At 64.7% G+C, this 56,178-nt stretch carries 55 protein-coding genes (1 of these 55 only partly in view); 35 read left to right on the top strand and 20 right to left on the bottom strand.

What is annotated here, in order from left to right; all coding sequences use genetic code 11:
- On the top strand, positions 1–473 hold the 3' portion of the coding sequence (locus IVA88_RS15560; protein WP_247498118.1) for a nitroreductase. The gene continues 226 nt to the left of window position 1, outside the view; only the last 473 of its 699 coding nucleotides appear in the window; its start codon lies off the left edge, out of view; the stop codon is at positions 471–473.
- Between the two features lie 94 nt (positions 474–567).
- Here IVA88_RS15560 and IVA88_RS15555 read toward each other — a convergent pair whose 3' ends face one another.
- The gene (locus IVA88_RS15555; protein WP_007597240.1) at positions 568–1,116 is read right to left on the bottom strand and encodes a sigma-70 family RNA polymerase sigma factor; all 549 of its coding nucleotides are present in this window, start codon (positions 1,114–1,116) and stop codon (positions 568–570) included.
- Positions 1,116–1,349, bottom strand: a complete 234-nt coding sequence (locus IVA88_RS15550; protein ID WP_247498117.1) for a NepR family anti-sigma factor — start codon at positions 1,347–1,349, stop codon at positions 1,116–1,118. The genes IVA88_RS15555 and IVA88_RS15550 overlap by 1 nt, the downstream gene beginning before the upstream one ends.
- 219 nt (positions 1,350–1,568) lie before the next feature.
- On the opposite strand from IVA88_RS15550, the gene IVA88_RS15545 reads away from it, so the two are divergent.
- The 12 genes from IVA88_RS15545 (at position 1,569) to IVA88_RS15490 (ending at position 12,958) form a co-directional block, all read left to right on the top strand.
- Positions 1,569–2,375: a response regulator gene (locus IVA88_RS15545; RefSeq protein WP_007597237.1), complete on the top strand. Its 807-nt coding sequence runs from the start codon at positions 1,569–1,571 to the stop codon at positions 2,373–2,375.
- Between the two features lie 159 nt (positions 2,376–2,534).
- On the top strand, positions 2,535–3,134 hold the full coding sequence (locus IVA88_RS15540; protein ID WP_247498116.1) for a nuclear transport factor 2 family protein: 600 nt from the start codon (positions 2,535–2,537) through the stop codon (positions 3,132–3,134).
- A gap of 249 nt (positions 3,135–3,383) precedes the next feature.
- Positions 3,384–3,803, top strand: coding sequence for a hypothetical protein (locus tag IVA88_RS15535; RefSeq protein ID WP_247498115.1), 420 nt, complete (start codon positions 3,384–3,386; stop codon positions 3,801–3,803).
- Between the two features lie 120 nt (positions 3,804–3,923).
- Complete coding sequence (gene htpG / locus IVA88_RS15530) at positions 3,924–5,801, top strand: molecular chaperone HtpG (RefSeq protein WP_247498114.1); 1,878 nt, start codon at positions 3,924–3,926, stop codon at positions 5,799–5,801.
- A 125-nt stretch (positions 5,802–5,926) separates the two neighbouring features.
- A complete protein-coding gene (locus IVA88_RS15525) occupies positions 5,927–6,208 on the top strand; it encodes a DUF3551 domain-containing protein (RefSeq protein WP_247498113.1) in 282 nt (93 codons plus the stop codon).
- A gap of 33 nt (positions 6,209–6,241) precedes the next feature.
- Positions 6,242–6,511: a DUF3551 domain-containing protein gene (locus IVA88_RS15520; RefSeq protein ID WP_247498112.1), complete on the top strand. Its 270-nt coding sequence runs from the start codon at positions 6,242–6,244 to the stop codon at positions 6,509–6,511.
- A gap of 306 nt (positions 6,512–6,817) precedes the next feature.
- Positions 6,818–8,632 carry a long-chain-acyl-CoA synthetase gene (locus IVA88_RS15515; RefSeq protein ID WP_247498111.1) on the top strand — a complete coding sequence of 605 codons (1,815 nt, stop codon included), beginning with the start codon at positions 6,818–6,820 and terminating at the stop codon, positions 8,630–8,632.
- A gap of 142 nt (positions 8,633–8,774) precedes the next feature.
- Positions 8,775–9,020, top strand: coding sequence for an acyl carrier protein (locus IVA88_RS15510; protein WP_007597226.1), 246 nt, complete (start codon positions 8,775–8,777; stop codon positions 9,018–9,020).
- Positions 9,007–10,389, top strand: coding sequence for a fatty acid--CoA ligase family protein (locus tag IVA88_RS15505; RefSeq protein WP_247498110.1), 1,383 nt, complete (start codon positions 9,007–9,009; stop codon positions 10,387–10,389). Before IVA88_RS15510 ends, IVA88_RS15505 begins: the two co-directional genes overlap by 14 nt.
- Complete coding sequence (locus tag IVA88_RS15500) at positions 10,382–11,104, top strand: SDR family NAD(P)-dependent oxidoreductase (RefSeq protein WP_247498109.1); 723 nt, start codon at positions 10,382–10,384, stop codon at positions 11,102–11,104. Before IVA88_RS15505 ends, IVA88_RS15500 begins: the two co-directional genes overlap by 8 nt.
- Positions 11,105–11,229: 125 nt before the next feature.
- A complete protein-coding gene (locus IVA88_RS15495; RefSeq protein WP_247498108.1) occupies positions 11,230–11,430 on the top strand; it encodes a hypothetical protein in 201 nt (66 codons plus the stop codon).
- Positions 11,431–11,818: 388 nt separating this feature from the next.
- Complete coding sequence (locus IVA88_RS15490; RefSeq protein WP_247498107.1) at positions 11,819–12,958, top strand: DUF3095 domain-containing protein; 1,140 nt, start codon at positions 11,819–11,821, stop codon at positions 12,956–12,958.
- A gap of 4 nt (positions 12,959–12,962) precedes the next feature.
- On the opposite strand, the gene IVA88_RS15485 is transcribed toward IVA88_RS15490, so the two are convergent.
- The 3 genes from IVA88_RS15485 to IVA88_RS15475 all read right to left on the bottom strand — a co-directional run bounded on the left by IVA88_RS15485 (position 12,963) and on the right by IVA88_RS15475 (position 15,500).
- On the bottom strand, positions 12,963–13,397 hold the full coding sequence (locus IVA88_RS15485; RefSeq protein WP_247498106.1) for a DUF2147 domain-containing protein: 435 nt from the start codon (positions 13,395–13,397) through the stop codon (positions 12,963–12,965).
- Between the two features lie 107 nt (positions 13,398–13,504).
- Complete coding sequence (locus IVA88_RS15480; RefSeq protein WP_247498105.1) at positions 13,505–14,890, bottom strand: MATE family efflux transporter; 1,386 nt, start codon at positions 14,888–14,890, stop codon at positions 13,505–13,507.
- An 82-nt stretch (positions 14,891–14,972) separates the two neighbouring features.
- The gene (locus IVA88_RS15475) at positions 14,973–15,500 is read right to left on the bottom strand and encodes a GNAT family N-acetyltransferase (protein ID WP_247498104.1); all 528 of its coding nucleotides are present in this window, start codon (positions 15,498–15,500) and stop codon (positions 14,973–14,975) included.
- Positions 15,501–15,726: 226 nt separating this feature from the next.
- On the opposite strand from IVA88_RS15475, the gene IVA88_RS15470 reads away from it, so the two are divergent.
- From IVA88_RS15470 to IVA88_RS15425, 10 genes are all read left to right on the top strand, one after another.
- Positions 15,727–16,323, top strand: a complete 597-nt coding sequence (locus IVA88_RS15470; RefSeq protein ID WP_007597204.1) for a superoxide dismutase — start codon at positions 15,727–15,729, stop codon at positions 16,321–16,323.
- A 259-nt stretch (positions 16,324–16,582) separates the two neighbouring features.
- Positions 16,583–17,179, top strand: coding sequence for a permease (locus IVA88_RS15465; RefSeq protein ID WP_247498103.1), 597 nt, complete (start codon positions 16,583–16,585; stop codon positions 17,177–17,179).
- A gap of 13 nt (positions 17,180–17,192) precedes the next feature.
- Positions 17,193–17,693 carry a hypothetical protein gene (locus IVA88_RS15460; RefSeq protein ID WP_247498102.1) on the top strand — a complete coding sequence of 167 codons (501 nt, stop codon included), beginning with the start codon at positions 17,193–17,195 and terminating at the stop codon, positions 17,691–17,693.
- A 43-nt stretch (positions 17,694–17,736) separates the two neighbouring features.
- A complete protein-coding gene (locus tag IVA88_RS15455) occupies positions 17,737–17,973 on the top strand; it encodes a hypothetical protein (RefSeq protein ID WP_247498101.1) in 237 nt (78 codons plus the stop codon).
- 2 nt (positions 17,974–17,975) lie between these two features.
- A complete protein-coding gene (locus IVA88_RS15450; protein WP_247498100.1) occupies positions 17,976–18,731 on the top strand; it encodes an ABC transporter ATP-binding protein in 756 nt (251 codons plus the stop codon).
- 6 nt (positions 18,732–18,737) lie between these two features.
- Complete coding sequence (locus IVA88_RS15445; RefSeq protein ID WP_247498099.1) at positions 18,738–19,607, top strand: metal ABC transporter permease; 870 nt, start codon at positions 18,738–18,740, stop codon at positions 19,605–19,607.
- Positions 19,608–19,612: 5 nt separating this feature from the next.
- Positions 19,613–20,476, top strand: coding sequence for a metal ABC transporter substrate-binding protein (locus IVA88_RS15440; RefSeq protein WP_247498098.1), 864 nt, complete (start codon positions 19,613–19,615; stop codon positions 20,474–20,476).
- A 54-nt stretch (positions 20,477–20,530) separates the two neighbouring features.
- Complete coding sequence (locus IVA88_RS15435) at positions 20,531–21,580, top strand: GTP-binding protein (RefSeq protein ID WP_247498097.1); 1,050 nt, start codon at positions 20,531–20,533, stop codon at positions 21,578–21,580.
- Positions 21,580–22,599: a WD40 repeat domain-containing protein gene (locus IVA88_RS15430; RefSeq protein ID WP_247498425.1), complete on the top strand. Its 1,020-nt coding sequence runs from the start codon at positions 21,580–21,582 to the stop codon at positions 22,597–22,599. The genes IVA88_RS15435 and IVA88_RS15430 overlap by 1 nt, the downstream gene beginning before the upstream one ends.
- A 166-nt stretch (positions 22,600–22,765) precedes the next feature.
- Positions 22,766–23,101, top strand: coding sequence for a hypothetical protein (locus IVA88_RS15425; RefSeq protein ID WP_247498424.1), 336 nt, complete (start codon positions 22,766–22,768; stop codon positions 23,099–23,101).
- Positions 23,102–23,216: 115 nt separating this feature from the next.
- On the opposite strand, the gene IVA88_RS15420 is transcribed toward IVA88_RS15425, so the two are convergent.
- The 5 genes from IVA88_RS15420 to IVA88_RS15400 all read right to left on the bottom strand — a co-directional run bounded on the left by IVA88_RS15420 (position 23,217) and on the right by IVA88_RS15400 (position 28,033).
- Positions 23,217–24,659 (bottom strand): homospermidine synthase, encoded by a 1,443-nt coding sequence (locus tag IVA88_RS15420; RefSeq protein ID WP_247498096.1) that lies wholly within the window; start codon positions 24,657–24,659, stop codon positions 23,217–23,219.
- Positions 24,660–24,706: 47 nt separating this feature from the next.
- Positions 24,707–25,096, bottom strand: coding sequence for a RidA family protein (locus tag IVA88_RS15415; RefSeq protein ID WP_247498095.1), 390 nt, complete (start codon positions 25,094–25,096; stop codon positions 24,707–24,709).
- Positions 25,097–25,242: 146 nt separating this feature from the next.
- Positions 25,243–25,830, bottom strand: coding sequence for an N-acetyltransferase (locus tag IVA88_RS15410; protein WP_247498094.1), 588 nt, complete (start codon positions 25,828–25,830; stop codon positions 25,243–25,245).
- A gap of 132 nt (positions 25,831–25,962) precedes the next feature.
- Positions 25,963–27,105: a type III PLP-dependent enzyme gene (locus IVA88_RS15405; protein ID WP_247498093.1), complete on the bottom strand. Its 1,143-nt coding sequence runs from the start codon at positions 27,103–27,105 to the stop codon at positions 25,963–25,965.
- 673 nt (positions 27,106–27,778) lie between these two features.
- Positions 27,779–28,033 (bottom strand): hypothetical protein, encoded by a 255-nt coding sequence (locus tag IVA88_RS15400; RefSeq protein ID WP_247498092.1) that lies wholly within the window; start codon positions 28,031–28,033, stop codon positions 27,779–27,781.
- Positions 28,034–28,168: 135 nt separating this feature from the next.
- Between IVA88_RS15400 and IVA88_RS15395 the strand changes: the two genes are divergently transcribed.
- Genes IVA88_RS15395 through IVA88_RS15385 form a run of 3 tightly spaced genes read left to right on the top strand, consistent with a single transcriptional unit; the run spans position 28,169 to position 31,958 of the window.
- A complete protein-coding gene (locus IVA88_RS15395; RefSeq protein ID WP_247498091.1) occupies positions 28,169–30,250 on the top strand; it encodes a M3 family metallopeptidase in 2,082 nt (693 codons plus the stop codon).
- Positions 30,250–30,888 (top strand): DUF1007 family protein, encoded by a 639-nt coding sequence (locus IVA88_RS15390; RefSeq protein ID WP_247498090.1) that lies wholly within the window; start codon positions 30,250–30,252, stop codon positions 30,886–30,888. Before IVA88_RS15395 ends, IVA88_RS15390 begins: the two co-directional genes overlap by 1 nt.
- A complete protein-coding gene (locus IVA88_RS15385; protein ID WP_247498089.1) occupies positions 30,885–31,958 on the top strand; it encodes a nickel/cobalt transporter in 1,074 nt (357 codons plus the stop codon). Before IVA88_RS15390 ends, IVA88_RS15385 begins: the two co-directional genes overlap by 4 nt.
- 39 nt (positions 31,959–31,997) lie before the next feature.
- Here the strand turns inward: IVA88_RS15385 and IVA88_RS15380 are convergent, their stop codons facing one another.
- Entirely contained in the window at positions 31,998–32,396 is a 399-nt protein-coding gene (locus tag IVA88_RS15380; RefSeq protein WP_247498088.1) for an MAPEG family protein, read from the bottom strand.
- Positions 32,397–32,478: 82 nt separating this feature from the next.
- On the opposite strand from IVA88_RS15380, the gene hemH reads away from it, so the two are divergent.
- From hemH to IVA88_RS15360, 4 genes are all read left to right on the top strand, one after another.
- Positions 32,479–33,516, top strand: coding sequence for a ferrochelatase (gene hemH / locus IVA88_RS15375; protein ID WP_247498087.1), 1,038 nt, complete (start codon positions 32,479–32,481; stop codon positions 33,514–33,516).
- Between the two features lie 42 nt (positions 33,517–33,558).
- A complete protein-coding gene (locus IVA88_RS15370) occupies positions 33,559–34,533 on the top strand; it encodes an ABC transporter substrate-binding protein (protein WP_247498086.1) in 975 nt (324 codons plus the stop codon).
- A 278-nt stretch (positions 34,534–34,811) separates the two neighbouring features.
- Positions 34,812–35,816, top strand: a complete 1,005-nt coding sequence (locus tag IVA88_RS15365) for an SPFH domain-containing protein (RefSeq protein WP_247498085.1) — start codon at positions 34,812–34,814, stop codon at positions 35,814–35,816.
- A gap of 16 nt (positions 35,817–35,832) precedes the next feature.
- Entirely contained in the window at positions 35,833–36,276 is a 444-nt protein-coding gene (locus IVA88_RS15360; protein ID WP_247498084.1) for an NfeD family protein, read from the top strand.
- 112 nt (positions 36,277–36,388) lie between these two features.
- Here the strand turns inward: IVA88_RS15360 and IVA88_RS15355 are convergent, their stop codons facing one another.
- On the bottom strand, positions 36,389–36,727 hold the full coding sequence (locus IVA88_RS15355) for a winged helix-turn-helix transcriptional regulator (RefSeq protein ID WP_247498083.1): 339 nt from the start codon (positions 36,725–36,727) through the stop codon (positions 36,389–36,391).
- A 72-nt stretch (positions 36,728–36,799) separates the two neighbouring features.
- On the opposite strand from IVA88_RS15355, the gene IVA88_RS15350 reads away from it, so the two are divergent.
- A complete protein-coding gene (locus IVA88_RS15350) occupies positions 36,800–37,351 on the top strand; it encodes a carboxymuconolactone decarboxylase family protein (RefSeq protein ID WP_247498082.1) in 552 nt (183 codons plus the stop codon).
- Positions 37,352–37,513: 162 nt separating this feature from the next.
- On the opposite strand, the gene IVA88_RS15345 is transcribed toward IVA88_RS15350, so the two are convergent.
- Positions 37,514–38,521 carry a KpsF/GutQ family sugar-phosphate isomerase gene (locus tag IVA88_RS15345; RefSeq protein WP_247498081.1) on the bottom strand — a complete coding sequence of 336 codons (1,008 nt, stop codon included), beginning with the start codon at positions 38,519–38,521 and terminating at the stop codon, positions 37,514–37,516.
- Positions 38,522–38,711: 190 nt separating this feature from the next.
- Between IVA88_RS15345 and IVA88_RS15340 the strand changes: the two genes are divergently transcribed.
- Both IVA88_RS15340 and IVA88_RS15335 read left to right on the top strand, forming a co-directional pair.
- On the top strand, positions 38,712–40,478 hold the full coding sequence (locus IVA88_RS15340) for an outer membrane beta-barrel protein (RefSeq protein ID WP_247498080.1): 1,767 nt from the start codon (positions 38,712–38,714) through the stop codon (positions 40,476–40,478).
- An 11-nt stretch (positions 40,479–40,489) separates the two neighbouring features.
- Positions 40,490–40,756, top strand: coding sequence for a hypothetical protein (locus IVA88_RS15335; RefSeq protein ID WP_247498079.1), 267 nt, complete (start codon positions 40,490–40,492; stop codon positions 40,754–40,756).
- Between the two features lie 160 nt (positions 40,757–40,916).
- Here IVA88_RS15335 and IVA88_RS15330 read toward each other — a convergent pair whose 3' ends face one another.
- The 3 genes from IVA88_RS15330 to IVA88_RS15320 form a co-directional block, all read right to left on the bottom strand.
- Positions 40,917–42,368, bottom strand: a complete 1,452-nt coding sequence (locus tag IVA88_RS15330) for a glutamate synthase subunit beta (protein WP_247498078.1) — start codon at positions 42,366–42,368, stop codon at positions 40,917–40,919.
- A 142-nt stretch (positions 42,369–42,510) separates the two neighbouring features.
- Positions 42,511–47,244, bottom strand: a complete 4,734-nt coding sequence (gene gltB, locus IVA88_RS15325; RefSeq protein WP_247498077.1) for a glutamate synthase large subunit — start codon at positions 47,242–47,244, stop codon at positions 42,511–42,513.
- A gap of 316 nt (positions 47,245–47,560) precedes the next feature.
- Positions 47,561–47,737: a hypothetical protein gene (locus IVA88_RS15320; RefSeq protein WP_247498076.1), complete on the bottom strand. Its 177-nt coding sequence runs from the start codon at positions 47,735–47,737 to the stop codon at positions 47,561–47,563.
- Here IVA88_RS15320 and IVA88_RS15315 point away from each other — a divergent pair.
- The gene (locus IVA88_RS15315; RefSeq protein WP_247498075.1) at positions 47,736–48,518 is read left to right on the top strand and encodes a hypothetical protein; all 783 of its coding nucleotides are present in this window, start codon (positions 47,736–47,738) and stop codon (positions 48,516–48,518) included. The genes IVA88_RS15320 and IVA88_RS15315 overlap by 2 nt on opposite strands.
- Before the next feature lie 62 nt (positions 48,519–48,580).
- Here the strand turns inward: IVA88_RS15315 and IVA88_RS15310 are convergent, their stop codons facing one another.
- Both IVA88_RS15310 and IVA88_RS15305 read right to left on the bottom strand, forming a co-directional pair.
- Entirely contained in the window at positions 48,581–49,351 is a 771-nt protein-coding gene (locus IVA88_RS15310; RefSeq protein WP_247498423.1) for an alpha/beta hydrolase, read from the bottom strand.
- 155 nt (positions 49,352–49,506) lie between these two features.
- Positions 49,507–49,977 carry an Hsp20 family protein gene (locus IVA88_RS15305; protein WP_247498074.1) on the bottom strand — a complete coding sequence of 157 codons (471 nt, stop codon included), beginning with the start codon at positions 49,975–49,977 and terminating at the stop codon, positions 49,507–49,509.
- 220 nt (positions 49,978–50,197) lie between these two features.
- Between IVA88_RS15305 and IVA88_RS15300 the strand changes: the two genes are divergently transcribed.
- Positions 50,198–51,145, top strand: a complete 948-nt coding sequence (locus tag IVA88_RS15300; protein ID WP_247498073.1) for an alpha/beta hydrolase — start codon at positions 50,198–50,200, stop codon at positions 51,143–51,145.
- A 63-nt stretch (positions 51,146–51,208) separates the two neighbouring features.
- Here IVA88_RS15300 and IVA88_RS15295 read toward each other — a convergent pair whose 3' ends face one another.
- Both IVA88_RS15295 and IVA88_RS15290 read right to left on the bottom strand, forming a co-directional pair.
- Positions 51,209–53,974, bottom strand: coding sequence for a di-heme-cytochrome C peroxidase (locus IVA88_RS15295; protein WP_247498072.1), 2,766 nt, complete (start codon positions 53,972–53,974; stop codon positions 51,209–51,211).
- A gap of 174 nt (positions 53,975–54,148) precedes the next feature.
- Positions 54,149–55,945, bottom strand: coding sequence for a tetratricopeptide repeat protein (locus IVA88_RS15290; protein ID WP_247498071.1), 1,797 nt, complete (start codon positions 55,943–55,945; stop codon positions 54,149–54,151).
- Between the last annotated feature and the right edge of the window lie 233 nt (positions 55,946–56,178).

The raw sequence follows: 56,178 nt of genomic DNA, 5'->3' as shown, positions 1-56,178 counted from the left end.
AAGCATCGAGCGGGCTCGGCGACGACTATGATTTCACGCCCCCGCGCGAATATGTCGGCGCCTATCTTGAACGCCGCCGCGAGAGCGGCTTCCAGCTTTACAACACGCTCGGCATCGTCAGGGGCGACAAGGCGGCCTACGCGAAGCAGGCGCTGGAGAACTATAATTTCTTCGGCGCGCCGCATGTGGCCATCATCCACACCGACGAGCCGCTCGGCATCTACGGTGCGATCGATTGCGGCGCCTATGTCAGCAATTTCATGCTGGCCGCGCAGGCGCTCGGGCTCGGCACGATTCCGCAGGCAGCGCTCGCGCGCCACTCCGGCCTGATCCGCCGCCATTTCAATCTGCCTGATGACCGCCGCATCGTCTGCGGCATCTCGTTCGGCTATGCCGACAACGCCCACAAGGTCAACGGTTACCGCACTTCGCGTGCGAGCGTGGCGGAGACCGTGACCTTCGTGGACGAGTGATCGAGAGGGCGCAAGCCCGCATCACATCAGACGCGCGAAGACGGCCGCTGAGGCGGCCGCCTTCCTCTCGTCGCAGCCCGATTGACGCCGGCCGTCAGCCGCCGCTGCCGCCGATCACGGCGCGGATGGTCTCGTCGGGCCCGAAATCCTCGGCGCCGTCGACATAGAGCAGCGCCGCGAGCTTGGAGCGCGCCCGGTTGACGCGGCTCTTGATCGTGCCGACGGCGCAGCCGCAGATCGAAGCCGCATCCTCATAGGAGAAGCCGGAGGCGCCGACCAGGATCAGCGCTTCACGCTGGTCCTGCGGAAGCTTGTCGAGCGCCGTGCGGAATTCCTCGAACTCGAGATGGGCGTTCTGCGAGGGCTGCGTCTTCAGCGTCTTGGCATAGTTGCCTTCGGCATCCTCGACTTCCCGCCGCCGCTTGCGATAATCGGAGCGGAACAGGTTGCGCAGGATCGTGAACAGCCACGCCGGCAGGTTGGAGCCGGGTTGGAACGAATCGATGTTGGCGAGCGCGCGCAACAGCGTCTCCTGGACCAGATCGTCGGCGCGGTCCGCATTGCCGCTGAGCGAGATGGCGAACGCGCGCAGGCTGGGCACGGCCGCCAGGATGTCGTTACGCAGGGAGTCCGTGAGAGGCATCAATCCCTCCCATTGTTGTTGTCGTTAGTGCCGCCACCATTTTCCACTTGGGGTGTCGCTCCCGGCGCATCAAGCTTCTTGATCAGTTCCGCGAACCGGTCCGGAACTCCCTGCCGCACCACGTCGTCGTACATGGCGCGCAGCTGGTGCCCGATGCGGGATTGGATCTCCGGAGTGAGCCCTCCCTTGCCGGGGGTCGTGCTTTTGCTGGCTTGAGACTTGAGATCTTTCATGACCTGTTCCACGTTTCCCCGAGTTAAGTGACTGTAAAATCGAGAAGTTCTCTCAACCGGGAGCCGTTCCCTGGATAGGCTCAATGCGAGTTGCGAGAAAAAGTTCCGCCCCCATACGGAACTTTTCTCGGTTTGGGGCGTAATCAGCCCAGCAGGGGAACCCGGGCCCCCCGCGTATGCCTGCACGTCAAGGTTGGCCCGAAGATGATTGGAGTGGGGATGTCCCGTTCACAGCTTGTTGCTGAACACTTGCCGTTGTTGCGCCGGTACGCACGCGCCCTGACGGGCAGCCAGTCCTCCGGTGACGCCTATGTCGCAGCCATGTTGGAAGCCATGCTGGGAGACCCGTCGGTCCTCGACGAGAGCCACGGGCCGCGCGCTGGCCTGTTCCGGCTGTTCACCCAGATCTGGAATTCCGTGTCCGTCAACGACGATTCCGAGGTGACGAACCTGCCGATGCCGCCGGAGCGACGGCTGTCGAACATCACGCCGTTGCCGCGGCAAGCCTTCCTGCTGCTCTCGCTCGAGGGATTTTCGGAAGAGGAGGTCGGCTACATTCTCGGCACCGACGTCGGCGAGACGCGCCGGCTTGCGGATGCCGCAGGGCGTGAGATGGCCGCCGAGATCGCCACCGATGTGCTGATCATCGAGGATGAGACCTTCATCGCCATGGATCTCGAGAGCCTGGTGAAGAATCTCGGCCACAATGTCGTCGGCGTCGCCCGCACCCATGCCGATGCGGTCGCGCTGGCCAAGAACAAGCGGCCGGGCCTGATCCTCGCCGACATCCAGCTTGCCGACGGCTCGTCGGGCCTCGACGCCGTCAACGAGCTGCTCCGCACCTTCGAGGTGCCGGTGGTGTTCATCACGGCCTATCCGGAGCGCTTCCTCACCGGCGAACGTCCCGAACCGGCGTTCCTGATCTCAAAACCGTTCCAGCCGGCGATGGTGTCGGCGGTGGCGAGCCAGGCCCTGTTCTTCCAGCGCAACTCCCGCAACCGCGCGCCGAAGGTACCGGCGGCGTAAGGAAGGCGCCTGCGCCCGGCAATTTGACGAAATCCGATCCGGCGTGCCGCAAGGTGCGCCGGATTTTTGTTGGCCAGGTTGCCGCGCTTGACGGCCATCAAATTCGCCGCTCATACCTCGTGCAGCGGCCGTTGCCGCACTGCAATCGGAGACACGTTCATGGACCAGCAACTCCTCGATCGCCTCGCCCTCCGCGACCTCGTCGAGAACTGGGCGGTCTGGCGCGACGCGGGCGACTGGGAGCGCTTTGCCACTGTCTGGCACGAAGAAGGCTGGATGTCCGCCACCTGGTTTCAGGGGCCGGCGCGGGATTTCATGCGGGTCAGCCAGGAGGGGTTTGCCAAGGGCGTGCGCATCCTGCATTTCCTCGGCGGCACCAGCATCGATCTCGCCGGCGCGCGCGCCATTGCGCAGACCAAGATGACCATCTCGCAGCGCGCGCCGGTGCACGACGTGCCCTGCGACGTCGTCTGCACCGGACGCTTCTATGATTTCCTGGAGAACCGGCAGGGGAAATGGGGCATCGTCCGCCGCCAGCCGATCTACGAGAAGGACCGCATCGACCCGGTCGACCCCGCCGCGACACTTCAGCTCGACCAGAAAGCCCTTGCCGCGCTACCCGAAGGCTACCGCCACCTCGCCTACATGCAGGAGCTGATCGGCTACAAGGTCAAGCGCGACATGCCGGGCCTGACCGGGCCCGAGGTCGAGAAGCTCTATGCCGACGGGCGGGATTGGCTGGCGGGGAAGGCGAACTGAAGTCCAGACAAAAGTAAGGCGCGACCGGCATCACCACGGTCGCGCCCTACGTCACCGGCTTATGGGGCAGGGGGGAATAGCCGGCTGTTGAGACGACTCCCGTCCGCGAAAGTTGTTCCAGGCGGTTGCGAAATTTTTCGCGGGGACCGTGCCTTTTTCGCACACGGTTAAGTGATCTTAACGACTGAGAACTCCCGGTCCTCTCCTCGCGTTGTTCCGCGATCGCCATGGGGCGAGGGACCGGCAGCCATGTCACAGATTCAAAAGGTGTTTTTAGGCGCCGTTGCGCTCGCGGCGACGCTTGGCGCGGTCCAGGTGGGCGCCGTGCAGCTGGCCTCCGGCCATGATCTGGATCTGGCCGATCGTTGGCAGGCGATTGCTGACAAGCCGGGCCATAACGTCAATCGCTCCAGCAAAGCCGACCGGCTCGCCGACATCAAGCAGGCGGAGGTTCCGACCCGCACGGTGTCGATGCGACTGAACGATCTGGCCGACACGTCGGTGCTGCTGAGGGTCCCCGCGGTCATCGAGACCGGTAGTGCCAAGCCGCCGGTGCTGCTCCCGAAGCAGAAGCAGGGCCGCAAGAACCCGACAATCGCCTGCGAGCCGATGGTCAGCTCCCTGACCGAGGTCGCAAAACTGCTCCAGCCCGGCCGCTGTGTGACCTGATCGGCATTTGCCACGGACAAGTCGCCCTCCGCCGGAGCGATTGCCTGCGTCCACTTGATCCCCTGCCCCCTCGCGTTATATCCCGGGTTTCTTCCCCTTTTCGATTGACCGGGTAAACGCATGACGACGTCAGACACGGCTGTGCATACGCAGTCCTTCCAGGCCGAGGTTTCCGAGCTTTTGCACCTGATGGTGCACTCCGTCTATTCCGAGACCGATATCTTCCTGCGCGAACTCGTCTCCAACGCCTCGGACGCCTGCGACAAGCTGCGCTATGAGGCAATCGCTACTCCGGCGCTACTGGGCGACGGCGACGCGCTCAAGATCCGGATCATTCCGAACAAGGCGGCCGGAACGCTCACAATCGCCGACAACGGCATCGGCATGGAGCGGCAGGAGCTGATCGACCACCTCGGCACCATCGCCCGCTCGGGCACCAAGGCCTTCGTGTCGAAGCTCAAGGAGGCCAAGGATGGTCTCGGCCTGATCGGCCAGTTCGGCGTCGGCTTCTATTCCGCCTTCATGGTCGCCGAGAAGATCGTCGTGATCAGCCGCCGCGCCGGCGAGAGCGACGTCTGGACCTGGACGTCGTCCGGCGGCTCCGGCTTCGAGATCGTGCGCGCGAGCGACGAGGAAGCGGCGCGCGTGGCGCGCGGCAGCGAAATCGTCCTGCACCTCAAGGACGATGCCAAGAAATATCTCGAAGCTTACGAGATCGAGCGCGTCGTCGGCGCCTATTCCGACAACATCCTGTTTCCGATCGAGCTCGTGCCGGAAGAGGGCGAACCGCGCCAGATCAATTCGGCAAGCGCGCTGTGGCAGCGCTCGAAATCCGAGCTCACGCCGGAAGACTACAAGAAGGCCTATCAGCAGATCGCATCCGCCTTCGACGATCCCGCGATGACGCTGCATTATCGTGCCGAGGGCCGCTATTCCTACGCCGTGCTGCTGTTCGCGCCCTCGACCAAGCCGTTCGACCTGTTCGAGCCGAACCGCAAGGGGCGCGTCAAGCTCTATGTCCGCCGCGTCTTCATCACTGACGATGCCGATCTGCTGCCGGGCTACCTCCGCTTCATTCGCGGCGTCGTCGATAGCGAGGATCTTCCGCTCAACATCTCCCGCGAGATGCTTCAGAACAATCCGCAGCTCGCGCAGATCCGCAAGGCCGTAGCGACCCGCGTAGTCTCCGAACTCGAAAGCCTTGCGGAGAAGGATCCGGAGAACTTTGCGAGGATCTGGGAGGCGTTCGGCGCGGTGCTGAAGGAAGGCATCTACGAAGATTTCGAACGCCGGGAAAAGCTGCTCGCGCTGTCGCGTTTCACCACGACCTCGGGCGAGAAGCGCTCGCTCAAGGACGTCATCGCCGATTTCAAGCCGAACCAGACCGAGATCTATTATCTCGTCGGCGACAGCATCGAGCGGCTGAAGTCCAATCCGCGGCTCGAGGCGGCGACTGCGCGCGGCATCGAAGTGCTGCTGCTGTCCGATCCCGTCGACGCGTTCTGGACCTCGATGCCCTCGGAGTTCGACGGCAAGCCGCTGAAATCGCTGAGCCAGGGCGATCTCAATCTCGACCTGATTCCGCGCGTCGACGACAAGGACGAGGCGAACAAGGACGAGCCGGCCGCGGATGAAGGCGCCACCATCGCCGTGATCAAGGCCGCGCTCGGCGAGCGCGTCAGCGACGTCAAGGCCTCGACGCGCCTCACCAGTTCCGCCTCCTGCCTCGTCGCCGACAACCAGGGCCCGAGCCGTGAGCTCGAGCGCATCCTGGCGCAGCAGAACCGCGGCATGAAGACGAAGCCGATCCTGGAGATCAATCTTCGCCATCCGCTGGTCACGGCGATCACGAAGGCTCAGGCCGGCTCCAAGGCGGTCGACGATCTCAGCCTGCTCCTGCTCGAACAGGCGCAGATACTGGACGGCGAGCTGCCGGAAGATCCCGCGGCGTTTGCGGCAAGGTTGAACCGGCTGGTATTGCAGGGGCTCGGCGGATAGCGGGCGCACCGCGCACTCACCTTGCCGTCATCTGCACGCAGGAACAGTCGCCTCTGCCGTGGTGTTATGCCATATGAGGCGGCCGGTATTCCGGCCGCCGACATGATCGATTCGAGGATTTCTCCATGCGTTTGCCGATCCTGACCCTCACCGCGATTGCCACGCTGTTCGTGGCGACAGATGCCAGCGCCCAGACCTATGATCCGCGCTATCCGGTGTGCATGCACGTCTACATGCCCGGCGGCTTCGGCGGTGGCGGCGGCGACTATTTCGACTGCTCCTTCACCTCGCTGCCGCAGTGTCGCGCCACGGCTTCGGGCCGCTCGGCAAGCTGCGACGTCAATCCCTACTATGCTTTCGATCAACCGCCGCCGCAGCCGCGCCGGCGCTACAAGAAGGTGCACTAGCGATCTATGATTGCGATGTCCGGGACATTTTTCATGCGTCGCTCATTCGGCCTGATCATGACCATCGGTGCCCTGCTCACGGCCGCGCCGTCGCAAGCACAGACTTTCGATCCGCGCTATCCCATCTGCATGCACGTTTATTCCGGCGCGAACGGCGGTGGCGGGGAGTGGTACGATTGCTCCTTCACCTCGCTGCCGCAGTGCCGCGCCACCGCTTCAGGCCGCTCCGCGAGCTGCGATCTCAATCCGTATTATCCGTTCAACGCATCGCCGCAGCGCTTGCGCCATCAGCGAGGCGGCTAGCGCGGAGCGATCCAGCGCTCCAGCTTCCCGTCAAGGTACTGTCGCTACTCCTTCCTGACGCCCGACAACTCGACCGGCTCTCCAGTTCACCTCGCCCCCGCAAGCAGGACAAGGGGACACGCGCAGCGCGCCCGACAACTGGCCTTGCGATCGCAGGAATTGCGCGGCCGCGCACGCCGATCCCCACCGGCTTGGTAACGGATGACTAGAGTTAATCGTGCACTAACGGGGTTTTACCTTGTCTCTTAACATCTGGGCAGGGCGCGCGAGCTAAGCTTAGGGAAACAGCAGACACGTTCCGAAAGAATGAACGGCATGAGCACCGGCGTCATCGAGCAACCGAAAGCCGCGCGCGCACCTTCGGCTTCAAAGATCTGGCTGAAGGCCATCGAGCTCACCGCGCGGATCGAGACGCTGCCGGGCCGGCTGTTCGCCGACGTCGTCGATGATTGGGCGCAGCGCCAGCCCGATCGCGTTGCGCTGGTCGCCGATGACGCGAGCCTCGACTATGAGGGGCTCTCGAAGCGCATCAATCGCTATGCGCGGTGGGCGCGCTCGGCCGGTGTGGCCAAGGGCGACACTGTCGCGCTGATCATGCCGAACGGCATCGATTATGTCGCGGCCTGGCTCGGCATCAGCCGCGTCGGCGGCGTGGTCGCGCTGATCAACACCAAGCTCGTCGGCCAGTCGCTCGCGCATTGCATCGGCATAGCAAAGCCCGCTCAAATCATCGTCGCGCACGAGCTCAATGAGGCGCTGGGCGGCGCGTCGCCGTACCTGAAGACCGAAGCAAAAGTCTGGACCCATGGCGATGCCCGCAGCGAGTGCGCGATCGATGTCGCGCTTGCCGCCGTCGATGACGGTCCGCTTTCGCCGGACGAGCGCGGCGACGTCACCATCAACGACCGGGCCCTGCTGATCTACACGTCCGGGACCACCGGCCTGCCGAAAGCGGCCAGCATCAGTCACCGCCGCATCCTCAACTGGGGCTTTTGGTTTGCCGGCCTCACCGGCGCGACGCCTCAGGACCGGCTTTACGATTGCCTGCCGCTGTTTCACTCGGTCGGCGGCATCGTCGCGCCATGCAGCATGCTCGCTGCCGGCGGCTCGGTGGTGATCGCGGAAAAATTCTCAACCTCAAATTTCTGGCCGGACATCGTGCGCCACGACTGCACGTTGTTTCAGTATATCGGCGAGCTCTGCCGCTATCTGCTCAAGGCGCCGCCGTCGGAATACGAGAACCGGCATCGCCTGCGGCTGGTCTGCGGCAACGGTCTTCGCGGCGACATCTGGCAAGATTTTCAGGCGCGTTTCGCCATTCCGCGCGTCCTCGAATTCTACGCGGCGACGGAAGGCAATTTCTCGCTGTTCAACGTCGAGGGCCAGCCCGGCGCGATCGGCCGCGTTCCGCCGCTGCTCGCGCATCGTTTTCCTGCCGGTCTTATCAAGCTCGATCCGGACAGCGGCGTGCCGCTGCGCAACGCAGAGGGGTTTTGTATCGCCTGCGCGCGCGGCGAGGCCGGCGAAGCCATCGGCCGCATCGGCACGGCGGATGAGGGCGGCGGCCGCTTCGAGGGCTACACCGAGGCGAGCGAGACCGAGAAGAAGATCCTGCGGGACGTCTTTTCCAGGGGCGATTCCTGGTTCCGCACCGGCGATCTGATGCGGCTCGACGACAAGGGCTTCTTCCACTTTGTCGACCGCATTGGCGACACCTTTCGCTGGAAGGGCGAGAACGTCGCGACCTCCGAGGTCAACGACGCAGTGCGCGATTTCACCGGCGTGATCGACGCCACCACCTACGGCGTCAACATCCCCGGCACCGACGGCCGCGCCGGCATGAGCGCGATCGTGGTGAACGAAGGCTTTGACGTCGAGGCGCTGCCTGCCCATCTCGCACGGCGCCTGCCGGCCTATGCCCGCCCCGTCTTCATACGCATCTCGCGCGAGCTCGATGCGACCGAGACGTTCAAGCAGAAGAAGGGCGAGCTCGCGCGCGAGGGCTTCGATCCGGACGCGATCTCCGATCCGCTGTTCATGCTGGACCTGAAGACCGGCGCCTATGTCGCACTCGATTCGGAAGCCTATGCGCAAATCAACCAGGGTACGATCCGGCTCTAGCCGCGGGAAAATCCGCCAGATAGGTCCAATTTTATCCGAATTGTCCAAGAAGCCATTTACTTCTGTCCGGTAAACAAGCGGCCATGGGGAGGCGGTCATCAAGAGCCGCCGCAACACGAACGACAACAGAAGCGAGCCAGCCATGTCGGTACGGTCTAAGGTCATTGAAGCGATCCAGCAGATCGCCAAGGAGCAGCACGTCGCGCTTCCCGCACTCTCGGACGATCTGTCCCTGCACGAGACGGGCTTCGACTCGCTCGCCTTCGCCATCCTGGTGGCGCGCCTCGAGGACGAGACCGGCGTCGATCCCTTCACCATCTCCGAGGACGCGGCGTTCCCCGCCACCGTGGGCGATTTCGTGCGGGCCTACGAAAATGTCCCTGCGTGAGATCTTTGCGCTCCGCGACCATCTTGGCGCTGAGCTGACCGGCCGCACGCTGTCGGACGCGCATGACGTCGTGTCGCTGACGGATATCCTGTCGCGGACGGTCCTGGGTGGCCGGCTGCGCGAGCTGTCCGGCCGCGCAGTACTGCTGAAGTTGTCCGATCAGCTCCGGTCGGGCCTTGCCATGATCGAGCTCGACGGCATCGCCCGTCGCATGCTGCTGTGCCCGCCCGATCTCAACCCAGCGCATCTCGATGCGCTGATCGCGGATGCCGGGATCGATGCCGTCGTCACCGACGAGCCGGATTGTTGGGCCGGGACCGGCGTGCCGCTGGTCGTCAGCGCACGACTGCCGCTTCAAGCCACCACGCCGGTCAAGACCGAACGCGCCACGGAATGGCTGATGCTGACCTCGGGCACGTCGGGCGTGCCGAAAATCGCCGGTCATACCTTGGAGGCACTCACCGGCGCGATCGTCGCCGAAGGCCCCGTGAAGGGGCCCGCGCCGGTTTGGGCAACGTTCTACGACATCCGCCGCTATGGCGGCCTCCAAATCTTCCTCCGCGCCGTCCTCTCCGGCGGCTCGATGGTGCTGTCCAATCCGCATGAGGCGCTCGGCGATCACGTCACGCGGCTGAACGCGCGGGGCGTCTCCCACATCTCCGGCACGCCCTCGCACTGGCGCAAGCTGTTGATGAGCGGCTCGGCCGCGCAGGTCGCACCGCGCTATGTCCGTCTCTCCGGCGAGATCGCCGACCAGGCGGTGCTCGACGGCCTGAAGGCGGCATTCCCGAATTCCTCTGTCGGCCATGCCTATGCATCGACCGAGGCCGGCGTCGGCTTTGCCGTCAATGACGGGCTGGAAGGCTTTCCGGCCGACTATCTCGGGAACCGCAACGGCGTCGAGATGAAAGTCGTCGACGGCTCGCTACGCATTCGTTCGACGCGCACGGCGCACGCCTATATCGGCCGCGATGCGGCTACGCTCACTGATGAGGACGGGTTTGTCGACAGCGGCGATATCGTCGAATTGCGCGGCGATCGCTACTATTTCGTCGGCCGCCGCGGCGGCATCATCAATATCGGTGGGCTGAAGGTTCACCCTGAAGAGATCGAGGCGGTGATCAACCGTCATCCCGACGTGCGGATGTCGCGGGCGAAGTCACGCAAGAGCCCGATCACCGGCGGCATCGTCGTCGCCGACGTGATCCTGGCCGACGGCACCGATCCGGCGCGCGCAAAAGATATCCGCGACCAGATCCTGGATCAGTGCCGCGCGCAGCTCGCGTCCCACAAGGTGCCGGCGGTGATCCGCTTCGTCGAGGCGCTCGACGTCACCCCGGCCGGCAAACTGGCGCGCACCGATGCATAATGTCCTCGTCACCGGCGGCAGCCGCGGTATCGGCCTTGCGATCGGCAAGCGCCTGGTCGGCGCCGGCTATAACGTGATCGCGGCGGCGCGGCGCGAGAGCGACGAGCTCAAGGCTGCGGTTGCTGGGTCGGAGGAGCGGCTGCATTTCCGCGCTTGCGACCTCGCTGTAATTGACGCGATCCCGGCTTTTGCAAAGCTCATACGCGACGAATTCGGCCCGATCTACGGCCTCGTCAACAATGCCGGCCTCGGCACCGAAGGTTTGCTCGCGACCATGCACAATTCCGCCATCGAGGCGCTGGTGCAGCTCAACGTGCTGTCGCCCATCATTCTCACCAAATATGTCGCGCGCCAGATGATGGCTGATGGTGCCGGCCGCATCATCAACATCTCCTCGATCATCGCGACCACCGGCTATAACGGCCTCTCCGTTTACGGTGCGACCAAGGCGGCCGCCACCGGCTTCACCCGTTCGCTCGCGCGCGAGGTCGGCAAGCTCGGCATCACCGTGAACGCGATCGCGCCCGGTTTCATCGACACCGAGCTGACGCACAATCTCTCCGACGACAGCCGCAAGCGCATCGCCAGCCGCAGCGCGCTGCGCCGCCTGCCGGAGACCGACGACGTCGCGCGCATGGTGGAATATCTGCTGGGCGAGGGCGGTCGCAATGTGACGGGTACCGTGTTCACGGTCGACGCGGGCAACACGGCGTAGGCGGAACCCCACCGCCACAATTGCGTTGATCCGGCGCAATGACATGATCCGAATTTGGTCGTAACATGCCCCGCAATCGATTGGGTTACGTCAATCGATCTGCCCTAATCGATAGGGAGCAGTTCATGACCGCTTCGAACTTGCGCCAAGCGCCGGCGAAGTCATCTCGCGAACAGCAAGGCGGCGTTCACTGCGCGCCGATGTCTCATCAAAATTCCGGTGATCACGGCTACGAAATGTATCCGCAGAAATTCGTGCGCCTTGTCGGCTGCCACGACGTCCCCGCATCCGCGCTGCGCAAGCGCCAGGACGAGAAGCTGCACTAGACATTCAGGTCCGGTGCTTCGGCAGGTCAATCGTTCGTGTGAGAATTCCGGCGGGCCGTCGGTCAGGCGGCAGATGCGGCGCTCGCGTTCGTTTCAGACAGGGCAGGATCGAGCAGCCCTCCAGTTCATGCACCGCAAGCTCTTCGATCCCAGTGGCATCCGATGCGAGCGGGTGCCCTGACCGGAGTGCCGGGGGCGCGATCTTCAGACCCGGTTGACCAGCTTGCAGATAACATCTGAGGGCGACAGATGACATTGCAGCGCGCCCTCACTTGTTGTCGGGGTCCATTTCGGCCAATGATTGCAAGGGCGCGCCGCCCGGCGAACCCGGATCGATCCTGCTACGTATGTCTTTTGGACGCGCGTCCCAACCATCCGGCATCCCTCGATGACATCAGCCTTCTATAGCGGCATTCCCGTCTTTCGCGGCTTCACCAGCCTGATGGATCCCGCTTTGTATTCGCCGCTGCCGGACGACTGGAGCATCGGTGTTGCCGACATCGTGGATTCCACCAAGGCCATCGCGGCGCAGCGCTATAAGGCGGTGAACATGGCCGGCGCCGCCGTCATCGCGGCGGTGACGAACGCATTGGAGGGCCGCGAATTTCCTTTCGTGTTCGGCGGCGACGGCGCAAGCTTTGCGGTCGCGCCTTCCGACGTCGAGCGCGCGCGCGAGGCGCTCGCTGCGACCGCGACCTGGGTTCGCGAAGATCTCGATTTGGGGATGCGCGTCGCGCTGGTGCCGGTGAGCGCCATCCGTGCGCAGGGCCTCGACGTGCGCGTCGCGCGCTTCGGTCCGTCGGCCAATTTGTCCTATGCGATGTTCTCGGGCGGCGGGCTCGCCTGGGCCGACGCCGCGATGAAGCGCGGCGAGTTTGCGATACCTGAGGCGCCTGCGGGCACGCAACCCGATCTCTCCGGCCTGTCCTGCCGTTTCGAGGTGATTCCGGCCTCGCGCGGCCTGATCTTGTCCGTGCTGGTGATGCCGACCCGCGGTGCCGATCCGCATGCCTTTCGCAAAGTGATCGAGGACATCATCCACCTCGTCGAGCGCAGCCCGGATGGCGGCCGTCCGGTGCCATCGCAGGGGCCGCCGCTGACATGGCCGCCGCAGGGGCTGGAATATGAAGCGCGCACCAAGCGCGGCGGTCCGCTGCTCGTGCGCCGCGCCGGCGTGCTGGCCTATACGCTGTTCGTCTACCTGATCATGCGCTTCGATCTCAACGTCGGCGGCTTTGTGCCAACCGTCTATAAGCGTCAGGTGGTCGAGAACTCGGACTTCAGGAAATATGACGACGGCCTGCGCATGATCCTCGACTGTACGCCGGAGCTCGAACGCGCACTCAGCGAACGTCTCGCTGCGGCCGCGCGCGACGGCATCGTGCGCTATGGCCTCTACCAACAGGACGCTGCGATGATGACCTGCTTCACGCCGTCGGCGCTGCGCAGCGACCACGTCCATTTCATCGACGGCGCGCGGGGCGGCTACGCCTCGGCGGCGACGGCGCTGAAGGCGATGATGGCGTGAGGCGCTAGCGCCCCGCGCGCGTCCAGGTCTCGCCGCCGCAGAGCGCGCCGACGCAGCCTTCGACCCGCAGCGAATCCCCGGATGTCACCGTAACGCTGCTCGCATAGGTGCTGCCGTCGTCGGCATTGTAGATCTGGCCCGACCATTTGTTCGGCCCTGAAGGCTGCATGCCGCTGAACAATGGCAAGCCGGTCATCGGGCGCCTCGCGAGCGCGGGATTGGGATTCTTGCTGTCGGTGGCGGGCAGGCCGGTCGCGGTGTCGTGGGGTTCACGCAGCCAGACGACATTGCCGCAGATGCCGTCGCCGCATTTGCTGATCTTGACGCGGGCATCGCCGGCCTGGGTTAGCCATGTCCCGTCGACGCTCTGCGCATGGGCGGCGGTCGCGCCAAGGAGCGCAGCCAGGAGGGCGATGAGAGCAGCGAATCTGGAAATCATGGAGAGGGCCCCGAGGTGGAGCGCCTCAATAGCAGCCCAGCACGATAGTGCAACGCTGGATGGAATCACATTTCTGCGTTTACTTGCCCGCGTTTCTTTATCTGCGCTTATTTGACCCAGCGGACGAAGGCGACCGAGCCTGCGGTCGACAGCCCGAACACCACCATGGCGCCGCCGACCAGCGCGAACAACGTCCAGGCCGGCGCCTGCGCCATCATCAGGCCGCCGCCGCCGATCGCGACGATCAGAAGCCGCGCGGTGGAGGCGAGCACGGGGCCGCCGACGCGCGCCGCGCCTTGCGAGGAGAAATACAGCGACACGCCGATGCCGAAGAACACGAAGGCCGGGCCTGCCCAGTGGAAATAGCTGTGCGCGGCGGCGGCAACGCCGGGATCCCTGGTGAAGAGCGCGACCCACAGCGACGGATCGAGCGCGATGATGAGGCCGATCAGGCCAACGGCAAGTCCCGAGGCCACAGCCGCGGTCCAGGCCACGCGCCGCGCGCGTTTCACCTGTCCGGCGCCCATCGCCACGCCGACCATCGGCACCGAGGCGATGCCGATGGCGAAGGTGATCGGGATCAGCAAGAATTCCAGGCGCGAGCCGATGCCGTAGCCGGCCAGCATCTCGGTGCCGAAGGTGGCGAGGATCTTGGTGAAGATCAAAATGGTGAGCACGGTCTGGAGCGGCGACAAGCAGGCGACCGCGCCGACCTTGAGGATGTCGACGAACAAGGCGCGATCGAAGTGGAAGGCGCGGAAATCCAACGGCAGCCGGCTGCGGCCGGACCAGAGATACCAGAGCAGGAAGACCGCAGCACAGGTGAACGCGACCAGCTGGCCGGCGGCGACGCCAGGCATCCCGAATTGCGGCACGCCGAACAGACCGAGCCCCAGCGTGCCGCCGAGCGCAACCTGCAGAAGGCTCGTCCCGATCAGCGCCATCGAGGGCATGCGCATGTCGCCGGTGCCGCGGATCACCGAGGCCAGCGTGTTGACGAGCCAGATCGCGATCGCGCCGGAGAACAGCACCTGCGAATAGCCGCAGGCTTCATCGAGCACGCGTTCCCGGCCGCCAAGCAGCGTGAACAACGAGCGGCCGAAGACCAGCATCATCACCGTGAAGAAAAGCCCGCCGCAGAGGCCGATGATAGCGGCGTGCAGTGCCAGCGTCGCCGCACGGTCCCGATCGCCTGCGCCCAGCGCGCGGCTGATCGCGGACGAGACGCCGCCGCCCATCGCGCCCGCGCTCATCATCTGCGTCAGCATGGCGAACGGAAACACCAGCGCGATCGCGGCGAGCGGAATGGTGCCGAGCCGGCCGATATAGGAGGTCTCGGCAATCGCGACCAACGTGCTGCCGACCATCGCGATCATGTTGGGGATTGCGAGCCGCAGCAGCGTCGGCAGGATCGGGGCCGTCAAAAGACCGGCGATCGAGGAGGCGACCGGGGCACGCGGCGGCACGGCGTCTACGGAGGCGTCGATCGTCATGTGTCACCGGGTGGAATATTAGATGATGCGCGACATACTATACGGCGTGCGGCGCCGGCACCAACCTGCCGTTACGCAGGGCTCACCACGGCAGACCGCATAGGTCGATGGTGCCCAGGGTCGGCGCGCTGACGATGTCGAAGACGTAGGGCGCCATGTGGGTGAACCGGATCCGTCCCTCCGGCTGCTCGCAATAGACCTCGCCCGTGAAGGGCCGCCATTTGCGCGCTTCGTAGAACGCGAAATTGTGCGGCTCGCAGAATAGCAGCGCGAAGCGAACCGCTTCGTTGGCGCGCATGGTGTGCACCGCGGCGTCGATCGCCATGGTCGCATAGCCGCGGCCGCGCCGGTCCTCCCGCGTGCAGACACCGCCGATGCCGCCGACGTGAACCTTCTGCCCGTTCCAGGTGACGGTGCGGAAATAGATGCCGACATGGCAGACGAGACCATCCTCGGGGGTCTCGATCAGCACGCGCAGGTCGGCATTGGCCCATTTGACATGAGCCCAGGGCTGCTTCCCGGCGATATCAGGTCCGAAGACCGCCTGATGCAGCGGCTCCGCCATACGCCACGAGGCGTCGCCGTTCAAAATGTCGATCTCGATGCTCATCGCTCTACCTTTTACATCCTTGGTGGGTTCGTTCTTCCGTAAGCGCCTCAAAGGCAACAATATTTTTTTGGCGATTGCTGACCCCCAACCATGCGATGATTTTGTGCAAACGGCCGAGCAACCGCATCGCGCCTTTTCGCAAATTGGCGGTATTTAACCGCGACGGAACCTTCTATAAGGGGTGACCGTTAAGTCTCGTTCCCCCATCAGTCGCGGACAACAACCCATGACCTTTACGCTGCCCCCACTCCCCTACGCCTATGACGCCCTCGGCCAGTTCATGTCGAAGGAAACGCTCGAATTCCACCACGACAAGCATCATCAGGCCTATGTCACCAACGGCAACAACGCGCTCAAGGGCACCGAATGGGAAGGCAAGTCCCTTGAGGAGATCGTCAAGGGCTCGTTCGGCAAGAACCCCGCGGTGTTCAACAATGCCGGCCAGCACTACAACCACATCCATTTCTGGAGCTGGATGAAGCCCAATGGCGGCGGCACCAAGCTGCCGGGCAAGATCGAGAAGAAGATCAACGAGGACCTCGGCGGCTTCGAGAAGTTCAAGACTGACTTCCAGGCGGCCGGCGTCGGCCAGTTCGGCTCCGGTTGGTGCTGGCTCCAGGTCAAGAACGGCAAGCTCGAGATCTCCAAGACCCCGAACGGCGAGAATCCGCTGGTGCACGGCGCCACCCCGATCCTCGGCTGCGACGTCTGGGAGCACTCCTACTACATCGACTACCGCAACCGCCGTCCCGACTATCTGAAGGCGTTCGTCGAGAACCTCGTGAACTGGGAATACGTCGAGTCCCTGTTCGACAAGGCCTGAGGCTTTACTCGGTCATTCCGGGGCGATGCGCAGCATCGAACCGGGATCTCGAGATTCCGGGTTCGGCTGCGCCGCCCCGGAATGAATGACAGAAACAAAAGGCGGTCGCATGCGCGACCGCCTTTTTGCTTTGAGGAATTCGTCTGTGCCTTGCATGGCCCTGCGCGAGGCGCGCATCGCTCGCGTCATCGTACTGTTTGCATCGCCTGGGCGGAGCCCTTAATCAGGACGGGCATCACCCTCGAGCCGAACGCGCCCGTTGTCAGAACCTTCCCCGAAAGACCCGGCGCTTGCCGAGGATGCGGACTCCGAGCCGCGGCCGGGGCGTGTGCGCAAGCCGATCGGCTGGTCGACCATCATCATCGCGGCCCTGGTGGCGGTGAGCGCGGGTTTGGTCTGGCGGCGTGACGGCGCCGACGGTGTTCTCGACATTCTCACCCACGACCTCTCGCTGTTCGGCGGCATCCTGCCGCGCGTGCTGGCGGGTTGCCTGCTCGGCGCGTTCATCTCCGAGATCCTGCCGCACGAGAAAGTCTCGCGCGCGCTCGGGCCGAAATCCGGCCTGAAGGGTCTTCTGATCGGCACTGCCTTCGGCGCGATCCTGCCCGGTGGTCCCTTCACCGCCTATCCCGTGGCGAGCGCGCTGCTGGCGGTCGGCGCTGATTTCGGTGCCACCATCGCCATGGTCGTGAGCTGGACCTTGATCGGCTATGGCCGGGCGGTGGCCTGGGAAATCCCGATCATGGGCACCGACTTCACGCTGTGGCGCATCGTCATCTCGCTGCCCTTGCCGGTGCTCGCGGGCGCGCTCGGCCGCTTCGTCTATGTCCGGCTTTTTATCCGAAGCCTGCCCTGAAGGACGACGAGAATTGAGCGCCGCGCTTCTGATCGATATCCTGTTGTGGGGCTCGGTGTTCGGCGTCGGCCTGATCGCCTTTCGCCGCGGCCCATCGGTGTTCAAGGCCTCGCTCCGCGAAGGCTCGATGGACTTCATCAACATCGTGCCGCGGATTGCGCTCGGGGTGATCGGCTCCGGCTACATCGCCGCCATCATCCCGCAGGAGGTGATCAGCGGCTGGCTCGGCCCGGACAGCGGCTGGCTCGGGGTCGCGACTGCCGTGATCGCCGGTGCCGCGACGCCCGGCGGCCCGGTGATCGGGTTCTCCATCGGTACGGTGGCGCTGAAATCGGGAGGTGGGGTGCCGCAGGTGGTCGCCTATGTCGTCGCCTGGGCGCTGTTTGCCTTCCAGCGGGTGATCTTGTGGGAAATCCCATTCATGCCGGCCCGTTTCGTCTGGTTCCGCTGTGCGGTCTCACTGCCGTTCCCGTTTGTCGCCGCCGCCATCGCGATGGTAATTGGCAAGCCCTGAGCCCGGCGTGGACAGGGGTAATGTTATAATATAACGTCCAGGCATGGTTCCCGCCGCGTCCCCAGCCAATCGTCACGACCACGCTCATGACCATTCTCATGACCACGGGCATTCGCACGGACACGATCACAGCCACGCCCATGTCCACGGTGCGGCCTCTCCGCATCCGGCTCAGGCGGCGCACTGGTCGATCCTGCGCATGACTATGGCCGCCCGCCTCGCGGCCGCGCTCGCGGTCTGCGCCATGCTCTGGGGCGTGGTCTTCCTGGCAATGAGGTGACCATGGCGGCGCTGCATTTCCGCAACGTTACGCTCGGCTATGACCGCCATCCGGCCGTGCACCATCTCAAGGGTGAGGTCGCGCCGGGCGCGTTGCTGGCCGTGATCGGCCCGAACGGCGCCGGCAAGTCGACACTGCTGCGTGGCATCGTCGGCATCCTCAAGCCGCTCGACGGCAGCATCCATCTCGGCGGGCTCGACTCACGCGATATCGCCTATCTGCCGCAGAGTACGGAGATCGACCGCAGCTTCCCGATCTCGGTGCTGGACTTCGTCGCCACCGGGCTGTGGCGCGGGACCGGCCTGTTCGGCGGCATCGGCAAGGTCGCGCGCGAAAAGATACTCCGCGCGATCGCTTCCGTTGGCCTCAACGGTTTCGAAAACCGCCCGATCGGCACGCTTTCGGGCGGCCAGATGCAGCGCGTGCTGTTCGCGCGCGTGCTGCTCCAGGACGCGCGGCTGATCGTGCTGGACGAGCCCTTCAACGCCATCGACAGCAAGACCACGGCCGATCTGCTGGCGCTGGTGAAGCACTGGCACGTCGAGGGCCGCACCGTGCTCGCCGCGCTGCACGATATGGAGATGGTGCGCACCCATTTCAGCGAAACGCTGGTGCTGGCGCGCGGCCCCGTGGCGTGGGGGCCGACGGCGGAGGTGCTGACGCCGGAAAACCTGATGGTCGCGATGCGGATGTGCGAAGCCTTCGACGACAGCGCCGCCGCCTGCTCGGCCGATGATGCCCGCTCGCGGGCGGCTTGATATCCGATGATCTATGACGCGCTGATCGGCCCGTTCACCGAATTCGAGTTCATGCGACGTGCGCTCGCGGCCGTCATCGCGCTCTCGCTCGCGGGTGCGCCGATCGGCGTGTTCCTGATGCTGCGACGAATGAGCCTGGTCGGCGACGCCATGGCGCATGCGATCCTCCCCGGCGCCGCTGTCGGCTTCCTGCTCTCAGGTCTCAACCTGTTCGCGATGACGGCGGGTGGCCTGGCCGCAGGTTTTGCCGTCGCGATCCTCGCAGGCCTCGTCGCGCGTTCGACCGGGCTTAAGGAGGATGCCTCGCTCGCGACGTTCTATCTGGCCTCGCTGGCGCTGGGCGTGACCATCGTTTCGATCAAGGGCACCAATATCGACCTGCTGCACGTGCTGTTCGGCAATATTCTCGCGATGGACGACCAGACGCTGCTGGTCGTCGCGTTCAACGCCACCGTGACGCTGCTCGTGCTCGCCGTGATCTACCGGCCGTTGGTGATCGAAAGTGTCGATCCGTTATTTTTGCGTACCGTGAGCCGCGCCGGGGGACCCGCGCATCTCGCTTTCCTCGCGCTGGTCGTCATCAACCTCGTCAACGGCTTTCAGGCGCTCGGCACGCTGCTCGCGGTCGGCCTGATGATCCTGCCGGCCGGGATTGCGCGGTTCTGGTCGCGCGATCTCACCGTCATGATCTGCCTCGCGGTCGTCGCTGCCGCCGTCTCCGGCTATGCAGGTCTCGTGCTGTCGTTCCAGACCCGCGTGCCGTCGGGCCCTGCGATCATTCTGGTGGCGAGCGCGCTCTACATCGTCTCCGTCCTGTTCGGCCGGGTCGGCGGCGTCGTCAGGCAACTATTTCCCGGCCGGCATCTGGAAGCGTGACAGCGATGCGGCGCATCCTGCTTTGTGTGCTTTTGCTGATCGCCTCGCCGCTGCACGCCGCGGAACGGCTGAAGGTCGTCGCGAGCTTCTCGATCCTTGCCGATTTCGTTCGCAATGTGGGCGGCGACCGGATCGATCTGACGACGCTGGTCGGCGCCGACAGCGACGTCCACGTCTACACGCCGGCGCCAAGCGATGCGAAGCGGATCGCGGACGCAAAACTGGTCATCGTCAACGGACTTGGTCTCGAGGGTTGGCTGCCGCGCCTCGTGCAGTCCTCGGGCAGCAAGGCGCAGGTGGTCACTGTGAGCGCAGGCATCGCGCCGCTCAAGCTCGGCTCGGCCGCCGACCCGCATGGCTGGCAGTCCGTGCCCAACGCCAAAATCTACGTCACCGGCATCGCCAATGCGCTGGCCACGGTCGACCCCGATGACGCGGAATTCTTCCGCGCCCAGGCCAAGGCCTATCTGGAAAAACTCGAAAGGCTCGACCGCGAGGTCCGCGAAGCCGTGGCCAAAATCCCGCCGGAGCGGCGCAAGGTGATCTCGACCCATGATGCCTTTGGCTATTTCGCTGCTGAATACGGCGTCCAGTTCATCGCGCCCCTGGGCGTCTCCACGGAAACCGAGCCCAGCGCGCGGGACATCGCCACCATCATCGGCCAGATCAAGGCCCAAAAAATCCCGGCCGTGTTCCTGGAAAATATCAGCGATGACCGGCTGATCCGGCGGATCGCGGCGGAGACCGGCTCAAAAGTCGGCGGGACCCTGATTTCCGACGGTTTGACCGGCGAAAAGGGGCCTGCACCCACTTACATTGATATGGTCAGGCACAATATAAAGGCCCTGACCAGCGCGCTTGACCACTAGGGCAGGGGCCACCCCGCCTCGCGTCGCGCGAAAAGCCCGAAGTCCGGAGTTGTTATGTCTGAAGCGACCTCCCCAAAAATTCCCGTGACCGTCCTGACCGGCTATCTCGGTGCCGGCAAGACCACGCTTCTGAACCGCATCCTGTCGGAAAATCACGGCAAGAAGTACGCCGTCATCGTCAACGAATTCGGCGAGATCGGCATCGACAACGACCTCATCATCGGCGCCGATGAGGAAGTGTTCGAGATGAACAATGGCTGCATCTGCTGCACCGTGCGCGGCGACCTCGTGCGCATCATGGACGGCCTGATGAAGCGCAAGGGCAAGTTCGACGCCATCATCGTCGAGACCACCGGCCTCGCCGATCCGGCGCCGGTAGCGCAGACCTTCTTCGTCGACGAAGACGTGCAGAAGAACGCGCGGCTCGACGCAGTCGTGACGGTCGCGGACGCGAAATGGCTGTCCGATCGTTTGAAGGACGCGCCCGAAGCCAAGAACCAGATCGCCTTTGCCGACGTCATCGTGCTGAACAAGACCGATCTCGTCACCAAGGCCGAGCTTGCGGAAGTCGAGGCCCGCATCCGCGCCATCAACCCCTATGCGAAGCTGCACCGCACCGAGCGCTGCTCGGTGGCTTTGGCCGACGTGCTCGACCGCGGCGCCTTCGACCTCGACCGCATCCTCGACATCGAGCCGGACTTCCTGAATGCCGAGGATCATGACCACGACCATGATCATCACCATCACGGTCACGACCATCATCACGATCATGATCACGGCCACGGCCTGAAGCACTATCACGACGAGGACATGCAGTCGCTCTCGCTCAAGACCGACAAGCCGCTTGACCCGAACGTGTTCATGCCCTGGCTCCAGAATCTGGTGCAGGTGGAAGGCGGCAAGATCCTGCGCTCCAAGGGCATCCTCGCCTTCCACGACGACGACGACCGCTATGTCTTCCAGGGCGTGCACATGATGCTGGAGGGCAACCACCAGCGGAAGTGGAAGGATGGCGAGCCACGCGAGAGCCGCCTCGTCTTCATCGGCCGCGAATTGCCGCAAGATCTCATTCGCCAGGGTTTTGAGAGCTGCATCGTCTCGTGATGAAAGAGTTTACGCCGCCTGCCGATTCCGCCTCGATCGTCTCCGTCACCGAGCGCGTCAAGCCGCTCGCGCTCGGGATGGTCGTGACTTCCGTGCATTTCCTTGGCAACCGCGCCGCCTTCGTCGGCGGCGAGGAGAATGTCGCGTTCGTGGATGACCAGGGCGAGATCAGCAAGGTCGCCGTGCACAGCGGCGGCATTCTCTCGGCCGCCTCCGACGGCAAGCGCCTCGTGATGGGCGGCGACGATGGGAAGGTCATGTCGCTCGATACCAAGGGTGAGGTGACGCTGCTTGCGACCGACCCGAAGCGGCGCTGGATCGATGCCGTGGCGCTGCATCCGGACGGTGCCTACGCCTGGTCGGCCGGCAAGACCGCTTTCTTCAAGAGCGGCAAGAGCGAGGAGAAGTCGCTCGAGGTGCCCTCGACGGTCGGCGGCCTTGCGTTTGCGCCGAAGGGCCAGCGTCTCGCGATCGCCCATTACAACGGCGCGACGCTGTGGTTTCCCAACATGACGGGATCGGCCGAATTCCTGCCCTGGGCCGGCTCCCATCTCGGCGTCACCTTCAGCCCGGACAACAAATTCCTGGTCACCACGATGCACGAATCGGCGCTGCACGGCTGGCGGCTTGCCGACAACAGGCACATGCGCATGACCGGTTATCCCGGCCGCGTTCGCTCGATGTCGTGGAGCGCGGGCGGCAAGGCGCTGGCGACCTCGGGCGCCGACACGGTTATCCTGTGGCCGTTCGCCAGCAAGGACGGCCCTATGGGCAAGGAGCCCGCGATGCTCGCGCCGCTCCAGGCGCGCGTGTCGGTCGTCGCCTGCCATCCCAAGAACGACATCTTCGCCGCCGGCTACAGCGACGGCACCGTGCTGATGGTGCGTCTGGAGGACGGCGCCGAGATCCTGGTCCGCCGCAATGGCACCCCGCCGGTGGCCGCGCTTGCCTGGAACGCGAAGGGGACGCTGCTGGCGTTCGCCGACGAAAATGGGGACGGCGGCCTGCTCGAGCTTTAATCCGTCATCGTTCTGAAAGCAGGGCATGGAGCTGCGCCGGCTCAACCGGCGGCGGCGCTGTGGCTTCGGCTGTGGCGGATCCGGCGCCGGCCCGGGTTCCCACCACCACGGGGAGGGAACTGCAGACGGGCGATTTCGTTGATCCCGGACAAAGGCGGTGATCGACATGCCCGGCCATTATGACAAGCGCAGACTGAAGCTCGACCTGATGATCGCGTGCTCGCTGTTCGCAGCAGGGGTCGTGGTTTCAGGCATGTCGCTGGCGCAAATCCGTGCCGAGAGCCGGATGCAGACGGCGCAGGCGACGCCCCCGCTTCAGGGCACGCCGTCGGATGATCAGAACAAGCCTGCGGAAGCCAAGCCCGGCGGCGACCGGCCGACCACGCCGGCCCCGGAGCCCGCGCGACCCGAGCCGCAGACCCAGGGCGCTGCGGGCGCGGCCAAACCGGCATTGCCGCCGGCGCCAGCCGAGAAGATCGCGCCGCCGATCAAGGAGAAGTAGCGAACTCGTCGTTGCAGCGTCATGGCCGGGCTCGTCCCGGCCATCCCACGTCTTGGAGCTGCAGAAGGAAAGTTCGTGGATGCCCGGGACAAGCCCGGGCATGATCGCTGGGTTGTCACCGCACCAGAACGTTCCGGAACTGCCAGGGATCGCTGGTATCGATGTCTTCCGGGAACAGTCCCGGACGATCCGTCAGCGGCGTCCAGTCGGTGTAGTAACCCTTCACCGGGCCGAGATACGGCAACTGGATTTCCAGCAGACGGTCGAAATCCATCTCGTCGGCTTCGACGATGCCTTCGTTGGGATTTTCCAGCGCCCACACCATGCCGCCGAGCACAGCGGAGGTCACTTGCAGGCCGGTGGCGTTCTGGTAGGGCGCGAGCTTGCGGGTCTCCTCGATGGAGAGCTGCGAGCCGTACCAGTAGGCATTGTTGTCATGGCCGAACAGCAGCACGCCGAGTTCGTCGATGCCGTCGACGATTTCGTTCTCATCGAGGATGTGGTGCTTCTCCTGCATCTTCGCCGCGCGGCCGAACATTTCGTGCAGCGACAGCACGGCATCGTCAGCCGGATGGTAGGCATAGTGGCAGGTCGGCCGGTAGACTGCCGTGCCTGATGCGTCGCGCACGGTGAAATAGTCGGCGATCGAGATCGACTCGTTGTGGGTGACGAGGAAGCCATACTGCGCGCCGCGGGTCGGGCACCAGGTACGCACGCGCGTGTTGGCGCCGGGCTGCATCAGATAGATGGCGGCGCCGCAGCCGGCTTCGTGGGTCCGCGCGTTCTCGGGCATCCATTTTTCATGGGTGCCCCAGCCGAGTTCGGACGGCTGCACGCCTTCCGACAGGAAACCTTCCACCGACCAGGTGTTGACGAAGACATCAGGCTCTTTCGGCGACTTGGAGCGCTGGGTGTCGCGTTCGGCGATATGAATGCCCTTGATGCCGGCCTGCCGCATCAAGTCCGCCCATTCGGCCTTGGTCTTCGGCTTGGGCGCATTGAGCTTTAGATCAGCGGCGACATTGAGCAGCGCCTGCTTGACGAAAAAGGAGACCATGCCGGGATTGGCGCCACAGCAGGAGACGGCCGTCGTCGAGCCCGTAGGGCGCGCCTTCTTGGCGGCCAGCGTCGCTTCGCGAAGGGCGTAGTTGGAGCGTGCTTCCGGGCCCTTCGAGGTATCGAAATAGAAGCCGAGCCAGGGCTCGTTGACGGTGTCGATATAGAGGGCGCCGAGCTCGTTGCAGAGCTCCATGATGTCGGTGGAGCCGGTGTCGACCGAGAGATTGACGCAAAAGCCCTGGCCGCCGCCTTCGGTGAGCAGCGGGGTCAGCAACTCCCGATAATTGTCCCTGGTTACGCCCTTTTGGATGAAGCGCACATTGTGCTTCTCGCAATGTGCCTTGCGGCCCTCGTCCTTGGGATCGATGACGGTGACGCGCGACTTGTCGTAATCGAGATGCCGCTCGATCAGCGGCAAGGTGCCTTTGCCGATGGAGCCGAAGCCGACCATGACGATGGGACCGGTGATCTTCGCGTAGATCTGCGAGGCGGGGCTCATGGGATGGTTTCTCCGGAACGTGCTGGCGAACAATGGTGAGGGGTGGATCAGGCGCTGCGGCGCTTGGCGGTGGCTTCGATCTCGACCTTCATCTCGGGCTTGTAGAGCGCCGAGACGACGAGAAGTGTGGCGGCCGGCCGGATCTCGCCGAGGACCTCGCCGCAGACCGCGAAATGCGCGTCAGCGTCCTTGATGTCGGTGAGGTAGTAGGTCGCACGGACGATATCGGCCATCTCGAAGCCACCCTCCTTCAGGGCAGCTTCGATGGTCTTGAAGCAGTTGCGTGACTGGCTCGTGACATCGGCCGGCATCGTCATCGTGGTGTAGTCGTAGCCGGTGGTTCCCGCGACGAAAGCGAACTCGCCATCGATCACGGCGCGGCTGTAGCCGGCGGTCTTCTCGAACGGCGAGCCGGTGGAAATCAGGCGGCGGGACATGGTCGTGGGCCTCGACTGAAGAGGAATTCGTGGGGTTTACGGGCAATTTGCGGGCCTGCGCAACCCCAAAGGAATGGAGCTTGACGCAGGCACAGCCGGGCGTTGCCGCTCAACGCGGCTGGGGTCGTCGCCATCATGGCGATCCCTTAGGCCGCGTGCGCCTGGAGGGCGCGAACTACCCTCCGTTTGGGCAGGGCCGCACCAGTCGGGACGATCATTCCCTTGGCGCCGTCCAGCGCGCCGGTCTGAAATTCGACGGCCAGCAAGCGGTCACGCTCGAACGGGCCGGGCAGCGACAGCTCGCCAGTCTTCTCAGGCGAGAAGCCGAAGCGGGTGTAATAAGCGGCATCGCCGAGCAGGATCACGGCGGCGTGCCCACGCGCCCGGGCGGCGGCCAGCGCTTGTTGCATCAGCGCGGCGCCGATCCCGAGCTCGCGGCAGGCAGGGTCCACCGCCAGCGGTCCGAGGACCAGAGCGGGCCTGCCTCCGGCGCTGACGTGCCACAGCCGCACGGTTCCCACGAGCTTCCCCTCGCGCATCGCGGTCAGCGCGAGGCCGGCTGCGGGTGCGCGTCCGTCACGCAGGCGCTGGCAGGTGCGGCCATGGCGGTTCTCGCCAAAGGACGCATCGAGCAGCGCTTCACGCATCGCAACGTCGGCCGCACGCTCCGCACGGATCGCGAACGGAGCGGCTTTCGAGGTGGGATCAACCTGTGTCTTCCGAAGAGCAGTCATGGCGCGTCAGTCCCCGCTTGAAACGGACGTGCCCAAAGCACGCCGGTCCAAGGCGTCGTCAGAAATCGAAATGTCAGGGTGGGAGCCGGCAAGCCGGCTCCCGGGTTCGTCAGGCCTCGGTAAGAGAGGCGATCAGATGTGGTAGGTCTTCAGCGGCGGAATGCCGTTGAACGCCACCGCCGAGTAGGTCGACGTATAGGCCCCGGTGCCTTCGATCAGCAGCTTGTCGCCGATCTCGAGCGTCACCGGAAGCGGGTACGGGTTCTTCTCGTACAGCACGTCGGCGCTGTCGCAGGTCGGGCCCGCGAGCACGCACGGCGTCATGTCCGCGCCGTCATGCGGGGTGCGGATGGCGTAACGGATCGACTCGTCCATGGTCTCGGCGAGACCGCCGAACTTGCCGATGTCCAGATAGACCCAGCGCACCTCGTCCTCGTCGCTCTTCTTCGAGATGAGCACGACCTCGGACTCGATGATGCCGGCGTTGCCCACCATGCCGCGGCCCGGCTCGATGATGGTCTCCGGAATCTGGTTGCCGAAGTGCTTGCGCAGCGCGCGGAAGATCGAGCGGCCGTAGGTGACCACCGGCGGCACGTCCTTCAGGTACTTGGTCGGGAAACCGCCGCCCATGTTGACCATGGTCAGGTTGATGCCGCGCTCGGCGCAGTCGCGGAACACCTGCGAGGCCATCGCCAGCGCACGGTCCCACGCCTTCACCTTGCGCTGCTGCGAGCCCACATGGAAGGAGATGCCGCACGGCTCCAGGCCCAGACGCTTGGCAACGTCGAGCACGTCGACGGCCATCTCCGGATCGCAGCCGAACTTGCGCGACAGCGGCCATTCGGCGCCGGCGCAGTCATAGAGGATGCGGCAGAACACCTTGGCCCCGGGCGCGGCACGGGCGACCTTCTCCACCTCGGCGGTGCAATCGACTGCGAACAGCCGAATGCCGAGCGCGAAGGCGCGTGCGATGTCGCGCTCCTTCTTGATCGTGTTGCCGAAGGAGACACGGTCGGGCGTCGCACCAGCAGCGAGCGCCATCTCGATCTCGGCGACCGTGGCGGTGTCGAAGCAGGAGCCCATGGAGGCGAGCAAAGCCAGCACTTCCGGCGCCGGGTTCGCCTTGACGGCATAGAACACGCGGCTGTCGGGCAGCGCCTTGGCGAAGGTCTGGTAATTGTCGCGCACGACTTCGAGGTCGACGACGAGGCACGGTTCGGTGTCGAGGCCCTCGCTGCGGCGGTTGCGCAGGAATTCCTGGATACGGTCGGTCATAGCACTCTCCCAAACGGCCCAGCGACGGGGATCCGTTCAAAAAATGACGTCGGATAAGAGCGCTCCGGCCAGATCGCGCGATGGAGGCGCGACGAGCCAAAGACTCACATCAGACTGTGCTGCCGTGGATTGGTTGGGAATGTTCCCGCCCGCACACCTGGCAATGAAGGACAAGCCTTTTCAGTAGCCCGCGCCGGCGTTGGAATGCCGGTAGAGACCAAAAAAGCCCGATCCGTCGTTGCTTTAAGTCGCGTCCCCCGTTGAGAGCGGGGTGCGCCGGTTCGCCTCCGGCTGCCAGTCACGGTTGCAAAGAGCAAAGTCACCTTCGACAAGGCATCTCTTTGAGAGAGATGCTGGACGCTCCGGGTTTGCTTTCGTCTTCCGGCTTGTTGAGCCTTCCGACTTCCGCACTTCCGAAGAGCCCCTCGGCTTCTTCACCCCTTGGCGGCTGTCCGGCCTCTTGTCCGGATACCTACCGACTGACACACGACCACAGGCACGTGCGAAATTGGGCAATCCGCACATAAGTGTTTTGACTCTGGTTCGCAAGAGATTTTTTAGGCTGAGAACAGAATTGCCTAACATCTGCTTGCGCAGCGTTGCGCGAGCGACGGGGAAGATGAACGCGCGTTAAGCTTTCTGCGCGCGCGTGTCCCTCGCGCGCGAGGGAGCGTCAGCCGCGCTTCGTGAACGGCTCGACGCGCTGAGCGGCGCGGATGAAGGCGGTCATCACCAGCACGCCGAGCGCGAACAGCGCGGCCTGAAGGATGTGCGTGCCCTGCTCGCCGAGCCCGAACAGGATCGCGAGCGCCCAGCCGCCGGCAAACGCCGCGCCGAACACCTCGGCACCGATCAGGATGGCGGCGCTGATGACGGTGATGACGCTCGGCCAGGCGATTCGACGGGAAGACGAGGAGTTCGCGTTCATGAGCTCAGTGGTCCCAGGCTTGAAGGGCCGCAATCTCCCCGAAAAGGCAGCCGGGAGCAAGGGCAAATGGCCCAAAAAAGCCCCATCGCGTGCTATAGCTGCCGCAACAATCGAGCCACAAAATTGGGACTTGCGATGTCAGAAACCCGCCAAACTACGGATGCCGAGAGCAACCCGCTGCTGAAGGCGTGGGTGACGCCATTTGCGACCCCGCCGTTCGACGAGATCAAGCCGGAGCACTTCCTCCCGGCGTTCGAGCAGGCCTTCGCCGACCACTCCGCCGAGATCGCAGCGATCACCAACGACCCGACCGCGGCCGACTTCGCCAACACCATCACGGCGCTGGAGCGCTCGGGCAAGCTGCTCAGCAAGATTGCGTCGGTGTTCTACGACCTCGTCTCGGCGCATTCCAACCCGGCCATCCTGGAGATCGACAAGGAGGTTTCCTTGCGGATGGCGCGGCACTGGAATCCGATCATGATGAACGCCGTGCTGTTTGGCCGCATCGCCCAGCTGCACGAGAACCGCGCCAATCTCGGTTTGACACCGGAACAGCTCCGCCTGCTCGAGCGCACCTACACCCGCTTCCACCGCTCCGGCGCCGGCCTCTCCGAAGAGGCTAAGACGCGGATGGCCGAGATCAACGAGAGACTGGCCCAGCTCGGCACCAGCTTCAGTCATCATCTGCTCGGCGACGAGCAGGAATGGTTCATGGAGCTCGGCGAAGCCGACCGCCAAGGCCTGCCGGAGAGTTTTGTCGCCAGCGCCAAGGCTGCGGCAGAAGAACGCGGCATGGCCGGCAAGGCCATCGTCACCCTGTCGCGCTCCTCGGTCGAACAGTTCCTGAAGAGCTCGGCGCGGCGTGACCTGCGCGAGAAGGTCTACAAAGCCTTCACCGCGCGAGGCGACAACGGCAATTCCAACGACAACAACGCGACCATCGTCGAGGTCCTGAGGCTGCGCGAGGAAAGCGCCAATCTCCTGGGTTACCCTACCTTCGCGGCCTACCGGCTGGAGGATTCCATGGCCAAGACGCCGGAAGCGGTGCGCGGACTTCTGGAGCGGGTGTGGAAGCCGGCAAGGTCGCGGGCTCTCGCAGACCGCGACGACATGCAGGCGCTGATCACCGAGGAGGGCGGCAATTTCAAGCTCGCCCCCTGGGACTGGCGCTTTTATGCCGAAAAGCTGCGCCTTCAGCGCGCCAATTTCGACGACGCCGCGATCAAGCCCTATCTCGCGCTCGATCACATGATCGCCGCCGCCTTCGACTGCGCGACGCGCCTGTTCGGCGTTACCTTCGAGGAGCGCAAGGATGTGCCGGTCTGGCATCCGGACGTCCGGGTGTGGGAGATGAAGGGGCGGGACGGCAAGCACAAGGCGCTGTTCTATGGCGACTACTTCGCCCGGCCGTCGAAGCGCTCCGGCGCCTGGATGACCTCGCTGCGTGACCAGCAGAAGCTCGACGGCGAGGTCTCGCCGCTGGTCCTCAACATCTGCAACTTCTCCAAGGGTGCGGACGGGGAACCCTCGCTGCTGTCGCCCGACGATGCCCGTACCCTGTTCCACGAGTTCGGCCACGGCCTGCACGGCATGCTCTCCAACGTGACCTATCCGTCGCTGTCGGGCACCTCCGTGTTCACCGACTTCGTCGAGCTGCCCTCGCAGCTCTACGAGCATTGGCAGGAGCGGCCGGAAGTGCTGCAGCAGTTCGCGCGGCATTACCAGACCGGCGAGCCGCTGCCCGACGATCTGCTGCAACGGTTCCTGGCCGCGCGAAAATTCAACCAGGGTTTTGCCACGGTCGAGTTCGTCTCCTCGGCGCTGATCGATCTCGAATTCCACACCCAGCCGGCCTCCGCCGCGCAGGATGTCCGCGCCTTCGAGAGACGCGAGCTGGAGAAGATCGGCATGCCCGAGGAGATATCGCTGCGTCACCGGCCCACGCAATTCGGTCACATCTTCACCGGCGACCATTATGCCGCCGGCTATTACAGCTACATGTGGTCGGAGGTGATGGACGCCGACGCCTTCGGTGCGTTCGAGGAGGCCGGCAACATCTTCGATCCTGAGGTCGCCAAGCGCCTGCACGACGACATCTACTCGAGCGGCGGATCGGTCGACCCGGAAGCCGCCTATGAGGCCTTCCGCGGCCGGCCGCCGGAGCCGGACGCACTCTTGCGCCGCCGCGGCCTGCTCGACGCGCCCAAGGCGGCCTGATGGGTATGCGGGCCCTGTTCGGAGTGCTGCTCGCCGCCGCCCTGTCGCTTGCATCAGGCGCGGCGGGGGCGCATCCGCATGTCTGGATCAGCGCGACCAGCGAGCTGCTCTACGCTGAGGACGGTACCATCACCGGCGTGCGGCACGCCTGGACTTTCGACGACATGTTCTCTGCCTATGCGGTGCAGGGGCTCGAGGCCAAGGCCAAGGGCGCCTACACGCGCGAGGAGCTCGGCCCGCTGGCGCAGACCAATGTCGAATCGCTGAAGGAATATGCCTACTTCACCTTCGCGCGAGCCGACGGCAAGAAGGAGCGATTCCAGGAGCCGGTCGACTATTTCCTCGACTACAAGGATACGGTCCTGACGTTGCACTTTACGCTGCCGCTGAAGAATCCGGTCAAGCCCAGGCAACTGATGCTCGAAGTGTTCGACCGCTCCTTCTTCATCGACTTCCAGATGGCCAAGGACAATCCGGTCAAGCTGGTCGGCGCGCCCGCCGGCTGCCAGATGAAGCTGGAGCGCCCAAGCGACGGCACCGCGAGTGCCCAGAAGCTCAACGAGCAGACGTTCATGAACGGCGAGAATTCGAATTTCGGCCTGATGTTCGCCAACAAGATCACGGTGGATTGCCCTTGAAGCCGCAACTCGCCCCGCTCGCCCGCGGGCTGCTCGCCTGTGCCGCCGCTCTGCTGGTCGTGGGTGTGATCGATGCCGCACTCCACGACCTCCTCGCGCAAAACCCCTTTGGCGCGCCCCGCCCGGCGCAGGCCGCGGAACCCCAGGCCAGCGGCATCATCGGCTGGTTGTTGGCGAAACAGTCGGAATTCTATCGCCAGATGTCGGCGACCATCCGCGCCGCGAAGACCGACGGCTCGGCGGTGTGGACGCTGCTCTTCATCTCGTTTGCTTACGGCATCTTCCACGCGGCCGGGCCCGGCCATGGCAAGGCGGTGATCGCCTCCTATCTCGTCGCCAGTCGTGAGACTGCCCGGCGCGGCATCGCGCTGTCGTTTGCCTCGGCACTGATGCAGTCGCTGGTGGCGATCCTGATCGTCGGTATCTCGGCCTGGGTGCTGAATGCGACCGCCAAAACCATGTGCAAGGCGGAAGGCGCGATCGAGATCGCGAGCTATGGCCTGATCGCGCTGTTCGGCCTGCGCCTGGTCTGGGTCAAGGGCCGCACTTTCATCCGCGGCCTCCAGGCGGTTCAACCAGTGCCGGCGATCGCGGGCGTGCCGCATGATCATCATGATCACGGTCAGCACCATCACGATGCGCACGATCATCATCACCACGAGCATGACCACGTCCATGACGAGCATTGCGGACATTCCCACGGCCCCACGCCGAGCGAGCTCGCCGGCCCCGGTGGCTGGGGACGCGGCTTCGCCGCGATCCTGACCGTCGGCATCCGTCCCTGTTCGGGCGCCATCCTGGTGCTGGTGTTTGCGCTGGCCCAAGGCCTGTTCTGGGCCGGCATCGCCGCGACCATGCTGATGGGGCTCGGCACCGCGATCACGGTCGCGGCCATTGCGGTGGTCGCCGTCTCCGCCAAGGACATCGCCGGCCGCCTGAGCGCCGGGCGCGACGGCGGCGGCGCACTGGTCATGCGCGGCATCGAATTCGTCGCCGCCGGCCTCGTGCTGCTGTTCGGCGCGGGCCTGTTGCTGGGTTACGTCGCGGCCGAACGGACGACGTGTTTTTGAGTTTTTTCCTCTCCCACATGGGGAGAGGCAGAAAAAGCCTCACACCGGCAGAAACCGCTTCAACACCGGCATGAAAAATATCCCGAGATTGATCGCAAAGCCGATGCTCCAGAGGATCGAGCGCAGCGTCGGGCGGTTGCCGAGATAGGTCAGCACATAGGCGATCCGTACGATCAGGAACAGCGCCGCGAGCTCGTCGATCAGGCGCTGCGGCGAATCCCTGTATTCGGCGAGCAGCACCGCGAAGGCGAAGAACGGAAAGGTCTCGATCCCGTTCTGGTGCGCGCCGAGCGCGCGCTGCGCGATGGCGTCCTCGAAGAAGGCTGGGTCGCGCGGCCGCGAATTGTCGAAGCCGCGAAACCGGATCCATTTGATCGAGACGATCGTCGACAGATAAAGCAGCAGCGCTCCGAAGACGCACCATTCCGCGAGTGTCATCTTCCCTCCCCCGCTCGGGTGCGACCCTAGCGAAACAGGCCTCATCTTGACAAGTTCGGGGCAACGCGCGACGCAACGATACATGACGACAATTGCCCCCATCGCAGCCGCGAAGCCCGCCGTCCGGTCCAGTCTGCCGCGCGTCGGCGTGCTCCTGGTCAATCTCGGCACGCCCGATACGGCCGATGCGCCCGGCGTGCGGGTCTATCTCAAGGAGTTCCTCTCGGACGCCCGCGTCATCGAGGACCAGGGCCTGATCTGGCAGTTGGTGCTCAACGGCATCATCCTGCGTCGCCGTCCCCGCACCAAGGCGCTCGACTATCAGAAGATCTGGAACACCGAGAAGAACGAGTCGCCGCTGAAGACCATCACGCGGTCGCAGAGCGACAAGCTCGCGGCCGCGCTGTCGGACCGTGACCACGTCGTGGCGGATTGGGCGATGCGCTACGGCAATCCCTCGATCAAATCGGGCATCGATGCGCTGATCGCGAAGGGCTGCGAGCGCATCCTCGCCGTGCCGCTCTATCCGCAATATTCCGCCCCGACCTCGGCGACGGTCTGTGACGAGGTGTTCCGCGTGCTGGCCCGCCTGCGGGCGCAGCCGACGCTGCGGGTGACGCCGCCTTATTACGAGGACGAGGCCTATATCGAGGCGCTCGCCACCTCGATCGAGACGCATCTTGCGAGCCTGCCGTTCGAGCCGGAGCTGATCGTCGCATCCTTCCACGGCATGCCGAAATCCTATGTCGACAAAGGCGATCCGTATCGTGGCCAATGTGTCGCCACCACCGAGGCGCTGCGCCGCCGGCTCGGGATGGACGAGACGAAGCTGCTGCTGACCTTCCAGTCGCGCTTCGGCAATGACGAGTGGCTGCAGCCTTATACCGACAAGACCATAGAGCGTCTGGCGAAAGAGGGCGTACGCCGCATCGCGGTGGTCACGCCCGGCTTTTCCGCCGACTGCCTGGAGACGCTGGAGGAGATCGCGCAGGAGAATGCCGAGATCTTCAAGCACAATGGTGGCGAGCAGTTTTCCGCGATCCCCTGCCTCAACGACAGCGAACCCGGCATGGATGTGATCCGCACGCTCGTGCTGCGCGAGCTCCAAGGCTGGATTTGATAAGGGCTGAATATGATAAGGGCTGGATCTGAGGGGCGCCGCATGGACCGCCGCGAGGTTCTGGCGCTTCTTGGGGCGACTGCGGCGCTGCCGGCCTCGGTGCTGGCCCAACCGAATGCGACGCGCCGGCTCGGCATGCTCTCGGTCACTGCCGCCGACGATGCGATCGGGCAGACGCGTAGCGCGGTCCTGGTCGAGGCGCTTGCCGGCCATGGCTGGAAGGAGCACGAGAGCCTCAAGATCGATTGGCGCAATGGCGGCGGCGACCGCGCGCGCATCGCGCAACTCGCCGACGAGCTCGTGGCGCTCAAGCCCGACATCCTGCTTGCGGTCGGCACGCCCTCGGTGGAAGAGCTGCGCCGGCGCACGACGACGATCCCGATCGTTTTCGCCGTCGTCACCGATCCCGTCAGCCAGGGTTTTGTCCAGACTCTCGCCCGTCCCGGCGGCAATATCACCGGCTTCACCGATTACGACGGCCCGCTGGCCGGCAAGTGGCTGGAGATGCTGACGCAGGTCACGCCAAGACCGTCGCGTGTCTTCGTCATCTACAATCCCGCCACCGCGCCGTTCGCGCCCCTGATGCTGCGTACGATCGAGGACGCTGGCCGCGCGCTCCACGTGACGGTGGAGCCCGCGCCGGTCCATGACACGGCCTCGATCGCCGCCCTGGCCGCGCGGAAAGACGGCGGCCTGCTGGTGCTGCCGGACTTCTTCACCATGTCCAACCGTGCGCATCTCCTGGCGGCGATCAGTGAAGCGCGCGTGCCCGCGGTGTTCTGGAGCCGCACTTTCGTCGGCGAGGGCGGGTTGATGTCCTACAGCACCGACAGCGCCGAGCAGCTCCGCCGCGCCGCCTCCTACATCGATCGCATCCTGAAGGGTGCGCGAGCGGCCGATCTGCCCGTCCAGAATCCCACCAAGTTCGAGCTGGCGATCAACTTGAAGACGGCCAAGGCGATTGGCGTCACGCTACCGCCAAGCCTGCTCGCAACCGCGAACGAGGTTATCGAGTAGGATTTGGCTGCGATCACCGGCATGGCTGGATTCGTTAATTTTCGCCGCTAGGTCTGCGCCTGCATGCTTTCAAGAGCGCCTCGCAAATACATAATCGCGACCATTCCTTCTCCCTGCGTCTTGTGTAGAATCGTGCCGATGCCGAAATCATGCACGACCGCTGAATCCTTCGCTCAACCCTTTCACTGAACCCTTCTGAACCCTTGGGGTCGTGATCCCGACCAATGACAGCGCGGGAAAGGGCGTTTTCCCGCCAACTTTTCCGCCTTGGAGGAAATATGAGCGGTTTCGACATTTTCGCGATTGTCCTGGTTTTGCTCGTCATCGTCACGCTGGTGGCCGGCGTGAAGACGGTGCCGCAGGGCTATGACTGGACCATCGAGCGGTTCGGCAAATACACCCAGACGCTGAGCCCCGGGCTCAATCTGATCGTGCCCTATTTCGATCGCGTCGGCCGCAAGATCAACATGATGGAGCAGGTGATCGACATCCCCGAGCAGGAGGTGATCACCAAGGACAACGCCACCGTGACGGTCGACGGCGTCGCCTTCTACCAGGTGTTCGACGCCGCCAAGGCGAGCTACGAAGTTTCCAACTTGACCCAGGCCATCACCGTCCTGACCATGACGAACATCCGCTCGGTGATGGGGGCTATGGATCTCGACCAGGTGCTGTCGCATCGCGACGAGATCAACGAGCGTCTGCTCCGCGTCGTCGATGCCGCGGTCTCGCCCTGGGGCCTCAAGGTCAACCGCATCGAGATCAAGGACATCGTGCCGCCGGCCGACCTCGTCGAAGCCATGGGCCGGCAGATGAAGGCCGAGCGCGTCAAGCGCGCCGACATTCTCGCGGCCGAAGGCCAGCGCCAGTCCGAGATCCTGCGCGCCGAGGGCGCCAAGCAGGGACAGATCCTCCAGGCCGAGGGCCGCAAGGAAGCCGCGTTCCGCGACGCCGAGGCCCGCGAGCGGTCCGCCGAGGCCGAGGCCAAGGCGACGCAGATGGTCAGTGAAGCGATTTCCAAAGGCGACGTCGCGGCGCTGAACTATTTTATCGCCGACAAGTATATCAAGGCCTTCGGGCAGTTCGCGGACTCGCCGAACCAGAAGATCATTATGCTGCCAGTGGAAGCCGTGAGCATGCTGGGCTCGCTCGCCGGCATCGGCGAGATCGCCAAGGCGACGTTCGGCGAAAGCGCGGCGTCCGCGGCCGCCGCCGCCCGCCGCGGCGGCTCGGTGCCTTCGTCCAGCCCGACACCGCCGGCGGTGCCGCCGCGGCAGGGATAGTGAAAGAGGTCGTGTCATGACCGACATGTTCGTATCGCTCGGTACCTGGAACTGGCTGATCTTCGGCTTCGTCCTGATGGCGCTGGAGGTGCTGGCGCCGGGAGTCTTCCTGTTCTGGCTCGGGCTCGCCGCGCTGCTGGTCGGCCTGCTCTCGTTCGCGGTCGCCATGTCCTGGCAGATCCAGCTCGTGGTGTTCGCGCTGTTTGCCGCCGCCGCCGTGCCGGTGTGGCGCCGCCTCGCCCGGCCGAAGTCGGATGCCAGTGCCAGTCCCTTTCTCAACAAGCGCGCCGACGCGTTGCTGGGCCGCGAGTTCACACTGGAGAAGCCGATCGTCGACGGCAACGGCACCATGCGCATCGGTGACACGGTGTGGCGCGTGGCGGGACCTGATACGCCGGCGGGGACACGTGTGAGGGTGGTGCAAGTGGACGGTGCGAATCTGACGGTAGCCGCGGCATAGCTTTGCGTCATTGCGAGCGAAGCGAAGCAATCCAGGATCTTTCGGCGCTGACAATCTGGATTTGCTTCGCTTCGCTCGCAATGACGAGTTTGTCGGGGCGGCATCGCCACACTCAAGCACCGCTCTCGCTGCACCACCTCTCCGCAAAACGGTGCAGCGGCATGAACTTCTCGCACAGCTCGCGCCCGAGCGGCGTCAAGCCGTAGCCTCCGCCTTCGCCCAGCTCCAGGAACCCCGCTTCACGCAGCTCGCTCAGCCGCGCCTGCAGCACGGTCGGTGAGGCCTCGTCGCAAGCCGTCCGCAGCGCGCGAGAGGTGAGAGGCCGTCCGCGCAATTCCCACAGGATCCGCAGGCTCCAGCGTCGCCCGAGCAGGTCGAGCAGCACCATGATCGGCCGCCCCGTGCGCGAGCCACGGACGCTGCGCGATCTGGAAGAGGTCTGTTTCGCCATCGCCGCCCTCTTGCGCGTTGCTACAGATAGTGTAGCGTATTGCTACATTAAATGTAGCAATAGAAACAGCCAATGTCCCAGGCCATACCGCGCATCGCCCCGCTCACCCCGCCTTATCCCCCGGAGATCCAGGCTCAGTTCGATCGCATCATGCGCGGTGCGCCGCCGCTGCTGCTGTTTCGGGTGATGGCGGGCCATACCCGCGCCTGGGACAAGTTTCGCGCCGGCGGCCTGCTCGATCCCGGCCCGCTGTCGTTGCGCCAGCGCGAGATCGTCATCGACCGCACCTGTGCGCTGAACAAATGCGAATATGAATGGGGTGTGCACGTCGCGATCTTCGCCGCGCCGGCGGGGCTCAGGGAGGCGGAGGTGCGTGCGACCGTGCAGGGCGATGCGGCGTCGTCGTGCTGGTCCCCGGCTGAGCAGGCGCTGATCGCCGCCGCCGACGCGCTGCATCACCGCGCGACGCTTGACGACGCCGAGTTCGCCGCGCTGTCGGCGCATTATGACGAGGCGCAGATTCTGGAGATCATGCTGCTATGCGGCTTCTACCGCACGGTGTCGTATCTGGCGAACGGGCTGCGGCTGCCGCTGGAGGAGCCGGCGGCAAGATTTCCGGCGTAGCTTTCAATCCTCATCCTGAGGAGCGCGTCTTCGCGCGTCTCGAAGGATGGAGGCCCGGCTGGTGGCCTCGCCCTTCGAGACGCGCGCGAAGGGCGCGCTCCTCAGGGTGAGGGTCTTCTGATTGCTTCGCTGCGCTCGCAATGACGGAGGCGAGAGAGCGCCCTAAGCCACGCCCGCCCGCAGCAGATCGTGCAGATGCACGATGCCGACGACCTTGTCTGCCTCGGTCACGACCAGCGTCGTGATCTTGCGGGTGTTGAGCACCTCGATCATCTCGGTGGCGAGCATCGAGGGCGGCACGGTCTTCGGCTGCCTGGTCATGATGTCGTCGACCGACGCCGTCAGCAGGTCGGGCCGCATGTGGCGGCGCAGATCGCCGTCGGTGATGATCCCGACAGCCTCGGTTGCATCGTTGACGATGCAGACGCAGCCGAGGCCCTTGGCCGACATCTCCATCACCGCGTCCGACATCTTGGTACCAAGCGGCTTGAGCGGAATCTCCGCGCCGGTGCGCATGTAGTCGCGGACGAATTTCAGCATCGCCCCTAACTTGCCGCCGGGGTGGAAATGCGCGAATTCCAGCGCTGTGAAGCCGCGGCCTTCGAGCAGCGCGATCGCGATGGCATCGCCGATCGCGACCTGCATCATCGTCGAGGTGGTCGGCGCCAGGTTGTGCGGGCAGGCCTCGCGCGCCTTCGGCAGTTCGATGACGATGTCGGCCGCTTGTCCCAGCGAGGACGCCGCGTTCGACGTCACCGCGATCATCGGGATCGCAAACCGCGCGGAATAATTCACGAGGGTCTTCATCTCCGGCTGCTCGCCGGACCAGGACAGCGCCATGATGACGTCGTCGGTGGTGATCATGCCGAGGTCGCCATGGGCAGCTTCAGCAGTGTGCACGAAGAAGGCGGGCGTGCCGGTCGAGGCCAACGTCGCCGCGATTTTGCGGCCCATATGGCCGGACTTGCCGAGCCCGGTGACGATGACGCGGCCTTTTGCGTTGCGGATCAGATCGACCGCCTTGGCGAAGCTCGCGCCAAGCGGGCCGCGCAGGGCGGCGGCGAGCGCGTTGATGCCGCCGGCTTCGGTTTCCAGCGTGCGGAGTGCGGATTCGACGCTGTCGGGAATGGGGCCGGATGATTGGGTCATCAGCGGTTTCGAACTCGGCATGTTCTGGTCCAGGGAGGAGGGCGTTCGCCCGTTGGCGCCTGCTTAGCACGCCATGGCCTTCGAGGCGACGAGGGTGCCCCAGCCCTCAACCGACCGTTAACCATAATTGTTTTAACTCCATTAACGATAGTTCCCGCCAGTCGGCGGAGGCGATCGCGAAAGTGTTTGATTTCGTTGGAGTTCTTCCATCGTGGGGTCGTCTCCAGGCACGAGCCGGAGCAAACGCGCGCATTTCCTGCGCGCTGCTTTGCCGTGCCTTGCGCTGACGATCCTCGGAAGCGTCCCCGTGGCCGCCCAGAGCCTCACTCCCGACCTGTTCAGCCCCAACCGCGGTGGCTTCGCCTTGCCCGACACGCTGCCGACGCGCCGTACCGCGGGCGTGCCGCAGGCACCGTCGGATGCGCTGCCGGCGCTGCCAGATCCCAATGCCGATTTGCGCAAGCGCCAGCAGACTCCGGCGCGCGCGGGCCAGAACCCGACGAACCAAAACCCGGCAAACCCGGTCCCGACCTACGGCCTGCCCGCTGCCAATGGCGCCAGCGCCTCCGGCTACGATTCGCTCAACCGCAAGCGGGTCAAGCCAAAGCTCTATCCCGGACAGCCGAAGCCGAAGCGCCCGGTCGGCCCCGGCTCGCCGGTGCCGCCGGCAACGCCGGAGCGAACGCTCGGCCCGCCGCGCATCGCGCCGCCGCCGTCCGAAACCGCGCACAAGACGCCGGTGCCGCCGGCGATGGCCGGCAACGTGCCGGGCCAGCCGCTGCGCCGCCGCCTCAAGCTTGACGACGATCCGTTCGGCGCGGTCGGCGACTATGCCGGCAGCTTTCTGATCAAGGGCGGCCTCGAGCTCTCCGCCGGTTACGACACCAACCCGGCGCGTTTGAACAAGCCGGTCGGCTCGCCCGCCTATGTGGTCGCGCCCGACCTTCTCGTGGCCTCCGATTGGGAGCGCCACGCGCTGGTCGCGGATCTGCGCGGCTCGTTCTCGGGCTACACCAACAACATGCCGGCGACGATCAACGGCTTTGCCTCGCCCTCGCCGGTCGAGGTCGATCGCCCCGACTTCACCGGGCATGTTGACGGCCGCATCGACGTCAATCGCGATCTCAAGCTGACCACGCAGCTGCGCCTGCGGCTCGCCACCGACAATCCCGGCAGCCCGAACGTGCAGGCCGGCCTGCAAAAATATCCTGTTTACGCCACCTACGGCACGACCGTCGGCTTCGACCAGACCTTCAACCGCTTCCAGGTCGCGGCGGGCGCGACGGTGGATCGCACCGCCTATACGGATTCCAAGCTCACCGACGGCTCGACCTTTGGCAATACCGACCGCGACTTCAACCAGTATGGCGGCGTGGGGCGCTTCTCCTACGAACTCAAGCCGGGCCTGAAGCCGTTCGTCGAGATCCAGGGCGATACGCGCGTGCACGACCAGGCCGCCGATCGCAACGGCTACTTCCGCGATTCAAACGGCGGCTACGCCAAGGTCGGCTCGTCCTTCGAGTTCTCACGCATCCTCACCGGCGAGGTCTCGGTCGGCTATTCCGCGCGCAACTATGTGGATCCACGCCTGAGCCAGCTCTCGGGCTTCCTCACCTCGGGCTCGCTGATCTGGAACGCGAGCGGCCTCACCACGGTGAAATTCGCCACCGACACGCAGATCGCCGAGACGACGATCCCTGGCTCATCCGGCGTGCTGGTGCACACCTACGCCGCCGAAGTCGATCACGATTTCCGCCGCTGGCTCACGGCCGTGGGCAAATTCACCTACGGCACCTACGACTATCAGGGCCAGAATCGCAACGACAAGACCTACTCGCTCGAAGGCAATCTGATTTACAAGCTCAACCGCAACATCTGGATCAAGGGCACGCTCCGCCACGACATCCTGGACTCGAACCAGCCGGGCTCGAGCTCGCAGGGCACGGTGGTGATGGTCGGGGTGAGGTTGCAGAATTGAGGGAGGCCGGTATGGCGGCTCGGATTACTTTGGACATCAACTCGGCTGGTGTATTCGAGTTATGGCTAAATCCCGAAGGCCGCGACCTTCTCGTAAGGGAACTGCTGGCCCTGAATGCGACCAACGAACATTTTCACTTGATGCCGAGTGAAGTCCCATCGGACGTGGAAGTTTCAACGCGTCCCTATCGGCCGGACGACAAGCTTCTCGGATACGGTAAGGTGCTGTTCCGGCTCGACGAGTGGGACGCACAGCACTTTCCGCACGTCTTGGGCTAAAGTCCGCCGCTCTCGCCACCCACACCACTGTCATGCCGCGCGCCGGCTGGGCGTCCAGTACGCCGCGGCCTCTCGGCTCGATGCTGGTGTCTCTGGAATACTGGATCGCCCGCTTTTGCGGGCGATGACACCGTTTGTAGAAATGGCAGCGGGGCGAAACTCAGCGCGGCAGATCCGTCTTCCCCATCAAAAACGTATCGATCGACCGTGCGCACAGCCGACCCTCGCGAATCGCCCACACCACCAGCGACTGGCCGCGGCGCATGTCGCCTGCCGTGAACACGTTCGGGCGCGAGGTCTGGTAGTCGAGTGTGTTGGCCTTGACGTTGCCGCGCGGGTCGAGCTCGACCGCGAGCTGCTTGAGCAGGCCCTCGTGCACGGGATGCACAAAACCCATCGCGAGCAGGACGAGGTCGGCGTCGAGTTCGAACTCGGTGCCGGCAATCGGCTTGAACTTGTCGTCGACGCGCACGCAGTGCAGCTTCTTGACCTGGCCGTTCTCGCCCGAAAACTTCTGCGTCAGCACGGCGAATTCGCGGATGGCGCCTTCGGCCTGGCTTGAGGACGTCCGCATCTTCAGCGGCCAGTTCGGCCAGGTGAGGCCCTTGTTCTCGCGCTCGGGCGGAGCGGGCATGATCTCGAGCTGGGTCACGGAGAGCGCGCCCTGGCGCAGCGAGGTGCCGATGCAGTCCGATCCGGTGTCGCCGCCGCCGATGACGACGACATGCTTGCCGCCGGCCAAAATCTCCTGGACGCCGCCCAGCGGCTCCTCGGAGACGCGGCGGTTCTGCTGCGGCAGGAAGTCCATGGCGTAGTGGATGCCGGCGAGGTCGCGGCCGGGGATCGGCAGGTCGCGCGGGGCTTCGGCGCCGCCGGTCAGTGCGACGGCGTCGTACTCGTTGAGCATCTCGCGCGGGTCGACATTGCCGTCAACGCCGACATGGCTGTTGTAGTGGAAGGTGACTCCTTCAGCTTCCATCTGCGCCACGCGGCGGTCGATCACGTTCTTTTCCATCTTGAAGTCGGGGATGCCGTAACGGAGCAGTCCGCCTGCCTTGGCGAACTTCTCGAACAGATGCACGTCGTGGCCGGCGCGCGCGAGCTGCTGCGCGCAGGCCATGCCGGCTGGACCCGAGCCGATCACCGCGACCTTCTTGCCGGTCTTGTGGGCGGCGACCTCCGGCTTCAGCCAGCCATTGTCCCAGGCGCGGTCGACGATCGCGCATTCGATGGTCTTGATGGTGACGGGGTTGTCGTCGATGTTGAGCGTGCAGGAGGCTTCACACGGCGCCGGACAGATACGCCCCGTGAACTCCGGGAAATTGTTGGTCGAGTGCAGATTGCGCGAAGCTTCTTCCCAGTTGCCCTGATAGACGAGGTCGTTCCAGTCCGGGATCTGGTTGTTGACCGGGCAGCCCGGCGTGCCGGGCGCGACCGAGCCGGTGCCGTGGCAATAAGGAATGCCGCAGTTCATGCAGCGCGCGGCCTGGTCCCGCGTTTCCTTTTCGGAGAGGGGAACGACGAATTCGTGAAAATGCTTCACGCGCTCGGCGACCGGGATGTACTTGCGGTCATGCCGTTCGATTTCGAGAAAACCCGTGATCTTGCCCATTAAACCCGAAGTCCCTGCCGCTTAAATTCGTTTGTGCTTCCCCACCGTCATTGCGAGGAGCGAAGCGACGAAGCAATCCAGTGTATCCGAGGAGAAAGTCTGGATTGCTTCGCTGCGCTTGCAATGACGGGCGCTGATATTCTTACGCCCCGATCGCGATTTTCGGCTCGGCGTCCGCGTTGGCGGCCATTTCGCGCAGCGCGCGCCGGTACTCGACCGGCATCACCTTGCGGAATTTGGGCAGCCAGTCCTTCCAATTGGCAAGGATGTCGGCGGCGCGCCTGGAGCCGGTCGCCTTGGCGTGGCGCGTGATCAGGACGTGCAGCCGCTCGACGTCGGAGTCGAGCAGGTCCTTGAACACGTCGACCCGGCCATGCGCCTCGAGGTCACCGGTGTGGTGATAGGTGCCGGCGTTGATCAGCTCCTCGGACAGCACCGGCTCGAGCTCGACCATCGCCATGTTGCAGAGCTTGTCGAAGTCGCCGCTCTCGTCGAGCACATAGGCGATGCCGCCGGACATGCCGGCCGCGAAGTTGCGCCCGGTCTTGCCGAGCACGACCACGATGCCGCCGGTCATGTATTCGCAGCAATGATCGCCGGCGCCCTCGACCACGGCGACCGCGCCGGAGTTGCGCACGGCAAAGCGTTCGCCGGCGACACCGCGGAAGTAGCACTCGCCATCGGTCGCGCCGTACATCACGGTGTTGCCGACGATGATGCTCTCTTCGGGCACGATGGCGCTGTTGGCCGGCGGCTTGACGATGATCTTGCCACCCGAGAGGCCCTTGCCGACATAGTCGTTGGCTTCACCCTCGAGCTCGAAGGTGACGCCATGCGCGAGCCAGGCGCCGAAGGCCTGCCCGGCGGTGCCCTTGAGGCTGACATGGATGGTGTCATGCGGCAGGCCGGCATTGCCGTAGATCTTGGCGACCGTACCGGACAGCATCGCGCCGGCGGAACGGTTGGTGCTGTTGATCCTGGCCTCGATCTTCACCGGCGCACCGCGGTCGAGCGCAGGCGTCGCCTTCTCGATCAGGGTGCGATCGAGCACGGCTTCCAGATGATGGTTCTGGCGCTCGGAGTGATAGATCTTCTGGCCCTTCTCTTCCTTCTGCTTGACGAACAGCTTTGAGAAGTCGAGCCCCTTGGCCTTCCAGTGCGCCACCAGCCTGGTCTGGTCGAGCAGTTGGACCTGGCCAACCATCTCGTTGAAGCTGCGGAAGCCGAGCGAGGCCATGATTTCGCGGACTTCCTCGGCGACGAAGAAGAAGTAATTGATCACGTGCTCGGGCTGGCCGGTGAAGCGCTTGCGCAGCACCGGGTCTTGCGTCGCGACGCCGACCGGGCAGGTGTTGAGGTGGCACTTGCGCATCATGATGCATCCGGCCGCGATCAGCGGCGCGGTGGCGAAGCCGAACTCGTCGGCGCCGAGCAGCGCGCCGATCACGACGTCACGTCCGGTGCGGAAGCCGCCGTCGACCTGGACCACGATGCGGCTGCGCAGCCGCTCGCGCACCAGCGTCTGGTGGGTTTCTGCGAGGCCGATTTCCCAAGGGCTGCCGGCGTGCTTGATCGAGGTGAGCGGTGAAGCGCCGGTGCCGCCCTCGAAGCCCGCGATGGTGACATGGTCGGCGCGCGCCTTGGCGACGCCCGCGGCCACCGTGCCGACGCCGATCTCGGAGACGAGCTTGACCGAGACGTCGCCCGCCGGGTTGACGTTCTTGAGGTCGTAGATGAGCTGCGCCAGATCCTCGATCGAGTAGATGTCGTGATGCGGCGGCGGCGAGATCAGGCCGACGCCCGGCGTCGAATGCCGGACCTTTGCGATGGTCGCGTCGACCTTGTGGCCGGGCAACTGGCCGCCTTCGCCCGGCTTTGCACCCTGCGCCATCTTGATCTGCATCATGTCGGAGTTGACGAGATACTCCGTGGTGACGCCGAAACGGCCCGAGGCGACCTGCTTGATCGCCGAGCGCATGCTGTCGCCGTTCGGCATCGGCTTGAAGCGGTCGGCTTCCTCGCCGCCTTCGCCGGTGTTCGACTTGCCGCCGATCCGGTTCATGGCGATCGCGAGCGTGGTGTGCGCCTCGCGCGAGATCGAGCCGAACGACATGGCCCCCGTCGCGAAACGCCTGACGATGTCCTTGGCCGGCTCGACCTGGTCGAGCGGCACCGGCTTGCGCTTCTCTTCCTCGGCGTTCTTGATCCGGAACAGGCCGCGCAGCGTCAACAGACGCTCTGACTGCTCGTTCAGGATCTTCGCGAAAGCGCGGTAGCGGTCCAGCGAATTGCCGCGCGCGGCGTGCTGGAGCAACCCCACCGACTCGGCGGTCCATGCATGGTCCTCGCCGCGGCTGCGATAGGCATATTCGCCGCCGACGTCGAGCGAGGTCTTGTAGACGAGAGCATCGCCGAACGCGTCGGCATGGCGGCGCACGGCCTCTTCGGCGATCTCGCCGAGACCGACGCCCTCGACGCGGGTGTGCGTGCCGGCGAAGAATTTTCCGACGAATTCCGCCTTGAGGCCGATGGCGTCGAAGATCTGCGCGCCGCAATAGGACTGGTAGGTCGAGATGCCCATCTTGGACATCACCTTGAGCAGGCCCTTGCCGATTGACTTGATATAGCGCTTGACGATTTCGTAGTCGTCGAGCGAGCCGGGCAGGCGGTCCTTCATCGCGATGATGGTCTCGAACGCGAGATAAGGATTGATCGCTTCCGCGCCGTAGCCCGCGAGACAGGCGAAGTGATGCACTTCGCGCGGCTCGCCGGATTCTACGACGAGACCGACCGAGGTGCGCAATCCCGTGCGGATCAGATGATGATGCACGGCGGCGCAGGCCAGCAGCGACGGGATCGGAACCCGGTCGGTGCCGACCATGCGGTCGGACAGGATGATGATGTTGACGCCCTCGCGCACCGCGCTTTCGGCGCGCGCGCAGAGCTCGTCCAGCACCTGGTCCATGCCGGCTGCGCCGAGACCGGCGTGGAAGGTGGTGTCCAGCGTGCGCGACTTGAAGTGCGATTCCGCCACATCAGAGATCGAGCGGATCTTTTCGAGGTCCGCGTCGGTCAGGATCGGCTGGCGCGCTTCGAGGCGCTTGGTGGTGGCAAGGCCTTGCAGGTCGAACAGGTTCGGCCGCGGTCCGATGATGGAGACGAGGCTCATCACCAGCTCCTCGCGGATCGGGTCGATCGGCGGGTTGGTGACCTGCGCAAAGTTCTGCTTGAAGTAGGTGAACAGCGGCTTGGCCTTGTCCGACAGCGCCGAGATCGGCGTGTCGTTGCCCATCGAGCCCGCGGCTTCCTCGCCGATAGAGGCCATCGGCGTCATCAGGATGGTGATGTCTTCCTGGCTGTAACCAAACGCCTGCTGCCGATCGAGCAGCGACAGGTTGGAGCGCACGCCGGTGGTCGGCACCTTCGGCAGATCTTCCAGCACGATCTGGGTCCGCTCCAGCCACTCCGTGTAGGGATGGCTCCTGGCGAGCTCGGCCTTGATCTCGTCGTCGGGAATGAGGCGGCCCTGCTCGAGATCGACCAGCAGCATCTTGCCGGGCTGCAAGCGCCACTTGGTGATGATCTGGTCTTCGGGAATCGTCAGCACGCCCATCTCGGACGCCATCACAATGCGGTCGTCCTTGGTGACAAGATAGCGCGCCGGCCGCAGGCCATTGCGGTCGAGCGTGGCGCCGATCTGGCGGCCGTCGGTGAAGGCGATCGCGGCGGGGCCGTCCCACGGCTCCATCAGGGCGGCATGATATTCGTAGAAGGCGCGGCGCTTCTCATCCATCAGGGGATTGCCGGCCCATGCCTCCGGAATCATCATCATGACGGCATGCGGCAGCGAGTAGCCGCCCTGCACCAGGAATTCGAGCGCGTTGTCGAAGCAGGCGGTGTCCGACTGGCCTTCATAGGAGATCGGCCAGAGCCGGTTGATGTCCTTGCCGTAGAGCTCGGAGCTCACCGAGGCCTGACGCGCCGCCATCCAGTTGGTGTTGCCGCGCAGCGTGTTGATCTCGCCGTTATGCGCGATCATGCGGTAGGGATGCGCCAGCGACCAGGCCGGGAAGGTGTTGGTCGAGAAGCGCTGGTGAACGAGTGCGAGCGCGCTCTCGAAATCCACCTCGTGCAGATCGGGATAATACTTGCCGAGCTGGTCGGCGAGGAACATGCCCTTGTAGATCACGGTGCGGCACGACATCGAGCACGGATAATAGCCGGCGAGGCCGCGGTCGCGGCGTTGATAGATCGCCTGCGAGATCGACTTGCGCAGGATGTAGAGCCGGCGTTCGAAATCGTCCTCGGTCTTGGCGGTGCCGTTGCGGCCGATGAACACCTGCATGCAGGCGGGCTCGGTCGGCTTCACGGTGACGCCGAGCGAAGAGTTGTCGGTCGGCACGTCGCGCCAGCCGAGCAGCGTCAGGCCCTCTTCCTTGATCTGGTCGGCGATGATGCTCTTGATGACGTTGCGCCAGGCGGTGTCGCGCGGCATGAACAGCGCGCCGATGGCGTATTCGCCGGGGTTGGGCAGCGCGAAGCCGAGCTCTTTCGCCTTGCGGCTGAAGAAGGCGTGCGGGATCTGCACCAGAATGCCGGCGCCGTCACCGGCGCGCGGGTCGGCGCCGACGGCGCCGCGGTGCTCGAGGTTGCAGAGGATGCTCAGCGCGTCCGCGACGATCTCGTGCGACTTCTTGCCCTTGATGTTGGCGATGAAGCCGACGCCGCAGGAATCCTTTTCCAGGCTCGGATCGTAGAGGCCTACGGCCGGCGGGCGTGAATTGTGTTCCTGAATCGGATCGGCCGTTTTCGAGGCGACCGTCGCCGACAGTTGTTCTGCCACGATGTTTCCGCGCTCGACTTGCGACCCGTTCATGTCCTCGTCCTCTCCATGCGGCAAGCTGCCTCACCGCCATCTTCGGCGCACCTTGGGCGTCCCGCGGCACCCGCTTCTGGGTCACCGCTCGTCCGCTCGCGAGCCGCATTTTCTTAAATTCAGGCCAAGGCGCTCTTCGTCCCCGAGAACGGCTTTGCCTGTTGCCTTCTTGGCGCTCGAAAGCACCGACTTTAGTTGCAATCCCTATGCCGGAACCGCAAGCAAAATTGAGACAGTCTTCCTGTCCTAACCATCACCTTGCCAAATTTTTGTCTATCACACAAGCGCGTGCAAGTCCCGATTCCCCATATGTCAATCAATCGCTTTCCAAAAGTTGCGCGGCCCCGGTTTTGAAGCAAACACGCCCTGATCCGGCCCCGCCGACGCCGGAATCCTCAATAAAGCTTCGGACCGACCCTTCGAAAGGCGCGCCACGCCACCAGAAGCGAAAGAGCGCGATCCATCCGGGGCCTGACAGGAGCGTCTCGACCATGAAGTTTTTCACAGGATGTGTGGCCGCTGCCACGCTGGTGCTGGCTGCCACCGCGGCTCAGGCGCAGGTTCCGGCGAGCGGTATCGGGAGCGGAGCCGCTATGGTGGTGTCGGATTTCGACGGCCCCTATGCGCCATCGGACGCCGCGCCGCCACCATCGCCGCGTTACGGCTACGGTTATGGCTACGAAGAACGCGGGCCGGCCCCGGTGCTGCTGCCATCGATCGAGGTCTACGCGGTGCTGCGCGAAAACGGCTTCTCGCCGCTGGGCATCCCGCGCCTGCGCGGCAGCGTTTACACCATCGCGGTGATCGACCACCGCGGCGAGGACGGCCGGCTGGTGATCGATGCCCGCGACGGAAGAATCTTGCGCTTCATGCCGGCGGCTGACGCTTACGGCATGGCGCCAAGCTACGAGCAGCCCGCAGTGGTGCCCTACCGCCCGCAAAGCGCGCTGCCGCCGCCGACCATGGTGCGCAGCGGCCCGCCACGCCCACCGGCCCCGATCCCGCATGTCGCCAGCCGCACCGTACCGCTGCCGAAGGCGGCACCGCAGCGCGAGGCGCCGGTCGCCGCCACCAAGTCGGCCGAGCCTGCGACGCCGCAGGCCCAGGCGCCGCAGGCTCAACCTGCACAGCCATCACAGCAGACCGCTGCCGTACAGCCCAAGCCGGCCGAGGCCGCGCCGCAAGTGGCCGCTGCGCCAACGGCGGGTCAGGCAAAGCCCGCGCCGGCGATCCTGCCGACGCAGGAGATGCCAGCGGCGCAGGGTCTGGATTAGAGCGCAGTCGTAACAAAAAGCGCCCGATGGCTCGGGCGCTTTTGCATCGGAGCGACGGCGTCTCAGCTGTGCCTGTACCGCGCCGCTTCCAGGATCAAATTCGCCACTTCCTTCGCGTGCGACACCAGCGAGAGGTGGCCGGCCTCGAGCTCGATCGTGGTGGCGTTCATGCGCTTGGCGAGGAAGCGTTCGAGATCGGGATTGATGGTGTAGTCGTTCTTGGACACCGCATACCAGTTCGGCTTGGAACGCCATGCCGCCTCCGTGGTGCGACCGGCGAAGATCGAAGCGGCCGTCGGCCATTGCACGGCATAGAGCGCCTTGGCCTGCTCCGGCCTAACGCCATTGGCAAAATACTTCAGGAAGGATTCTTCCGAGAGCTTGGTGTAACCATCGTGCTCGACGATGCCGGCGCGCACCGGGCCGGTTGGGAATTGCTTCGACAACGCGACGAAATCCTCATTGGCATCGGGCGCACGTGCGGCGACATAGACGAGACCGGTGACCTTCGGGTCGGTGCCGACCTGGCTGATCACGGTGCCGCCCCAGGAATGCGCGACCAGCACGGTCGGACCATCCTGTTCGGCCAGCGCGCGCTTGGTCGCCTCGACTGACTCGGCGAGCGAGCTCAGCGGATTCTGCACGGCGGTCACGTGCAGGCCTGCGGCCTGAAGGATCGGTATCACCTCTGACCAGCTCGATCCGTCGGCCCAGGCGCCGTGCACCAGCACGACGTTCTTGGCCTTCACGGTCTGCGGCGTCTGCGCGTGAGCAAGGCTGATGGGAGCGGCCAACAGGCTCGCGGCGACGAAAAGGCTGCGCCAAAGTGTCATCATCGTTCTCCGTCTTGTTTTGGGTGCGATGTCCAAAGGACGGAGCGTGGAGTGGTGGCGTTACGCCTCTTCACCGCTCTGTGATGCAGTGCGAAACGAAAAAAACGCCCCGGGGCACCGGGGCGTTTTCGCAACCTGGAAGTGGCGTGCGTGCTTTACGCGGCGGCTTGCGCGGCCGAACTCTCGATCACCTGCGCCTTCGGCGCGCTGCTGCTGATCGCGATCTGGCGCGGCTTCTTGGCCTCGGGAATCTCGCGCACGAGGTCCACGTGAAGCAGGCCATTCTCGAGCGAGGCGTCCTTCACCTGCACGAAATCGGCAAGCTGGAAGGCACGCTCGAACGCCCGCGCGGCGATGCCGCGGTAGAGCACTTCGGACTTCGAGTTCTCGTTGGCGACTTTCTCGCCCTTGATCGTCAGCGTGTTTTCCTTCGCGACGATGGAGAGCTCATCCTTGGCAAAGCCCGAAACCGCAACGGTGATGCGGTAGTCGTTCTCGCCAGTACGCTCGATATTGTAGGGGGGATAACCCGGGCTGCCGTCCGAACCGGCCTGGTCGAGCAGGTTGAAGAGGCGGTCGAAGCCGACGGTGGAACGGTAGAAGGGGGTGAGGTCGTACGTACGCATGGTCAAGTCCTCCATTGAGCGACTGTTGGTAACCCGCCCGCCTATCGGGCCGGGCTTTAGTCTGTGTGCAGCCTGATGTTCCGGTTCCGAAACACTGGTAGCGGCCTGCACCATGATGATATGGGTTCAGGGGAACGGCGTTCAAGAGGGCGGCTACATGCGCCTTTTCGGCGCTCCCGCCCCCTGATTTGCAGCACTTCGCGCCCAAGCACTTCCAATCATGACGCTGGTCTCGATACCGTCCAATCCCGTTCCCGAAGACGTCGTCAGCGGTATCATCAAGACCCCTGATGGCGTCGAGCTGCGCTTTGCGCGCTGGGCACCACCGGCGAACCGCAAGGGCACCGTCTGCGTCTTCACCGGCCGCAGCGAGCAGATCGAGAAATATTTCGAGACCGTGCGCGACCTGCGCGACCGCGGCTTTGCGGTGGCGATGATCGACTGGCGCGGGCAGGGCCACTCCTCGCGCCGGCTGCGCGATCCGCGGAAGGGCTATGTCCGCGACTTCGCCGATTTCGAGATCGACGTCGAAACCTTCGTGCAGCAGGTGGTGCTGCCGGATTGCCCGCCGCCCTTCTTCGCGCTCGCCCATTCCATGGGCGGCACCGTGATGCTGCGGGTGGCGCATGCGGGCAAGCGCTGGTTCGATCGCATGGTGCTGTCAGCGCCGATGATCGATCTGCCCGGCCGCGCCACCTCGTTGCCCGCGCGGACGCTGTTGAAGACGATGCGCGTGTTGGGGATGGGCGGCCGCTATGTCCCCGGCGGCAGCGACCAGATCACCGGGCTCAGTCCCTTCATCAACAACCCGCTGACCAGCGATCCCGTGCGCTACGCGCGCAATGCCGCCATCCTGGAGGAGGATCCGACCCTTGGGCTCGCGTCACCGACGGTCGCCTGGGCCGATACTGCCTTCCGCGCGATGCACACCTTCAGGGGCAAAAACTACCCGTCCGAGATCCGTCAGCCGATCCTGATGCTGGCGGCGTCCAGCGACACCGTGGTCTCGACGGCGGCGATCGAGGAGTTCGCCTATCATTTGCGCGCCGGCTCCCATCTCGTGATCGCCGGCGCCAAGCACGAGATTCTCCAGGAGCAGGACCGCTACCGCTCGCAATTCTGGGCAGCCTTCGACGCCTTCGTGCCGGGCACCCCGCTGTTCAAGTGAGGGGGGAGCGATGCGTCCCTCGCGACCACAAGCCCGGCCGTCACGAGGAAGTAGCATCACCCGCTACAGCGTCTTCAGATACTCGATCAGATCGTAGCGCTCGTTGTCGTCCTTGAATACGCGGCCGATGACGCCGGGACGTCTTTCCTCGCCCGGCTTGCGCTCGAAGGAATGGCCGAGCACGCTGTTGCCCTGGATCGGATCCTTCTCCGGTCCCGCCGAGAACTCGGTTTCACCCGTCTTGCACGTCTCGTCGGCGGTGACCGGAAAGCCGACGGTCACGGGATCATAGTCGCGGCGGCCCATGCAGAATTTTTGCGGGCGCTCGCTTGCAGGCTTCAGCAACCAGTAGAGCGACGGCACCGAACCGTTGTGCAGATAGGGCGCCGTGGCCCAGATGCCGTTCAGTGGCCGTGCCCGATAGCGTGCTCCTCCCACTGGATTGAGGCAGTTCTTGCGCGCGAGATTCCACAATTTCGCCCGTTCGGCGTCGGGAGTCTTCTCGTCGTCCATCCATTTGCGGGCGACGAGGTCCACCACCGTCATGAGACCGAGCGCATACACCATCTCGGTCGGCGAGCTCGCGGTCGAGACGTCGCATTGCCACCATTTCTGGAGGTCGGCCGTATTCACCTTCAGGAAGCCGGGCAAATCGACGATCCTGTTGCTGAGGACGAGTGACTGCTCGGGATCTGTCTTGATCTCGTCGAGGGGGATCGTCACCGCGTTCAGCACCTTGCTGTCGCCGCTCGGCTCCCAATGTCCGGAGGACCAGAAAGCCGGCGTGTCGATGGCGGGCAGATGGCATCCGGAACACATCTCGGCGTAGATCTTGCGGCCCTTCTCGGCCTTGTCCTTGTCGATCCTCCATGCGTCGCCGAGGATCTGCGAGGGCCATTTCGGCGCCAGCAGGCCGCCGAACTTCGGACCGGTGGAGGGATCGACCGTCTTGAACGGATCTGGCCCCCTCAGCATATCCTCGATCCAGCCGAGCGTGTTGATATGAACCGAGGACCGCCACAGCCTGTCCTCCGGATAGGCGTCGGACAGGTTGAGCAGTGCCGTCACGCCGAGCGCTTCGCCGGCGTTGCGGATCAGCGGCTGCTCGATCGAGGCGTCGTACTGAGCGAACTTGAACCAGGGCACGGTCCAGATCGGGGGATAGCTGACCGGGGCATCCTGGGCGTGCAGGTTCTTCTCGAATCCCTTAAGCCCGCTCAGCGCGAGATCCTGCGAAAAGACCTGATTGCCGATGCGATTGAGAGCGTCGAGGCGACCGAACCCTTCCTCGGTGTCCTGCTGCTGCCTGCCGTTCCAGGTCTTCTTGCCTTCAATGGTCTTTTGCTGGGTTTTCGCCCAGTCGATCAGGAAGTTGCCGATCGCGCTGAGCTTCTGCTTGAGCGCATCGCGGTCCGTCTTGCTGGCATCGGGGCCGAGCACGCGATCGGCGAAGCGCTGGAAGCGGAACGGAACGTAGAGGGTGTAGGCGATCGACAGGCCGGTGGAGAGCTCGAGCTTCTTCAGGTCGGTCATGGCCGGGCCGCCGTCGAAACGCACGTCCACGCCCTTGTAGTGGATCTGGCCGGTATGGCAGGCCGCGCAGGTCAGCCCGATCTTGTCCTCTTCGCGACGGCCCGTCGCGGGATCGACGACACCGGTCATCCGTGCGAAGCCGACCGGCAGGCCGTCGACGTTCTCAGCCGGCGTCCACCTGGTCGACCAGTCCGGCACCTGCGTCGTCTCGTAGACATTGGCGTAGCCGAAGCGGCGCAGTGACGTCGCGTCGGTCTGGATCGACTGCGGGCTCGGGATGAAGCCGAAGCGCTCGAGATAGGCGCTGTCCGTCATCATGCCCGGCCGCGAGAACAGATGTAGGCGCGGCTGCTCCAGGGCGATGAACCATTCATAGGGCACCGGGAAGGTCGCGGTGCCCTGGCTGGCATGGTGAAACCAGTGCCTGTCCTTCAGCGACCAGTTTTGTTCGAGCCAGTAGGCCGCCGTCGTCTCGGGCACCGTGGGCAGGGGCGGCGGCAGAAGATTCACGAGAATTCCCTTTTGCGGCAGCATGGCGCGCACCTGATTGGGGAATTCGGCGACCGCAACGAGCAAGACGAGACCGAGGGCGACGAGCAATGCCGCAAACTTGAGGGCGCCCCGCACCACGCGCTGGCAGGTCGACAGCGCCGGCTGCGATACGAGCCGCTGGTTGATGCCAGCAGGGAATTGGCGCTCGTTGAACAGCGTGCGCACGTCGGCCACGCTGAGATAGCGGTCCTCACCCTCGCCCTTGCCGACGATCTTCAGGAGGATCGGCCATTCGAACTTCATCAGCAACGGATAGTACCAGCGCGCGGCGCTGCCGGCGCGCTTGAGGTTGTCGCGCATGAAGACGCCGATCTCCGAGGCGTTGAGACCCGGCTCGGAGCCGCCGCCGTTCGGATCCTGGTAATTCCGGCCGAAGCTCGCAAACCGCGCGAGTTCGTCCTCGTCGACCTTGCCGTCGACGCCGAGGACGCGCGAGCCTGCGCCGCGCTTGTCGAGGGGGCCGCCACGCAGCGCGTCGAGCTGCGCGCCCGAAAATACGCTCTTCAGGATGTGACCGAGACCGTTGGCGATCAGCGCGACTCCGCGGACCTGGATGCGGGCCGAGACCTTCTTCAGCCCGGTCTCGCCGCTCGCATTCGCGATCGTTTGCGACAGCGTGCCGAGCGGGACGGTCCCGCCGTCAACAAAACCTTCGCCGACGAGGCCGCGCAGAAATGGACAGGGATTGTTCGGCGAGACCTGGATCGAGGGGTCGAAGGGGGGCTTCGAAGCGGAGTCATGCATGGCCCAAAGTCCTGAAACAACGAATCGTGAAATACAGACGCGGCGATAGAGCGCGGAAAGTCCTAACAAACCGACAGTGAGTTATACTACTTCAGCGTGTAGCGAAGTGTGGCTGAATTCACTGTCGTGTCAACAAAGAGGGAGGGGGAAATTGCCGCGTGGCCGCGCCAGCCTTCAGGATTCGGCGACGCGTTTGAGGTCGCTCTGGACCAGGGTCAGTTTGCCGAGCGGCACGCCCGCATTCAGGAGTCCGTCGCGGTAATGGGCGAGATCCTCGGGCCGCTTCCAGTGGAAATTGCGCAAATGACGGTCGACGTTCAGGGTCGGGTAGTTGCCCATGAGCACGCGGGTCGCCTCGGTCGCCTCGCCGGCCCGTCCCAATTGCGCCAGCGCCGCGGCGCGGATCGCCAGCGCCTGCAAATGATTGGGGTTGATGTAGAGCTGTTCCCGAGCCCATGACAGCGTCGCGTCATATTGGCCGAGCAGATAATGGCTGAAGGCGTTCAGCGCGGCCCATTGGTAGCGCGGATCGCTGTTGTCGCGCTGCGCAGCCATCGAGAACAGCTCGATCGCCTCGCGGTGCTCGCCGATGGCGAAATGGCAGATGCCCAGCACGCCGCGCGCGCCGTTGTCGTAGGGGTTGAGCGCGACGGCGCGCTTGGCGGCGTCCATCGCGGCGTCGTAATGCCCCTCCAGTGCATGGGTCCAGGACAGGATCGAGAACGCAAATGACGAGCGCGGGTCGAGCCGGACGCTGGTTTCGGCAAGCATCATCGCCTCGGCCCACATCTCGCGCGTGCCCTTGACCCACCCGAACTGGATGCTCTGGATCTGGATCGTGGCGAGATAGGCGTGCGCAATCGACAGCTTGGGCTCGAGCCTGATGGCCTCCCGGAACAGATCGACGGCCGCGGCCAGGTCTTCCTTGGTCTGCCGATAATAATGCGACAGCCCTTTGAGGAAGCGGTCCCAGGCGGTCACGTCGGTCGAGAGCCGCGCCGGCGCCGAAGCCTCGGCCCGGACAATCTCGGTGGCGATGGCGGCGGACAGGTGGGTGGTGATCTCATCCTGCATCGCGAAGAGGTCGCCGATGTCGCGGTCGTAGCGGCCGGTCCAGAGCTGCTCGCCGGTCTCCGGCGCAATCAGCTCGGCGGTGACGCGGATCTTGGCACCGGCACGCCGCACCGAGCCCTGGATCAGATAGGTGGCGTCGATCTCCCGCGCGATCAGGCGGGTGCTGACGTTGTTGCCCTTGAACACGAAGGTCGAGTTGCGGCTCAGCACCCGATAGAAGGATTGCAGCGACAGCGCGTGGATCAGATCCTCGGTCAGGCCGTCGGAGAAATACTCGTCCTGGGCGTCGCTGAGATTGGCGAAGGGCAGCACGCCGACGATCGCGGTGCGGTACTGCTGCGAGAGGGCGGACGCCTCCCTCAGCGCGGGCGCAAGCGCCGGTGCGCCCTCGGGCGTCCAGGTCCAGACCCCGATCGGATCCTTGATGTTCTTGAATCGATGGTTGCCGGCATCGACCAGCGGCACGGTGAGATGCTTGCTCGCCTCCTTGTAGGCCTTGGCCGAGATCGCGAAGCCGCCGGGGCTCGCCACCGATTCCATGCGGACGGCAATGTTGACGTCGTCGCCGAAGACCTCGTCCTCGTCGGCGATGACGTCGCCCATATGGATGCCCAGGCGGAACTGCATGGCGCGATCGGCGGGCAGATGGTGATTGCGTTCCGCCATCAGCGTCTGCATCGCGATCGCGGCCTCGGTGGCGCCGACGATGCTCGGGAACTCCAGCAGGAAGCCGTCGCCGGTGTTCTTCACGACACGGCCGCCGTGATTGAGGATGATGGGGTGGATCGCGCTGCGATGGGCCTTGAAGGCGGCATGGGTGCCGGCCTCGTCAGTGCCCATCATGCGCGAATAGCCGGCGACATCGGCGCAGACAATGGCAGCCAGACGTCTTTCCATATTCCGGAGCTCCAAGAGACTTGCAAGGGACTTGGAAGAGATCGAGACCGGCCACGGCGTGGCCGTTGCCTCGAATCCCGCATTTCAAGAACCCCGTCTTTATAGAGCAGATGAGGCCGAGCGGAAGTATGATCCGCATTGCAAATTCGAGGTAAATCCTCAGCAATCCCGGCGGTGGACGGGGACGAGCGAACCAACTAAGCCGGCCTCTGAGGGCGACGGTCGGGCGGCGG

It is taken from the genome of Bradyrhizobium sp. 149, from assembly GCF_023073915.1.
Lineage (GTDB): Bacteria > Pseudomonadota > Alphaproteobacteria > Rhizobiales > Xanthobacteraceae > Bradyrhizobium.
Note: the sequence above shows the minus strand (reverse complement) of the source record. Positions and strands in the feature narration are given on the sequence as shown.

Bases quoted from the DNA above. Each gene is read 5' to 3' on its own strand.
- IVA88_RS15420 (WP_247498096.1), bottom strand. From the start codon at position 24,659: ATGAGCCCCGCCTCGCAGATCTACGCGAAGATCACCGGTCCCATCGTC.
- IVA88_RS15395 (WP_247498091.1), top strand. From the start codon at position 28,169: ATGTCAGAAACCCGCCAAACTACGGATGCCGAGAGCAACCCGCTGCTG.
- IVA88_RS15550 (WP_247498117.1), bottom strand. From the start codon at position 1,349: ATGAAAGATCTCAAGTCTCAAGCCAGCAAAAGCACGACCCCCGGCAAG.
- IVA88_RS15330 (WP_247498078.1), bottom strand. From the start codon at position 42,368: ATGGGCAAGATCACGGGTTTTCTCGAAATCGAACGGCATGACCGCAAG.
- gltB (WP_247498077.1), bottom strand. From the start codon at position 47,244: ATGAACGGGTCGCAAGTCGAGCGCGGAAACATCGTGGCAGAACAACTG.
- IVA88_RS15315 (WP_247498075.1), top strand. From the start codon at position 47,736: ATGAAGTTTTTCACAGGATGTGTGGCCGCTGCCACGCTGGTGCTGGCT.
- IVA88_RS15410 (WP_247498094.1), bottom strand. From the start codon at position 25,830: ATGACTGCTCTTCGGAAGACACAGGTTGATCCCACCTCGAAAGCCGCT.
- IVA88_RS15425 (WP_247498424.1), top strand. From the start codon at position 22,766: ATGCCCGGCCATTATGACAAGCGCAGACTGAAGCTCGACCTGATGATC.
- IVA88_RS15515 (WP_247498111.1), top strand. From the start codon at position 6,818: ATGAACGGCATGAGCACCGGCGTCATCGAGCAACCGAAAGCCGCGCGC.
- IVA88_RS15415 (WP_247498095.1), bottom strand. From the start codon at position 25,096: ATGTCCCGCCGCCTGATTTCCACCGGCTCGCCGTTCGAGAAGACCGCC.
- IVA88_RS15360 (WP_247498084.1), top strand. From the start codon at position 35,833: ATGACCGACATGTTCGTATCGCTCGGTACCTGGAACTGGCTGATCTTC.
- IVA88_RS15400 (WP_247498092.1), bottom strand. From the start codon at position 28,033: ATGAACGCGAACTCCTCGTCTTCCCGTCGAATCGCCTGGCCGAGCGTC.
- IVA88_RS15505 (WP_247498110.1), top strand. From the start codon at position 9,007: ATGTCCCTGCGTGAGATCTTTGCGCTCCGCGACCATCTTGGCGCTGAG.
- IVA88_RS15290 (WP_247498071.1), bottom strand. From the start codon at position 55,945: ATGGAAAGACGTCTGGCTGCCATTGTCTGCGCCGATGTCGCCGGCTAT.
- IVA88_RS15430 (WP_247498425.1), top strand. From the start codon at position 21,580: ATGAAAGAGTTTACGCCGCCTGCCGATTCCGCCTCGATCGTCTCCGTC.
- IVA88_RS15475 (WP_247498104.1), bottom strand. From the start codon at position 15,500: ATGAGCATCGAGATCGACATTTTGAACGGCGACGCCTCGTGGCGTATG.
- IVA88_RS15510 (WP_007597226.1), top strand. From the start codon at position 8,775: ATGTCGGTACGGTCTAAGGTCATTGAAGCGATCCAGCAGATCGCCAAG.
- IVA88_RS15335 (WP_247498079.1), top strand. From the start codon at position 40,490: ATGGCGGCTCGGATTACTTTGGACATCAACTCGGCTGGTGTATTCGAG.
- IVA88_RS15350 (WP_247498082.1), top strand. From the start codon at position 36,800: ATGTCCCAGGCCATACCGCGCATCGCCCCGCTCACCCCGCCTTATCCC.
- IVA88_RS15485 (WP_247498106.1), bottom strand. From the start codon at position 13,397: ATGATTTCCAGATTCGCTGCTCTCATCGCCCTCCTGGCTGCGCTCCTT.
- IVA88_RS15365 (WP_247498085.1), top strand. From the start codon at position 34,812: ATGAGCGGTTTCGACATTTTCGCGATTGTCCTGGTTTTGCTCGTCATC.
- IVA88_RS15445 (WP_247498099.1), top strand. From the start codon at position 18,738: ATGATCTATGACGCGCTGATCGGCCCGTTCACCGAATTCGAGTTCATG.
- IVA88_RS15545 (WP_007597237.1), top strand. From the start codon at position 1,569: ATGTCCCGTTCACAGCTTGTTGCTGAACACTTGCCGTTGTTGCGCCGG.
- hemH (WP_247498087.1), top strand. From the start codon at position 32,479: ATGACGACAATTGCCCCCATCGCAGCCGCGAAGCCCGCCGTCCGGTCC.
- IVA88_RS15495 (WP_247498108.1), top strand. From the start codon at position 11,230: ATGACCGCTTCGAACTTGCGCCAAGCGCCGGCGAAGTCATCTCGCGAA.
- IVA88_RS15405 (WP_247498093.1), bottom strand. From the start codon at position 27,105: ATGACCGACCGTATCCAGGAATTCCTGCGCAACCGCCGCAGCGAGGGC.
- IVA88_RS15480 (WP_247498105.1), bottom strand. From the start codon at position 14,890: ATGACGATCGACGCCTCCGTAGACGCCGTGCCGCCGCGTGCCCCGGTC.
- IVA88_RS15300 (WP_247498073.1), top strand. From the start codon at position 50,198: ATGACGCTGGTCTCGATACCGTCCAATCCCGTTCCCGAAGACGTCGTC.
- IVA88_RS15500 (WP_247498109.1), top strand. From the start codon at position 10,382: ATGCATAATGTCCTCGTCACCGGCGGCAGCCGCGGTATCGGCCTTGCG.
- IVA88_RS15305 (WP_247498074.1), bottom strand. From the start codon at position 49,977: ATGCGTACGTACGACCTCACCCCCTTCTACCGTTCCACCGTCGGCTTC.
- IVA88_RS15320 (WP_247498076.1), bottom strand. From the start codon at position 47,737: ATGGTCGAGACGCTCCTGTCAGGCCCCGGATGGATCGCGCTCTTTCGC.
- IVA88_RS15555 (WP_007597240.1), bottom strand. From the start codon at position 1,116: ATGCCTCTCACGGACTCCCTGCGTAACGACATCCTGGCGGCCGTGCCC.
- IVA88_RS15310 (WP_247498423.1), bottom strand. From the start codon at position 49,351: ATGACACTTTGGCGCAGCCTTTTCGTCGCCGCGAGCCTGTTGGCCGCT.
- IVA88_RS15520 (WP_247498112.1), top strand. From the start codon at position 6,242: ATGCGTCGCTCATTCGGCCTGATCATGACCATCGGTGCCCTGCTCACG.
- IVA88_RS15370 (WP_247498086.1), top strand. From the start codon at position 33,559: ATGGACCGCCGCGAGGTTCTGGCGCTTCTTGGGGCGACTGCGGCGCTG.
- IVA88_RS15435 (WP_247498097.1), top strand. From the start codon at position 20,531: ATGTCTGAAGCGACCTCCCCAAAAATTCCCGTGACCGTCCTGACCGGC.
- IVA88_RS15525 (WP_247498113.1), top strand. From the start codon at position 5,927: ATGCGTTTGCCGATCCTGACCCTCACCGCGATTGCCACGCTGTTCGTG.
- IVA88_RS15345 (WP_247498081.1), bottom strand. From the start codon at position 38,521: ATGCCGAGTTCGAAACCGCTGATGACCCAATCATCCGGCCCCATTCCC.
- IVA88_RS15470 (WP_007597204.1), top strand. From the start codon at position 15,727: ATGACCTTTACGCTGCCCCCACTCCCCTACGCCTATGACGCCCTCGGC.
- IVA88_RS15380 (WP_247498088.1), bottom strand. From the start codon at position 32,396: ATGACACTCGCGGAATGGTGCGTCTTCGGAGCGCTGCTGCTTTATCTG.
- IVA88_RS15455 (WP_247498101.1), top strand. From the start codon at position 17,737: ATGGTTCCCGCCGCGTCCCCAGCCAATCGTCACGACCACGCTCATGAC.
- IVA88_RS15390 (WP_247498090.1), top strand. From the start codon at position 30,250: ATGGGTATGCGGGCCCTGTTCGGAGTGCTGCTCGCCGCCGCCCTGTCG.
- IVA88_RS15440 (WP_247498098.1), top strand. From the start codon at position 19,613: ATGCGGCGCATCCTGCTTTGTGTGCTTTTGCTGATCGCCTCGCCGCTG.
- IVA88_RS15450 (WP_247498100.1), top strand. From the start codon at position 17,976: ATGGCGGCGCTGCATTTCCGCAACGTTACGCTCGGCTATGACCGCCAT.
- IVA88_RS15535 (WP_247498115.1), top strand. From the start codon at position 3,384: ATGTCACAGATTCAAAAGGTGTTTTTAGGCGCCGTTGCGCTCGCGGCG.
- IVA88_RS15490 (WP_247498107.1), top strand. From the start codon at position 11,819: ATGACATCAGCCTTCTATAGCGGCATTCCCGTCTTTCGCGGCTTCACC.
- IVA88_RS15540 (WP_247498116.1), top strand. From the start codon at position 2,535: ATGGACCAGCAACTCCTCGATCGCCTCGCCCTCCGCGACCTCGTCGAG.
- IVA88_RS15355 (WP_247498083.1), bottom strand. From the start codon at position 36,727: ATGGCGAAACAGACCTCTTCCAGATCGCGCAGCGTCCGTGGCTCGCGC.
- IVA88_RS15295 (WP_247498072.1), bottom strand. From the start codon at position 53,974: ATGCATGACTCCGCTTCGAAGCCCCCCTTCGACCCCTCGATCCAGGTC.
- htpG (WP_247498114.1), top strand. From the start codon at position 3,924: ATGACGACGTCAGACACGGCTGTGCATACGCAGTCCTTCCAGGCCGAG.